56 protein-coding genes (1 of these 56 only partly in view) are annotated in these 51,151 nt (G+C 42.9%); 30 read left to right on the top strand and 26 right to left on the bottom strand.

The window, feature by feature from the left end:
• Nucleotides 1-338 precede the first annotated feature (338 nt).
• The 5 genes from OE749_RS14555 (at nucleotide 339) to OE749_RS14535 (ending at nucleotide 3,391) form a co-directional block, all read left to right on the top strand.
• The gene (locus OE749_RS14555; RefSeq protein WP_263713195.1) at nucleotides 339-806 is read left to right on the top strand and encodes a nuclear transport factor 2 family protein; all 468 of its coding nucleotides are present in this window, start codon (nucleotides 339-341) and stop codon (nucleotides 804-806) included.
• A 79-nt stretch (nucleotides 807-885) separates the two neighbouring features.
• Nucleotides 886-1,260, top strand: coding sequence for a VOC family protein (locus OE749_RS14550; RefSeq protein ID WP_263713194.1), 375 nt, complete (start codon nucleotides 886-888; stop codon nucleotides 1,258-1,260).
• A 97-nt stretch (nucleotides 1,261-1,357) separates the two neighbouring features.
• Nucleotides 1,358-2,209, top strand: coding sequence for an AraC family transcriptional regulator (locus tag OE749_RS14545; protein ID WP_263713193.1), 852 nt, complete (start codon nucleotides 1,358-1,360; stop codon nucleotides 2,207-2,209).
• Between the two features lie 37 nt (nucleotides 2,210-2,246).
• Complete coding sequence (locus OE749_RS14540) at nucleotides 2,247-2,684, top strand: GFA family protein (protein WP_263713192.1); 438 nt, start codon at nucleotides 2,247-2,249, stop codon at nucleotides 2,682-2,684.
• 131 nt (nucleotides 2,685-2,815) lie between these two features.
• On the top strand, nucleotides 2,816-3,391 hold the full coding sequence (locus OE749_RS14535) for a CC0125/CC1285 family lipoprotein (RefSeq protein WP_263713191.1): 576 nt from the start codon (nucleotides 2,816-2,818) through the stop codon (nucleotides 3,389-3,391).
• On the opposite strand, the gene OE749_RS14530 is transcribed toward OE749_RS14535, so the two are convergent.
• A complete protein-coding gene (locus OE749_RS14530) occupies nucleotides 3,381-4,097 on the bottom strand; it encodes a substrate-binding periplasmic protein (protein ID WP_263713190.1) in 717 nt (238 codons plus the stop codon). The genes OE749_RS14535 and OE749_RS14530 overlap by 11 nt on opposite strands.
• 167 nt (nucleotides 4,098-4,264) lie before the next feature.
• Between OE749_RS14530 and OE749_RS14525 the strand changes: the two genes are divergently transcribed.
• From OE749_RS14525 to OE749_RS14510, 4 genes are read left to right on the top strand one after another with little or no spacing between them, the layout of a single operon-like run.
• On the top strand, nucleotides 4,265-5,044 hold the full coding sequence (locus OE749_RS14525) for a penicillin-binding transpeptidase domain-containing protein (RefSeq protein WP_263713189.1): 780 nt from the start codon (nucleotides 4,265-4,267) through the stop codon (nucleotides 5,042-5,044).
• Nucleotides 5,044-5,436 (top strand): VOC family protein, encoded by a 393-nt coding sequence (locus OE749_RS14520; protein ID WP_263713188.1) that lies wholly within the window; start codon nucleotides 5,044-5,046, stop codon nucleotides 5,434-5,436. The genes OE749_RS14525 and OE749_RS14520 overlap by 1 nt, the downstream gene beginning before the upstream one ends.
• A complete protein-coding gene (locus OE749_RS14515) occupies nucleotides 5,433-5,927 on the top strand; it encodes a GNAT family N-acetyltransferase (protein ID WP_263713187.1) in 495 nt (164 codons plus the stop codon). The genes OE749_RS14520 and OE749_RS14515 overlap by 4 nt, the downstream gene beginning before the upstream one ends.
• 41 nt (nucleotides 5,928-5,968) lie before the next feature.
• Entirely contained in the window at nucleotides 5,969-6,223 is a 255-nt protein-coding gene (locus OE749_RS14510) for a hypothetical protein (protein WP_263713186.1), read from the top strand.
• 16 nt (nucleotides 6,224-6,239) lie between these two features.
• Here OE749_RS14510 and OE749_RS14505 read toward each other — a convergent pair whose 3' ends face one another.
• Entirely contained in the window at nucleotides 6,240-6,833 is a 594-nt protein-coding gene (locus OE749_RS14505; protein WP_263713185.1) for a tRNA-uridine aminocarboxypropyltransferase, read from the bottom strand.
• Between the two features lie 69 nt (nucleotides 6,834-6,902).
• On the opposite strand from OE749_RS14505, the gene OE749_RS14500 reads away from it, so the two are divergent.
• On the top strand, nucleotides 6,903-7,247 hold the full coding sequence (locus OE749_RS14500; protein ID WP_263713184.1) for an MGMT family protein: 345 nt from the start codon (nucleotides 6,903-6,905) through the stop codon (nucleotides 7,245-7,247).
• 121 nt (nucleotides 7,248-7,368) lie between these two features.
• Complete coding sequence (locus OE749_RS14495; RefSeq protein WP_263713183.1) at nucleotides 7,369-8,553, top strand: HD-GYP domain-containing protein; 1,185 nt, start codon at nucleotides 7,369-7,371, stop codon at nucleotides 8,551-8,553.
• Here the strand turns inward: OE749_RS14495 and OE749_RS14490 are convergent.
• Complete coding sequence (locus OE749_RS14490) at nucleotides 8,550-8,732, bottom strand: hypothetical protein (protein ID WP_263713182.1); 183 nt, start codon at nucleotides 8,730-8,732, stop codon at nucleotides 8,550-8,552. The genes OE749_RS14495 and OE749_RS14490 overlap by 4 nt on opposite strands.
• Nucleotides 8,733-9,099: 367 nt before the next feature.
• On the opposite strand from OE749_RS14490, the gene OE749_RS14485 reads away from it, so the two are divergent.
• Nucleotides 9,100-11,019, top strand: a complete 1,920-nt coding sequence (locus tag OE749_RS14485; RefSeq protein ID WP_263713181.1) for a methyl-accepting chemotaxis protein — start codon at nucleotides 9,100-9,102, stop codon at nucleotides 11,017-11,019.
• Between the two features lie 33 nt (nucleotides 11,020-11,052).
• On the opposite strand, the gene OE749_RS14480 is transcribed toward OE749_RS14485, so the two are convergent.
• The gene (locus OE749_RS14480; RefSeq protein WP_263713180.1) at nucleotides 11,053-11,685 is read right to left on the bottom strand and encodes an SPOR domain-containing protein; all 633 of its coding nucleotides are present in this window, start codon (nucleotides 11,683-11,685) and stop codon (nucleotides 11,053-11,055) included.
• A 327-nt stretch (nucleotides 11,686-12,012) separates the two neighbouring features.
• On the opposite strand from OE749_RS14480, the gene OE749_RS14475 reads away from it, so the two are divergent.
• Nucleotides 12,013-12,702 (top strand): FlgO family outer membrane protein, encoded by a 690-nt coding sequence (locus tag OE749_RS14475; RefSeq protein WP_263713179.1) that lies wholly within the window; start codon nucleotides 12,013-12,015, stop codon nucleotides 12,700-12,702.
• A 15-nt stretch (nucleotides 12,703-12,717) separates the two neighbouring features.
• Complete coding sequence (locus OE749_RS14470) at nucleotides 12,718-13,374, top strand: FlgO family outer membrane protein (RefSeq protein WP_263713178.1); 657 nt, start codon at nucleotides 12,718-12,720, stop codon at nucleotides 13,372-13,374.
• Between the two features lie 33 nt (nucleotides 13,375-13,407).
• Here OE749_RS14470 and OE749_RS14465 read toward each other — a convergent pair whose 3' ends face one another.
• The 11 genes from OE749_RS14465 to OE749_RS14415 form a co-directional block, all read right to left on the bottom strand.
• Nucleotides 13,408-14,094 (bottom strand): SPOR domain-containing protein, encoded by a 687-nt coding sequence (locus tag OE749_RS14465; RefSeq protein WP_263713177.1) that lies wholly within the window; start codon nucleotides 14,092-14,094, stop codon nucleotides 13,408-13,410.
• A gap of 14 nt (nucleotides 14,095-14,108) precedes the next feature.
• Nucleotides 14,109-17,180 carry a carboxypeptidase-like regulatory domain-containing protein gene (locus OE749_RS14460; protein WP_263713176.1) on the bottom strand — a complete coding sequence of 1,024 codons (3,072 nt, stop codon included), beginning with the start codon at nucleotides 17,178-17,180 and terminating at the stop codon, nucleotides 14,109-14,111.
• Nucleotides 17,181-17,282: 102 nt separating this feature from the next.
• Nucleotides 17,283-18,122 carry a fimbrial biogenesis chaperone gene (locus OE749_RS14455; protein WP_263713175.1) on the bottom strand — a complete coding sequence of 280 codons (840 nt, stop codon included), beginning with the start codon at nucleotides 18,120-18,122 and terminating at the stop codon, nucleotides 17,283-17,285.
• A gap of 13 nt (nucleotides 18,123-18,135) precedes the next feature.
• Nucleotides 18,136-18,600 carry a DUF4402 domain-containing protein gene (locus OE749_RS14450; RefSeq protein WP_263713174.1) on the bottom strand — a complete coding sequence of 155 codons (465 nt, stop codon included), beginning with the start codon at nucleotides 18,598-18,600 and terminating at the stop codon, nucleotides 18,136-18,138.
• 65 nt (nucleotides 18,601-18,665) lie between these two features.
• Complete coding sequence (locus OE749_RS14445; RefSeq protein WP_263713173.1) at nucleotides 18,666-19,286, bottom strand: DUF4402 domain-containing protein; 621 nt, start codon at nucleotides 19,284-19,286, stop codon at nucleotides 18,666-18,668.
• Nucleotides 19,287-19,662: 376 nt separating this feature from the next.
• The gene (locus OE749_RS14440) at nucleotides 19,663-19,935 is read right to left on the bottom strand and encodes a hypothetical protein (RefSeq protein ID WP_263713210.1); all 273 of its coding nucleotides are present in this window, start codon (nucleotides 19,933-19,935) and stop codon (nucleotides 19,663-19,665) included.
• Nucleotides 19,936-20,086: 151 nt separating this feature from the next.
• A complete protein-coding gene (locus OE749_RS14435) occupies nucleotides 20,087-20,650 on the bottom strand; it encodes an HNH endonuclease (protein WP_263713172.1) in 564 nt (187 codons plus the stop codon).
• A 3-nt stretch (nucleotides 20,651-20,653) separates the two neighbouring features.
• Nucleotides 20,654-22,537, bottom strand: a complete 1,884-nt coding sequence (locus tag OE749_RS14430; protein WP_263713171.1) for a response regulator receiver domain — start codon at nucleotides 22,535-22,537, stop codon at nucleotides 20,654-20,656.
• Entirely contained in the window at nucleotides 22,530-25,505 is a 2,976-nt protein-coding gene (locus tag OE749_RS14425) for an ATP-binding protein (protein ID WP_263713170.1), read from the bottom strand. Before OE749_RS14425 ends, OE749_RS14430 begins: the two co-directional genes overlap by 8 nt.
• Nucleotides 25,506-25,568: 63 nt before the next feature.
• Nucleotides 25,569-26,777: a DNA cytosine methyltransferase gene (locus OE749_RS14420; protein WP_263713168.1), complete on the bottom strand. Its 1,209-nt coding sequence runs from the start codon at nucleotides 26,775-26,777 to the stop codon at nucleotides 25,569-25,571.
• 211 nt (nucleotides 26,778-26,988) lie between these two features.
• Nucleotides 26,989-27,852, bottom strand: a complete 864-nt coding sequence (locus OE749_RS14415) for a YicC/YloC family endoribonuclease (RefSeq protein ID WP_263713167.1) — start codon at nucleotides 27,850-27,852, stop codon at nucleotides 26,989-26,991.
• A 229-nt stretch (nucleotides 27,853-28,081) separates the two neighbouring features.
• On the opposite strand from OE749_RS14415, the gene rph reads away from it, so the two are divergent.
• Genes rph through tusA form a run of 3 tightly spaced genes read left to right on the top strand, consistent with a single transcriptional unit; the run spans nucleotide 28,082 to nucleotide 29,702 of the window.
• Nucleotides 28,082-28,795, top strand: a complete 714-nt coding sequence (gene rph, locus OE749_RS14410; RefSeq protein ID WP_263713166.1) for a ribonuclease PH — start codon at nucleotides 28,082-28,084, stop codon at nucleotides 28,793-28,795.
• A gap of 9 nt (nucleotides 28,796-28,804) precedes the next feature.
• A complete protein-coding gene (gene pyrE, locus OE749_RS14405) occupies nucleotides 28,805-29,446 on the top strand; it encodes an orotate phosphoribosyltransferase (RefSeq protein ID WP_263713165.1) in 642 nt (213 codons plus the stop codon).
• The gene (gene tusA / locus OE749_RS14400; RefSeq protein ID WP_263713164.1) at nucleotides 29,436-29,702 is read left to right on the top strand and encodes a sulfurtransferase TusA; all 267 of its coding nucleotides are present in this window, start codon (nucleotides 29,436-29,438) and stop codon (nucleotides 29,700-29,702) included. The genes pyrE and tusA overlap by 11 nt, the downstream gene beginning before the upstream one ends.
• On the opposite strand, the gene OE749_RS14395 is transcribed toward tusA, so the two are convergent.
• The 5 genes from OE749_RS14395 to OE749_RS14375 form a co-directional block, all read right to left on the bottom strand.
• On the bottom strand, nucleotides 29,699-29,890 hold the full coding sequence (locus OE749_RS14395) for a hypothetical protein (RefSeq protein WP_263713163.1): 192 nt from the start codon (nucleotides 29,888-29,890) through the stop codon (nucleotides 29,699-29,701). The two genes, tusA and OE749_RS14395, sit on opposite strands and share 4 nt — an antisense overlap.
• 21 nt (nucleotides 29,891-29,911) lie before the next feature.
• Nucleotides 29,912-30,325, bottom strand: a complete 414-nt coding sequence (locus OE749_RS14390) for a hypothetical protein (RefSeq protein WP_263713162.1) — start codon at nucleotides 30,323-30,325, stop codon at nucleotides 29,912-29,914.
• A 257-nt stretch (nucleotides 30,326-30,582) separates the two neighbouring features.
• Nucleotides 30,583-31,836 (bottom strand): metal-dependent hydrolase family protein, encoded by a 1,254-nt coding sequence (locus OE749_RS14385; protein WP_263713209.1) that lies wholly within the window; start codon nucleotides 31,834-31,836, stop codon nucleotides 30,583-30,585.
• A 174-nt stretch (nucleotides 31,837-32,010) separates the two neighbouring features.
• Nucleotides 32,011-32,547, bottom strand: coding sequence for a DUF1285 domain-containing protein (locus tag OE749_RS14380; RefSeq protein WP_263713208.1), 537 nt, complete (start codon nucleotides 32,545-32,547; stop codon nucleotides 32,011-32,013).
• A 7-nt stretch (nucleotides 32,548-32,554) separates the two neighbouring features.
• The gene (locus OE749_RS14375; protein WP_263713161.1) at nucleotides 32,555-33,391 is read right to left on the bottom strand and encodes a DUF3014 domain-containing protein; all 837 of its coding nucleotides are present in this window, start codon (nucleotides 33,389-33,391) and stop codon (nucleotides 32,555-32,557) included.
• Between the two features lie 333 nt (nucleotides 33,392-33,724).
• On the opposite strand from OE749_RS14375, the gene OE749_RS14370 reads away from it, so the two are divergent.
• From OE749_RS14370 to OE749_RS14355, 4 genes are all read left to right on the top strand, one after another.
• The gene (locus OE749_RS14370; RefSeq protein WP_263713160.1) at nucleotides 33,725-34,960 is read left to right on the top strand and encodes a sterol desaturase family protein; all 1,236 of its coding nucleotides are present in this window, start codon (nucleotides 33,725-33,727) and stop codon (nucleotides 34,958-34,960) included.
• Between the two features lie 85 nt (nucleotides 34,961-35,045).
• Nucleotides 35,046-35,351: a DUF6482 family protein gene (locus tag OE749_RS14365; protein WP_263713159.1), complete on the top strand. Its 306-nt coding sequence runs from the start codon at nucleotides 35,046-35,048 to the stop codon at nucleotides 35,349-35,351.
• Nucleotides 35,352-35,436: 85 nt separating this feature from the next.
• Nucleotides 35,437-35,877, top strand: a complete 441-nt coding sequence (locus OE749_RS14360) for a VOC family protein (protein ID WP_263713158.1) — start codon at nucleotides 35,437-35,439, stop codon at nucleotides 35,875-35,877.
• A 42-nt stretch (nucleotides 35,878-35,919) separates the two neighbouring features.
• Entirely contained in the window at nucleotides 35,920-37,257 is a 1,338-nt protein-coding gene (locus OE749_RS14355; RefSeq protein ID WP_263713157.1) for a DASH family cryptochrome, read from the top strand.
• 6 nt (nucleotides 37,258-37,263) lie between these two features.
• Here the strand turns inward: OE749_RS14355 and OE749_RS14350 are convergent, their stop codons facing one another.
• Nucleotides 37,264-38,037 carry an MBL fold metallo-hydrolase gene (locus OE749_RS14350; protein ID WP_263713156.1) on the bottom strand — a complete coding sequence of 258 codons (774 nt, stop codon included), beginning with the start codon at nucleotides 38,035-38,037 and terminating at the stop codon, nucleotides 37,264-37,266.
• Between the two features lie 217 nt (nucleotides 38,038-38,254).
• Here OE749_RS14350 and OE749_RS14345 point away from each other — a divergent pair, with 217 nt between their 5' ends.
• Together OE749_RS14345 and OE749_RS14340 are read left to right on the top strand one after the other, a co-directional pair.
• Nucleotides 38,255-39,148 (top strand): transporter substrate-binding domain-containing protein, encoded by an 894-nt coding sequence (locus tag OE749_RS14345; RefSeq protein ID WP_263713155.1) that lies wholly within the window; start codon nucleotides 38,255-38,257, stop codon nucleotides 39,146-39,148.
• 95 nt (nucleotides 39,149-39,243) lie between these two features.
• Nucleotides 39,244-39,657, top strand: a complete 414-nt coding sequence (locus OE749_RS14340) for a hypothetical protein (protein WP_263713154.1) — start codon at nucleotides 39,244-39,246, stop codon at nucleotides 39,655-39,657.
• Between the two features lie 61 nt (nucleotides 39,658-39,718).
• Here the strand turns inward: OE749_RS14340 and OE749_RS14335 are convergent, their stop codons facing one another.
• Complete coding sequence (locus tag OE749_RS14335; RefSeq protein WP_263713153.1) at nucleotides 39,719-40,225, bottom strand: DUF6702 family protein; 507 nt, start codon at nucleotides 40,223-40,225, stop codon at nucleotides 39,719-39,721.
• Between the two features lie 3 nt (nucleotides 40,226-40,228).
• Complete coding sequence (locus OE749_RS14330; RefSeq protein ID WP_263713152.1) at nucleotides 40,229-42,688, bottom strand: M1 family metallopeptidase; 2,460 nt, start codon at nucleotides 42,686-42,688, stop codon at nucleotides 40,229-40,231.
• Nucleotides 42,689-42,870: 182 nt separating this feature from the next.
• On the opposite strand from OE749_RS14330, the gene proB reads away from it, so the two are divergent.
• From proB to OE749_RS14315, 3 genes are read left to right on the top strand one after another with little or no spacing between them, the layout of a single operon-like run.
• Nucleotides 42,871-44,001: a glutamate 5-kinase gene (gene proB, locus OE749_RS14325; protein WP_263713151.1), complete on the top strand. Its 1,131-nt coding sequence runs from the start codon at nucleotides 42,871-42,873 to the stop codon at nucleotides 43,999-44,001.
• Nucleotides 43,991-45,241 (top strand): glutamate-5-semialdehyde dehydrogenase, encoded by a 1,251-nt coding sequence (locus OE749_RS14320; RefSeq protein ID WP_263713150.1) that lies wholly within the window; start codon nucleotides 43,991-43,993, stop codon nucleotides 45,239-45,241. The genes proB and OE749_RS14320 overlap by 11 nt, the downstream gene beginning before the upstream one ends.
• Before the next feature lie 50 nt (nucleotides 45,242-45,291).
• Nucleotides 45,292-46,200, top strand: coding sequence for a PhzF family phenazine biosynthesis protein (locus OE749_RS14315; protein WP_263713149.1), 909 nt, complete (start codon nucleotides 45,292-45,294; stop codon nucleotides 46,198-46,200).
• A 40-nt stretch (nucleotides 46,201-46,240) separates the two neighbouring features.
• On the opposite strand, the gene OE749_RS14310 is transcribed toward OE749_RS14315, so the two are convergent.
• A complete protein-coding gene (locus OE749_RS14310; protein WP_263713148.1) occupies nucleotides 46,241-47,728 on the bottom strand; it encodes a M20 family peptidase in 1,488 nt (495 codons plus the stop codon).
• A 128-nt stretch (nucleotides 47,729-47,856) separates the two neighbouring features.
• On the opposite strand from OE749_RS14310, the gene OE749_RS14305 reads away from it, so the two are divergent.
• Nucleotides 47,857-48,765: a DMT family transporter gene (locus OE749_RS14305; protein WP_263713147.1), complete on the top strand. Its 909-nt coding sequence runs from the start codon at nucleotides 47,857-47,859 to the stop codon at nucleotides 48,763-48,765.
• A 35-nt stretch (nucleotides 48,766-48,800) separates the two neighbouring features.
• Here the strand turns inward: OE749_RS14305 and OE749_RS14300 are convergent, their stop codons facing one another.
• Nucleotides 48,801-49,073: a hypothetical protein gene (locus OE749_RS14300; RefSeq protein ID WP_263713146.1), complete on the bottom strand. Its 273-nt coding sequence runs from the start codon at nucleotides 49,071-49,073 to the stop codon at nucleotides 48,801-48,803.
• Between the two features lie 158 nt (nucleotides 49,074-49,231).
• Here OE749_RS14300 and OE749_RS14295 point away from each other — a divergent pair, with 158 nt between their 5' ends.
• Together OE749_RS14295 and OE749_RS14290 are read left to right on the top strand one after the other, a co-directional pair.
• Nucleotides 49,232-49,732, top strand: coding sequence for an RNA polymerase sigma factor (locus OE749_RS14295; RefSeq protein WP_263713145.1), 501 nt, complete (start codon nucleotides 49,232-49,234; stop codon nucleotides 49,730-49,732).
• A complete protein-coding gene (locus OE749_RS14290) occupies nucleotides 49,725-50,303 on the top strand; it encodes a hypothetical protein (RefSeq protein ID WP_263713144.1) in 579 nt (192 codons plus the stop codon). Before OE749_RS14295 ends, OE749_RS14290 begins: the two co-directional genes overlap by 8 nt.
• A 10-nt stretch (nucleotides 50,304-50,313) precedes the next feature.
• Here OE749_RS14290 and OE749_RS14285 read toward each other — a convergent pair whose 3' ends face one another.
• Complete coding sequence (locus tag OE749_RS14285) at nucleotides 50,314-50,766, bottom strand: GNAT family N-acetyltransferase (protein WP_263713143.1); 453 nt, start codon at nucleotides 50,764-50,766, stop codon at nucleotides 50,314-50,316.
• Between the two features lie 96 nt (nucleotides 50,767-50,862).
• On the opposite strand from OE749_RS14285, the gene can reads away from it, so the two are divergent.
• Nucleotides 50,863-51,151, top strand: partial view of a carbonate dehydratase gene (gene can / locus OE749_RS14280; protein WP_263713142.1) — the 5' end (the start) only. Its footprint extends 299 nt past the window's final position; 289 of the gene's 588 nt are visible here — the first part of the coding sequence; its start codon is at nucleotides 50,863-50,865; the stop codon falls past the right edge of the window.

Genomic DNA, 51,151 nt, shown 5'->3' with positions numbered 1-51,151 from the left:
TCTTAGACTATGTGTCTTACCAGACAAGCGGCCTGATAGAGTATATCCAAGAGCGGTGAGGGCAAAGCCAAGCAAATATCCTAAAAAGAAAAATGCCAGTCAGCTTAACTGACTGGCATTAGGCTCTACGCCGGGTTTTTTATTTGTGAAGTTATCTTTTATCACCTAGTCCACTGGTAAATATCGCCATATCTTCGCCAGTTACACAATACTAATTGTCGTTAATCCCTTCTAGACCTTTAAATAAAGCTCTTCCTTGATTGGCACAGCGTTTGCTCAAGTGATAGTTGAGGTGATATTTGAAGTAATATTGAAACGGTTAGTTAAGAGGAATAATAATGACTAATTCGCTTATTCGTAGCGCGTGGACAGCCGCTTGCGTATCTCTAGCAATAACAACTTACACAGTAAACGCTGAGGAAACGAACACCCTTTCGTCGACTATTTCGGTAGAAGATAGCGTTTTATTTGGCGCATTTAACCGCTGTGACATAGATACCGTGGGTGAAAAGTTTGCAGACGACTTAGAGTTTTATCACGATATTTCAGGTTTAACGGATAAGGCCTATTCTGTGAGGTCTTTGCAAGACATGTGTGACCGCAAAGTTGGACTTAAACGCCGTTTAATTGAAGGCAGTCAACGCGTATTTCCTGTTCCAGGGTTTGGCGCAATTCAAGAAGGGAAGCATGAATTTTGTCATCCCGAAAATGGCAAGATGGATTGCGGTATATTTTCATTCCTACATGTTTGGCAAAAAACACAAGCAGGTTGGAAAGTATCAAGAGTGGTCAGCTACGGGCATTAACTCATTTAATGGAAATACGCTAATGATCCATTATCTTTTATAGGGTGCACAGTAAACGTGACTCTACAAGGAGATAAATATGGAATTGGGATGTTTTTCGGTAAGCCTTTCGGTAAAAGATATTAAGCAATCTAAAGCCTTTTATGAGGCGTTAGGGTTCACAGCGTATGCAGGTAGTGAAGATGATCATTATCTTATTATGAAAAATGGCGACACGAACATCGGGTTGTTTCAAGGAATGTTCGAAGGTAACTTGCTAACTTTTAATCCAGGGTGGAATCAAGCCGCTCAAGCTTTAGATAGTTTTACAGATATTCGCATGCTTCAAGAGACATTGAGTAAACACGGAATTGAGCCAATTCAAGCAATTAATCACGATAACGATTCAGGCCCAGCGAACTTCTCTGTTCAAGATCCTGATGGAAATATCATTTTGTTTGATCAGCACATCTAATTCTTATCGATAATTAGGGGTTAACAGCAAGAATTGTCATGCTTGATTGCGACGGATTGCATACACTATCGCCAATCATGAATGGAGCTCAGCAAAAATGGCTAATATTTCTCAGCAGGTGTTTGCATATATTGAAGGGAATATCGACAGTTCTCTTACATTGGAACAAGTGAGTGCGCATATAGGCTTATCTGCATTTCACCTGCATCGGTGCATTAAAAGAGAAACAGGAATAACACTTAAGGCACTGGTTAGGCATATTAAAATGTATAAAGCCTGTTTTTTGCTGGCTTATCGTCAACACCTTAGTGTCACCGATGTAGCAATGATAGTAGGGTACAACGGCAGCGACAGTTTTAGTCGCGCTTTTCGCCAATACTACGCTATGTCTCCATCCTATTTTCGAGACAATCCGTCAAGCTACACGATACAGCCTCTGCATACATTTTTGCTACCACATTTACTCTCTCGCTTTGAACAGGGCATTGAGGTGACAGTGCGATCTGTTAATGAGCGACATCTTTTTTGCATGATGCACAAAGGTTCACCTGAGAATGTAGTTAATACTGTCAGAGCCTTTATACATTGGCGAAAAGCACATGGTTTTGGCAAATCGAAATATCGCACATTCAATTTACATTATTCTGCGCCCAATACACCACCTGAAGCGTTCACTATGGCTGTGGGTGTTGAGGTACCTAAAACGCTACTGAACCCTACCCCTGAAACTGTTAGGGAGGTTAACCTTAAGCCGTCTAAATATGCTTGTATGCAGGTTGAGGGAAGCGATTATCATTTTACGCGGGTATTCTCATACTTTTTTGAGCATTGGCTTCCTGCTTCCTCTTATACAGTGACAGATGGACCTGTTGTCATAGAACGTAAGGCTTTTTATCCCGATGTAGCATTGGATAAAGCAGTATCTGAGATTATGATACCAATACAATAGATTGTATTAGCTCGCACTGGTAATTGGAGTACGACCCATGATTACAGGTTCATGTTTATGCGGAACAGTCAATATTACAATTGATGGAGAGATTACTGATATCATTCACTGCCACTGCTCAAAATGTCGCAAAAATAGTGGCACCGCCTATGCGACGAATGGATTTATCAATCGGAGTGAGTTCACTGTTCAAGCCGGCGAAGAAGCACTGCACTTTTATCAAGCAAATGAGAGAACTCGCCGTTATTTTTGTAAACATTGTGCTTCGCCTGTCTATAGTGAAAATAGTCAGGATCAGCTCCGCTTAAGAATTCGATTAGGCATCATTGATTCTGAAATTCCTTTTCGGCCTACCTCCCATAACTTTCTGGGATCAAAGGCGAATTGGGATGATTTAGATGCAAATTTACCGCGTTACGAAGAATTTGAACCCAAACGGCAACAGAGATTCAGTAAAAATAACAATGCAGTGTGAAAAAAAGTCAGGATTAATGAAAGTTCGTTGTATTAATTAATATTTAATTGTTATAAAACAAGTGGTTATAGATTTGGCATAGTGCTTGATTACCTTCATAAAAAGACCCAGATGTTGGTTATGGAGGAAATATGGATCTTTATCTTAAGCGTATCATTTTGATTTTCTTTTTAGTTGCTCCTCTTGCTTTGCTAGGATGCGCAGCACCCACTTCTACAGACTATGAAAAAGCGAGCTCCGCCAATGATAACGGCTTTCAACATACCGCGCTGTCTGACGATCAATATCGCGTGATCTTTAGCGGTAATCGCTTCACTGATGAAGAGCGGGTGAAAAACTACGCACTGAGGCACGCAGCGGAATTAACGCTTGCTAAAGGTTATCGTTGGTTTTTGGTAACAGAAGCCGATCACGCAGTTGACATTGAAGAGGTAACACAAACGCTGCCTGCTGAGCCGCTTGTTAAACGGCCTGCCCACGTATCTACACCTGAAAATATCGACAAACACTGTGGCTTGGTGGCCTGTACGGCAACGATCTATCCGCAGTCAGAAGCCATTACTGTCACACAATTACAAACAGGTGGCATGACAACGTCATTAAACATACGTTTAGGAAATGAGGCCCGCCCTATTGATGCTTATGATGCGAAAGAGGTGCTGGTGGCGTTGTCAGAAAATAATACTAAAGCACAAATTAATGAGTGAAACTGGGTAACGAGTCTGCAGCTTGTTTGAGCTGATTGAGTAATGCTGAATCGAGTTGTTTTGATGTTGCAAGGTAAAAGTGTTGTTCTAACTCTTTTATTTCAAAGTGGTAAGTGAAATCGTCGGGACTACAAAGAGCATTAGTACATACTGCTTCGATGATCTCTGGAGACGCAATGATTATGTCATTGCGTCCCCGTAGTGTGGCATCTAACGTTGCTTGAGTGTCTCTGACTGTAATTAACTCCTTGCCATTTTTAAATCCACGGGCTCGCAGAAAAATATCTACTACGTCGTGGCGTTTCACTACGGTGGTATAGGCTTTGAGGTCGTTTAAAGATGATAGCGTAAGGTTACGTTTTTTTAATGACATAACGTACAAACGCATAAAGTAGACTTTTTTAATCCAATGAAACAACGGTTCTCGTTCCGGTGTTTTTACTAAACTAAATAATATTGCATTATTGTTGGTAAGTGCTGCCTGATAGGCACGAGCCCAAGGCATGACGATAAACTCTGTTTCGATGCCTGCAAGGGTAACAATATCTCTCACCTTCTCGTAAGCGGCTCCTCCAATCAACTCACCTTGGTGGACATTTTGCAATGGAGGAAGGGCCTCTGTGTAGGCATAAAGTCGAGTGTTTGCATCAACACGCGTAATCATCAAAATGACGGTAATAAAGATAAAACAACGGATGTTATTCAATGTGACATCCACTTATCTGAAACATATCGGAACAACTCTTTAGTGACTTGAGCGAGTAAAACGCCTACTTAATATTAATCAAAATACATAATGGTTCAATAGTCTATCGACTTTGTTTTAAAAACAGTTTAAAAACAAGATGTTAAATTTCTAACGTAGGTAAATAAATGTTACGAGTATCATTGATTGTATTAACAATGGTTGTAATTAGCTGTCAAGACGCGCTAGCGCAAGCTTGTCCTGGCCCGTGTACAATGGTTGTTATAGACGATGCGGGCAACGATGTTCTGCTTATTGATCCTGCTCGAGCAAACACACAATTCCCACCATTTTCTACGTTTAAAATTCCGAACACGTTAATCTCATTGGAACTGGGTATCGTTGAGTCTTTAACCTCTACGTACTCAGTTGATTTATCGAAGTTCCCACAGCAAAGCTGGTGGCCAGAGACATGGCTACAACCCAATTTAACCATTCGACAGGCATTTCAGGCCTCTGCTCTGCCTATTTACCAAAGTTTTGCGCTGCAAGTGGGTGAAAATAACATGCAGCGCTTTGTTAATCAGTTTGAGTATGGCAACCGAACTATTACCGATAGCCTCTCAGGTTTCTGGTTAAATGAAGGGCTTAAGATATCAGCAAAAGAACAGGTATCGTTTCTACGAACGCTTTGGCAGCAAGGTTTTGGTTTATCTCAAGACATTCTCAAAACATTCAAACAAATTATGGTGATAGAGAATACGCCTCATTTTACGTTGTATGCCAAAACGGGTGGAGGTTATTTACAAAAAGGAAAGGCTTTAGGCTGGTATGTAGGAGTTGTTGAAACTAAGAATCATGGCACGTTTTATTTCGCGTTTAATACTGACGGCCCTTCATTCAAGGCTGTTCAAGGTCCTAGAAAAACAATAGTTATGCATCATTTAACTCAACTAGGCATCATATAATGAGAGTGTCAGGCATTAATCACATTACCATTACCGTATCAGATTTAGCGCAATCAATGGCGTTTTACTGTGAACAGTTGGGTTTTACTGGGCGTGTAATCTGGGACTCGGGGGCGTATTTAGAGGCGGGAAACTGTTGGCTTTGCTTGAACGTGGGAGAACCAAAACCGAGCCAAGATTATAGCCATATTGCTTTTTCTGTATCATCTAACGACATTGCAGAGCTCGTAAAAATCCCCAGCCTTCAATTCTGGCAGGATAATACCAGTGAGGGTGCATCTTTTTATATTCTAGATCCTGACGGACATAAAATTGAATTACACGATGGTAGTTTGGAAACCCGTTTACAAGCATTAAAAAATGCTCCCTATAAAGGACTTCAATGGTTATGAAAATAGAGATATCGATTCGTCATAGTACAAAGCATGATGCTGAAACTTTAATGGCCCTTTACGCAGAGCCGCAAAATTATGCGAATACGCTACAACTTCCCTTCCCTAACCTTCAAAAATGGGAGAGTTTTGCGGAAAATGCATCGCCTAATTTTTATAGTTTGGTGGCTGAGGTTGATGGTCAGGTTGTGGGGCAAATTGGTCTGGATGTGTTCACATCACCGCGGCGCAAGCATGTTGGAAACATCGGAATGGGTGTGCTCGCTCAATGGCAAGGGAAAGGTATTGGCAGCGCCCTGCTTGAAGCAATGTGTGATCTGGCTTTTAATTGGTTGGCGTTAAAACGGGTTGAACTTGAGGTATATACTGATAACCCCACAGCTATTGCGCTATACGAAAAGTACGGATTTGACATTGAAGGTACAGCGAAACAATATGCCTTTAGAAATGGTGAATATGTAGATGTATATTTGATGGCTAAAGTCGTGTAATCACCATGTAGAAGGAATAGTCGAAGTCGTGGGAGGCTAATATGTTGCCAGTTATGGATTCGGTACGTTGGACTCGGTGGGGAAAGAATCTGTGTATGGGAATGCTTGCAATGGCGCTGTTTATTGCACTTATCAGTGTGGTGGTGAAATTGGTTGTTCCCTTTGTGGCTTGGATTTTTGTATTTCTAATCTCATTTTTTGCGATGCTGATTAAATGGGTCGTCATTCCTATTCTGAGCGCTTGTGGGCTCTATTTGCTGATTAAACATTGGCGAACCACTCAGCAAACGCGATAGCAACTACATTTAATAACTAGGGTTTATGCTGCTGAGAGGGATGCTTAGCAAACGTTCGCTGCTGAAATTCAGCAAAGGCATTGAGTAATGCCGTTGTATTCACGTTAAAACCAGCTTGCAAACTGTAAGCGACAGCCTCTAGCGTCGACAAATAGGTGTCTTTGGGGCGTTTTCTTATTCCATATAGGCTGTTTGGAATGTGTGAAAAGTGCAATTGCTGAATGTGCTGCAACCAAGGGTTGAGTTGCAACATTTTATAAGCTTTACGCCATGTCGCATCAATTACAATTAAGTGGGTAATAACACTGCGTGTTTCGGTGTTCAACTGTTCTATGGCCTGGCTACTTGCCGATGGGTAAACCAGTGCAAACTGATGTGGATTAGCCTGCACGTCTTCTTGCACAGACTGAAAGTCCTGCTCTGACTCTCCTTCTATAACGGCAATGTTGGTTAAACACGGTTTGAGTACGCTAACCGAATTCTTTGCGTGTTTACTCTCCTTCGGGTGTTGAAGTACGATTATTTTCGGATGATTATTTATGGTATGTATTACGTCGCACAGACACATTTGCAATAAAAAATCGCACGATGGGCAGCGTTCTCTAGACATTTCGTTTTCCTTCGTTGAAGTTAGGTAGTATACCGAAAACGGGTAGTAGATTATAAAGAGAAGGTTGGAATGGTTGACGCCAAGTTAGCAAAACATCGTATTCATGAAACCGTTAATTGCGTCCCCTTAGGGTATGTGGTTAGCTATGGACAATTGGCTGATTTAGCAGGTTTGCCAGGTCGAGCGAGAATGGTAGGTAAACTGCTATCGTCAGATGAATCCACGCCATTACCTTGGCACCGTGTATTACGAGCAGATGGCAAAATCGCCTTTCCACCCGCCTCACATTTTGCGCAACTCCAGCGAGATAAACTTCAGGAAGAAGGTGTCGCGGTGATTAATTTTGGCGTTAATATGCGGATGTTTCAATGGCAGCCAGATTTAGCGGAATTACTGCACCGCCTAAAGTTTTAACCCATTTTCTTGGTCTTTATAGTTATTTACAATTTCGAAAAGAAATCCTCTTGCTCTGAATAAATGATTCATATAGTTTGGTTGTGTCGCCTGTCTTTTAGGCTGTTCAGAGTTGTAGTGAGTGAAGAAAATTTCGATCGACGAACTTAAACCCGGAATGTACGTTCAGGGTATCGTCAAACAACAAGGCAATTTAAAAATAAAAAGTCAGGGTAAAGTGACTCATGCTGATGTTGTGCGTAGGTTGAAACAAAAAGGTATTCTCGAACTTTTAATTGATCCCTCCCGCGCTTTTGAACCTCAGCCTACTTCAGAGGAACCCATAACGGCGTCTTTTCCTAAGGCCAGTGCCAATCAATCTGCAAATGTGCAGTTCGATGATGAAATCACCAAAGCAAAAAAATTACATCACAAAGGCAAAGCGCTGCAAAAGCGCTTGTTAGATACCGTTGCACGTGGTTTACCGATAGATATTTCCATTCCACGTGAATTTACTGAGCAATTGGTAGGCTCTATTGATAGAAATCCAAATGCGTTGATGTGCATGACCAAAATGCGAGAAAAAGACAGTTACCTCTTCGAACATTCTTTAAACGTCGCTATTTTGCTCGCCAATTTTGCTAAACATATGGGTATGTCAGATAAGGATATTCGTGAGCTCGCCTTCGCTGGTTTTTTACATGACATCGGTAAAATCCAAATTCCTGACGAGATATTGCACAAGCCTGGCCGACTTACCGAGCAAGAAATGTCTGTGATGAAACTGCACGTAGAGCGCGGTATCTCGGTGTTGGAAGATATGAAGATCCCTGCTCATATTATTCGAACTATGGCTGAGCACCATGAGCGGCTGGATGGTTTAGGTTACCCAAAGGGGCTACGTGGAGAGCAAATTAGCTTTGCAGGAAGGATGATTGCTATCGTTGATACCTATGATGCCATTACTGCCGACCGATGTTACAAACCCGGTATGCCTTCACAAACGGCGTTAAAGATACTGCTTAAAGACGCACCTGCGAAGTACGACAAGCATTTGGTAGAGCAATTCGTCAAATGCGTTGGCATATTTCCCGTGGGCGGTTTAGTCGAGCTAAATAGCGGTTCAGTGGCCGTGGTGGTGAAACAACAAGACAAAGCCCCACTAAAACCAGTGGTGAAAGCCTTTTATTCAATCAAAGGCAACCATTTCCTTGCCCCCAAAGAAATTGATCTTTCTCAGAGCCAATACAAAATCGAAAAGTCAGTACTCGCTAGTCAATTTGGCCTCGACTTTAACCGCTTTTTTGACGAACAAATCGCGGTTTAATTCGCCCTGACATTTTGCATGATAAGACGTATTTGATCTTGCGTGACATCAGATGGACATAGTCCCTGATTGATCAATTTACCTCTTACGTTTTCTGGCGAATCCGTTCTGACTAATTCATCATGGCGTTGTAAATAACGCGTGATGCTCTGTTGAAGTTTTCGTGTTAAACAAGACATTTGATCACCTTATACTGCAAGGAAACTTGACCCCACATACCTGTGTTATCGGCATTATTACGCTTCCTGCTTAGTCTTTGTGTATCTAAATCCATGCGCTGTTATAACCTGAAAAATCAGCGCCTGCGCTCACATGTTAATAAGCATAAATCGTCCCAGTTATTAAAAAGTACATTAACTCATGGGCTTATATATTTTCGGTTTTAATTGTGGACCAAATGGTGTAAAAAAGCCTGACAGGTAAATGACATTAACGATTTTGCTTTTTTTGATACTCATTTTTTCACTAAACACACTCAAGAAAATTGGGTAAGCGGCCGTTTATATATTGTCTGCTTTTAAAATCAATAGGTTGTAGTAGTTCCACATGAAAGTCATCTCTATAAAAAATAAAGTCGCGTTAGCGGTTATATCCCTTGTATTTCTTTCAACTGTTTTTATAAGTGCACTAAATATCAAAACGGTTAGTGATGAAATTGAAACACGAGTGGCACATCAGGAGCTTCCTAATACGGTAAAACGTATTGCATTAGAGATAGATAAAGAGATTTATCAGATGCGAGTCATCGCCAATCGAATTGCGTCTGACCGCTTTACTCTCGATTGGAACCGAAGTGGAAACTCGCCAGAAGGTGAAGCAAATCTGGTAAAAAAACTAAACGACATTGTAAAAGAATTTGACTTGAGTGCTGCATCGTTTGCGAACCGTCAAACGGCAGATTATTGGAACCAAGATGGATTCCTAAGACGATTACAACCTAACACTGCAGACGATTGGTTTTTCGCTTATCGAGAAAGTAATAAAGACTATATGGTGAGCACCTACCGAGAACCAAACACTGGTAAAACGAACTTGTTTGTGAATTACCAGCAACTCAACGGCCAAGGGTTATCGGGTATTGCGAAGTCGTTCGACGACATGGTGGACTTTCTATCTAATTTTAAGATTGAAGAGACGGGATTCGTCTATCTTGTCGATGCAGAAGGTGTGGTGCAGGTGCACCGAAACGTGGCGTTATTGGGTAAAGCCTCTTTGAGCTCATTGTATGGTGGTAATGCAGCGAATACATTAACGTCAAAAGCGCAAACGCGCGTAGTAGACGTTGAAATTGACAATAAGGCATGGTTAGTCACAGCGACCTATGTTCCTTCGATGAACTGGTATGTGGTGGCACAAGTACCTCATGAGGAGGTCTTTGCGACGGTGGATGATCTGATTTTTTCCAGCTTATTATCCACGATATTGATTTTGTGTGTGGTGGCATTTATTGGTTGGTTCTTGGCCAATAATATCACTAAACCCTTAGAACAACTGGCTGCATTGTTTAAGCAGCTGGGACAAGGTGATGCTGACTTGTCTTATCGTTTACCTGTTAAAGGTGAGAAAGAAATTCGCGAAATGGCAAGCGGCTACAACGCGTTCGCGGAAAAGTTAAATGGTGTTTTCCAGCATATCTCTGACAGTAGCTTAGGTATGCGAAACTTAGCCACTTCATTAAGTAATAATGTTGATCTTACTGTTGAAAGCACCAAAGAGTCTGACAGAAATGTTGCTCATACATCTGACATGCTGAACCAAATCAGTATTACCGTGGCAGAAATTGCATCGAATGCCAATGAGGCCGCATCTACAGCTCACCTTATTGATAACAACGGTGCTGAGATATCTGAGGTCATCAGTCGCTCACGTGAAGATATTAAGCAGCTTGCAGATAAAATTAACGATATCGCTGACGTGATTTCGGCGTTAACCCAGAACACAGAAACTATCGCGAATGTGTTGTCGGTCATTCAATCAATCTCTGATCAAACAAACCTATTGGCTTTGAATGCCGCGATAGAAGCTGCCCGTGCCGGAGAGCAGGGCCGAGGCTTCTCTGTGGTGGCAGAAGAAGTGAGAAGTTTGGCGAAGAAAACGGCAGAGTCCACGACAGAAATTCAGAGCATCATGGAAGAATTGACGCAGCGTTCGGGGCAGGCCACCAGCGAAATGACACAAATCATTGACCGCTCTCACCGTACATCAGAAACCATTCTTAAAGCCGAGACGATTATGAAAGACAATGCCAAACGTTTCTCGGAGATCTTCGATGCTAATAATCAAATCGCTGCGGCAACCGAAGAGCAATCGGTGGGTATCAAAGATATTAATATCAGCATGCAAAAATTCACGCAAACGTCTCATGATAATATGCAGAATGTGACAGAAATTGCAGAACGCGCGCACCAGTTGAATGAGCTGATTGAAGTGGTTGATGATCAGGTGTCAGTGTTTGCCAAGCGATAAGCGCGCTGGTAAACATATCAGAAAAGCGTAACGTTACGTCTTAATGTTATCGACAATGTTACAGCGGTAACGATTTTGCATTAGGGCCGCGCAGACTGTTATTGCGTGTGCCTTGCGTTTGTAAGGGCCTACGCGCAAGCTGTACATCGTTCTACGTTTGCCTTGAACTTTGCTGACATACGGGGTGATACCGTTAAACAAGGCAGGATAACGCTTTTGAATAACCTGCCACCCGCGCTCAGCGCTTTTCGTATTCAAGAATAATGCAATGTGAACGGCAAAGCCTTGCCGTTCGCTTGCCGTTCGAACTGGTATGCTGGTGGTATTTTCCTCCAGAAAAGTCTCTTCTTCTTTGTCGGCTTCAACAAAATCCACCGGCTTCTCTGAGGCGATAGACGGTGGTAAATGACCAAGCTTAGCAAGTTTATTCATTTCTTCGACAATCAGCGCCATATCCTGCTCTAAGGCGCTGATGCGTTGAATATCTGATTTCGTTTCTTGCCACTCTTTTACTACGGTTTCAATATCCGCATCGGATATCTCGTTGGTGTTTTCGCTTTCTGTGTTGGTGAACTGAATGGTTTCAAATGCCGCGCACCCAGACAGGCTGAATACTGCGAAGAGTATCAGTACCTGACGCGTTATTTGAAAATTTGCTACATTCATACTTCATCCCGAACTGTAAAACCGCGTTAGCTGATAGACATCACCTTTTTAGGCTTAACCCTCTAGCGCCAAAAATTCACGTTTTACGTTTTTGTAATTATCACTCTAATCAAAGGTTTAGCAATTTGTTTGCCACAATGCGCAATGGAGTCATATTTGTACGGCATTTAAACGACTCAGTGGCACATAATCTGCATATTTTTCCCTATTGAGTAACATATAATAGCAAATAATGCGCAGTGCGCCTGAGTTGCAAACCAGCGATTGGCGTGTAGTTTACGCGTACAAATTCGGTCTGGTAAGAGTCATCAGCGGTGAGGAATGCTTATGAAGTTAACAATATCAACGATTTGCAGAGTTGCAAATCGTATTTCAAAAGGGGCTTCCCTTTGCATCACGCTAATTGGACTGAGTGTGCTTTCAGGTTGCGCACATGTCAAAAATATGACCTCGAATGTCAATGAAGAGCGCCGAGGATTTGGCAGTTATCAGGTAAATGACACGCCAGATATGTATCAAAAAGCGGATTTGTCTCTTTCGTCTACCGCTATGACAGGAGATGAAATTCAGGACTATGTGCGTGAAATGGTAAATACCATGGCCGACAATATGACTGACGTTAGCGATGAAGCTCGTATCGCTGTGACCAACTTCGTTCCTGTTGACTCTGATTACACCCATACGCCGTATTTGGGAGAAGTATTGAACCATGCATTCATCTCCGAATTATATCGCTTTGGATTGGTGGCGATGGATTTTAAAGTGGCCGACTACATTCGAGTAACACCAAAGGGTGATTTTATTCTTACCCGTGACTTTTTAGAGCTGAGAAACGAAACACAAGCAGAATTCGTGCTGGTGGGAACACTCTCACAATTGGCGAAGGGTGTACTGGTACACGCTCGTATGGTGGATGTTGCGTCAAAGACGGTGGTCGCCACGTCCGAATCAATGATTCCTGCTCGTGTTGCTAGTCAATTTGCCACTATGTCTTCACATGCATGGGCTGAGCGCTAACGAGGTAATGCTATTATGAGTACAAATAAATTAAGTAAAGTGGCGATTGTTATGTTGATGAGCGGGCTTATCAATGGCTGTATGATGACGAACTGGATGCTCGAATCGCCTGAAGAAGAGGTCACAGCAGTCGAATATACCGACGATGATGTGACCTATCTGCCACCCCCGCAAATGGGTATGCCCACGCAAGTTACGCCAAACCGTGTAGCAAGTAATGCTGTTCGCGATTACTCTACGTTTCAAGCACACCGACACAATAAGAGTTTGCAAGACTACGCCCGTCAATTAGTGATGAAGCTGGGAGATGCTAGGCGTGTAGATGGTCAAGTTGCCGTCACGTCTTTCGTTACCTTTGATAATACACTGCGTGACACCAATCGTTTAGGTAACCAGTTTGCGAACGTATTGATGACTGAAATGAGTGAACATGGTTATAGTGTGAACGAGTTGAATATTGCCGACCGAGTTTTACGTAATCCTGATGGGAATTTTGTTTTCACACGAAGCCGTGATCTGATTTCCGATCACTTTTGCTGCGTGTTGTCTGGTAACATGGTGTACGAGCCTAACGGCGTAAGAATGAGTGCTAGATTGGTTCATGCCGACGATAAGCGCATTATTGCCTCATCGTCGGTGATAGTGCCCTACTTCGTCGTCGATCATTTATAGCCTAATTACTCTGCTGCTGCGTCAGCTATCGAGCTAAAGTGGCAAACTCTGTGTAGCATAGTCGCCGACGACGCAAGCGGTCTTTTGCTGCTTTAATTGAGCACACAGTGCGTCGGCTTGCTGGCGCTGTTCAAATTGGCCTACGCTTAGTCGAAATAAACGTCCCTCTCCACGAGTTAATTCATGATAATGGGGCTGAAGCCCTTCTAATATACTCGCTCGCTGTCTGCGTATTTGCTGCCAAGTAGGCATGAGTTTACTTTGCTCTGACATTGCCGCTAATTGTACCGTGAAAGTACGTGTTGAAATAACGGGTGTATTAGCTACGGGTTCATCTTTCGGTGCGTGTGTTGGTGCTGACGAAGCGGATGCCGGTGTGGATTGCTTTGCAGAAGCTTCTTGATAAGATGCTTGCTGGTTATCGTAAGCCGTGAGTTGCTCTATCAGGGTTTTCAGCTCACTCTCTATGGCTAACAGCCTATCTATGCCTGCCTGTTTTGCCTTTAACGTGTTGACTTCTGCCTTTAGCATTTCGATTTCATCACGTAACGTATCAGCCTGTACAGGCGCGTGCGGTGACATCACAGCGTCGTCTGAGCCTTCATTTACTGTCATTGGTGATGATGCTGGCATCTCTGTAGGTGGCGTTTCAAACGCGCTACAGCCCTGAAGAACAAATAGAATTCCAGTGCTGAGAAAAAGGGCTGTTTTGATGTTCATAAACGTCACTTTGCTTAGTAGTTAACTTCTATATACTCTACCTGACAGTCAATGTCACTGGCTTGAAGAGTATCGCACACAGTTTGTGCTGATGATTGTGCTTCACTATCATCTTGGCCGTTGCTGGCATCGACGTAATAAAGGCCTAGCTTACTCTTTTGGGTATTGGGATCTGTGTAGTAAAACGCATTGCTCGCAAGCGATTTATCTACGCGCTCTTGTAGTAGCTCAAAATAAACCTGTAAAAACGTTAATGAGCTAAACTCCCCTACCAGTACTGCATACCCTTGCGCCGCGTGTAAATTACGTAAGGTAAAATCGACATCTGTGATCAAATCCCCTTGTTTAGAAAATGTCACTACTTTTTCGCGTTCAGGGGTTTTACCCCGTTGTCTACCTGTTGAGGTATCAACCTGCACCGTGTATTGGCCGGGAGGCACTCGCTCAAACAAATAATACCCATCAAATTCGGTACGGGTTGACGCAATGACAACACCCTTTTCATTGGTTAAGTGTAAGCGCACATAAGGCGCAACTTGCTCTTCGTCATCTGCATTCCGCCAATAGACGGTGCCTTCCAACTCGCCACCTTTAATAACCGGAATATCAAAGTGTTGAACTAAGCCTTTTCTGCCTGATACTGAGAAGCCCTCTGAGGCGATCATCATGGTATGTTCTGGCAAGCTGGTTTCATCAACAACAATATCGGTGCGAAGACCTTCAGGTATCGCTTTTAAGACAGCCGTGCCGGTTTTGTCTGTAACCTCTTCACGAAATGCTTGTGTCGCCTTCACGGTTACGCCATCAATGAGGGGTTCGCCTTCATCATACTGGTTGTCTAAGTCTTTATCCTCAAAAATCCTGACCGCAGTCGCGCCAGAGTTGGCTAATGACCGACCTGAGGTAAAGATTGACTGCGTATCATCGTTGTAGCCTAGCCCTAAACGTGCAACCAGATTGATGCTCCAATTGTCGTTATTGGTGTAATTAGCGATGGTGGTTAAGGTAAAATCTTCATGCAGCCAATTTAAACGCAGATCCAGTCGGTCGTCACTTTCGTCAAAATCGTAAACGTAACGCACCTCAGAGGTAAGTGTGTTAGAGAAAGGATAATTAACTGAGGCACCAATAGAGCTCAGTTCTGTGTCTGGCGTAATGTCATAGTCGGCATAAATACGCGTGAAGGTGTTGCCCCAGCGAGTGCGATATGCCAGTGAACCAAGGGTTTCCCAGCTTTTATCTACCGTTTGACCATTGGCAAATTGTGGCTCTAAGAAGTTACGCTGCCAGAGTAAAGAGTGAGAAAACGAACCGTATCTTGTGTTCATGCCAATCGAATTTTTAAAGAACTCGTTTATCAAGCCATTTTGCTGTTCTGAGCGCGTCCAGGCGTTTTCGTAACTAATAGGAAGGGTTGAGTACCGGAACAAGACACCTGACAGTCGCACACTCAAACTTTCAGCAGTATCTTTTACGGGTTTTGTCGTTAGTATTGTATCGTAATCTAATTGCTTACTGCTGTTGTATATCACGTCGAGTGCCACGTCTGATATTTGCGTGCGGTAGCTGTGGCGCATCGTGCGTCTTAGATCTTCGTTTTCCTGAACGGTGCTATTAAGCAGACCAAAACTTCCCAAATTAATACCAGTATTTACCGCATATTGTGTTTCCTTTTCACCCTCATCGGGGGAAAACTGCGAAGCACCGACACCCAGCGAGAACCAGTTGGTGATACCGTAATCGTAGGAGGCGGCTACATGTATACCGAGTTGCGATGGGGCAATCCCTTCATCACCCACGCCCAAAACGCTTTTGTTGGCATCCACAGCCGAGAATTGGAAAACACCCTCTCCGCCTGCCACATTATTGCTATCAATAAAGAAAGATTCTTCTCTACGTTCTATTTGCCCCTGAGGGCCATAGAACACCAATTCAAATTCGTTGCGTCCGAAGCTAAGTTCAATGTCGTTAAATTCGTAGCGGCCATCGTCAACAGAAATTAAGTTGTCAATTAACACGCCATTGCGATAAAGCTCTACGTCCCAGCCTACTTGAACTTCGCCTACCAAATTCGCACGGCGATTATCAATAAGGCGGTTTTTGGCATTGTTCATGGTGAATCCACGCCCTAAGGACTGGGTGTTTCCCGCACCAATATTTACGGGTACTACATCGCCAAACGCATATTCGGTCATACTAAATGGACCAAGCAGATCGGCATTCTCAGATTTTTTAGACAATGTTAGGCGCGCATCAACAAGTGCATCATCATCTTTACCGTATAAAAAAAGTTGAGAGGTATAGTAGGCCGCGTCTTGCGTCGACAGTACCGAATACGCGGCAGATGTGTCAGACTGATCGGTGCGAAGCGAAACTTGGGCGTCGAGCAGTGGAGGAGAAAAAAGTGCGTAGTCTGAGGCTTGTAACGGCAGCACGGATTGTGTTGTTCTAACCCCGCTATCAAAGCGTAAGCCTCTACGTCGCATTTGTTCCTCGATGGGAAGCGGTATAGGAGAAGACACGAGTAGCGTCAGGCGTTCCTCATCAATAGTGTGACCAAGCGCAAACCAGCGAGAGAGACTCGATAACTCTACGTAGATATCGTCGCTGATTTCATACTCTTGTGCAGAGAGCGTGAATACTTGCCCATTTGCGTTAACTTCCAACTCATCACGGGCGTTAATGTCTGCTTCGAATGTGCGTGATGGGTGCACAAACCAGCCGTTAGCTGTGGCCTGATCGGGGTCGACATCAATCGGAAAATCAATCACCTGAACAAATTCGCTAAGCCCTATTCTTAGGCCGTCAGAACTTTTAGTCGCAAGCACGTCGCCGAGCAATATACCTTTTACATCCACAGTGAATAAGAGTTCTTCACCAATTGCAAATCGGCTGACAGGCGCTAACGGTTCTTGCACCTGTTTTGGCACAGCGTTGTCTATAACGACTGACGTAGGTACACGTTGCGTGCGAGATTGACTGGCTTCGAGCGCCTGATATTTTTGCTTAATTTTTCTAAGGGTTTCTTCGATGTTGGGCACATCAGCCGCGTGTGTATGTAGGTTGTTCAATATCAACAAGGCCACACCACATACCTTTATGAGTAAAGGTATGGTTGGCGTTATATCTTGTTTTTTATTGCCTTTTTTCACACACATCGCGAATTATTATTGTTATATGCTATTTGCTTAAGGTAGCTTTTTTATATCGGATTTTCTAACTGTAATTGTTTCTTCGAAATAGGTATTGTCGCTAAAGTCGCGCACGCCCTCGTATACGACACGCAATGTTCCGTCAGCTGGCGTAAATGCGTTACCCGCCCAAATTAGCTTAGATTCAATTTCGCTCAGCTCCGTCCAGGCATTAAAATCTGCCACTTTTGCCAACAAGCGTTCCTTGCCGCCTTTCGGTGTCCAATAGGCCGATATGTTTCCACTTGCTGAATGGATGCCTTGTCGAACAAGATTGAGGGAAACATGTCCAGTTTGCTTGCTTGCGGAATAATGAATAGTGGCGTCTTCTAACGAGACAGACGCGTCATAGCGTCCTTGTTGAATAGTAATGGGCACAGCAAAACTCATGACCATGTTAATTTGCATTGCCGTCGCCCTTTGTTGCTCTTCTGTTTGTTTCGGCGGTAAGGCTTTAAAGAGAATATGCGACCGATATTCACCTTCATCAAGGTTTCTAGGTCGGCGAAGTGATAACTTTATTACTTGACGCTGGCCTGGTTTCAATGTGACCTGACGAGGAGAAAAACGCAACATAGGGCTGGCAATCGGCAAGCGTTTCGCTTCTTCTTCCGATAATTTTGTGTAACCCCCTTCACTGAGTGCTTTGTTCTCTTGCCATTCTAATCGATATGTATTGGTTTGCTGTGATGTATTGGTAAGGGTAAGCGTCGCGCTACGTTCTTGCTCATCAAACGAGACGCGAACCGGATAAATCAACAGGTTTGACCAAGCCAGACTGCTGGTCAGCATTAATAGCGTAAGTAACGTCGTCAACGATACGTATTTTTTCAACATTGTTATTGTACCTTTAATAAGTCACTTCAATGGGAAGCATGATCTGGTAGGTGGCTGGGCCGATATATTGCCCTCCAAGCCCTGATGTTTCTAGTACCCCACCTACACGAAACTGTGCAGAGCCTGCAGCGTCAGCTTTAATTGTAGCTGGCATATCAACACTGCTAATAGCAAATTGCTGCGTGCTCGGCAATGTAGAGGCTGAGTAAGCGGGTAAATTTGCAGACAGAGTAACAACGGTGAAAGGCGGTAAATCGGTGAGGGTATACACACCTGGTGTTCCCAACTCCAAAATATAAATATTGTTTGTTGAGCTTGCTCTACCTGAGCTAGAAAGTTGAACTGTACTGACAACTGAGTTGTCGATAATAGAGATTTTACCGAAGCTAAAGGCTTGTTCTGTCACGAGATCTGCGTGTGAAGAAGGGGGCGTAAGAATCGCCAGTACCAACAGAAATAAAAAAAGAACAGGCTTCATACTACTACCCAAACAAAACGAATGCGCATTTAAGCACAGTTCGTTTTGTCAGGCAAAATACAACATTAGTAAGTAACAGTAACGTCAAAATCACCAGTGTATGTTGTATTTTCATAAGTTAGTGTAGGCGTACCTGGATCAGTAGTCAGTGTTGCACCTACGTTGAATGCGATTGCACCACTTGCATCAGCGGTAACGGTTGTAGTTACTGCTGCTGGCGTACCACTAGTTTGGTATGCAGTGAAGTCAAACAACCGAAGCACTGGCGCGCCAGTTGGAGCTGGGTTAAGTACTAGATCTACTGGTGCAGCAGGAAGCGTTAGCGTAAGCGCTGTAAATGGTGCTAAACCCGCAACCTGAAGTGAAGGACGAGCAGGAGTACCGCCCACGTTTTGTAGTACCGCAGTACCAGCACCAGTACATGCAGCAGCAGCAGCTGTGCCTAGTGTGCTGTTAAGTGCAGACGCAGGGTTTGCAGGTAAAGTAATACCTACGCAGTTACCCGCTGTGTTATCAACTGTGGCACGAACGATACCAAAGTCTAGTGAACCCGTTAGCGTGAAGTTGATTGAGTTATCGACAGCAACAGTAGCTGGAACAGTGAGTGTTTCTGCATTAGCAGACGTTGCAAGTGCGCCAAGTACGATGGCTGACACGCCCGCTAATTTTAAATTGTTACGTAACATCTTTAATACATTCCTAAATCAATAATACTGCAAAACGCCCCTGAGTATTCTTGTTATATAAATACAAAGACGCGTTCATGTTATCGGCTTATCTGTAAAGATCTTTAGTAGCATGACATAAATTTTGTACACATTTAATTTCGTCGCACTAAATTACCCTTATTATACTCGCAATTTTGAACTGTACAAAATTTATTCAGTATGTGTTTTCATCTTTAAACACAAGGGATATATACGTATGCGCTAAGTCACTGATTTAAAATATCAATCAAAATGGTGGTTGCCCTAATTAACTCAGAGAAGGTGCAGGCGTGTTTTTTAAAGCAACGAAAAGAATGCATTCGCAGGCCAAACTTTATTTCGACTTTTTGGTCGACTATTTTTTCAAACCATCAAAAATCGCTGAAGCTACATATTCAGGAAAGTTTAGTGGAATTATCGCTTCTACCTTAGAACTGGCAGGGTCTACGTTATCGACGAGGTATTTGTAATGCTTCGCTTTAGATACGAAATGACGAGGCTGAATTGTACTCCATTTGTATTGCGTACTTTGCTCCTTTAACGACATAGCTACATTTTCTGTGGTTGCAATACTCTTTTCGCCCCGTTCTTTTCTGAAAATGGAGGGGACGCCGATAAAATGTCGCATAGCGGCGTCATTCGGTATCTAATGTCAGCCTCTAAAAACACACTAAAGTTTTTACTATGACCATCAATGGCAGCTAATAGCCAGAGTAGCCCATGAATTGTGTTTATCAACTAATAAGGTGAAATGTGCGTAGCTTGAGAACTGAGGTCACCTATTGACAATAGTTTGTAGCTTTCACAAAAGCTTTATCAAGCTCTTTGTATAAACTCAACGACTTATCAGATTCTGCCTTGATGTTATCGTACAAGCTATTTGCGATTACTTTAATAGCCTGTTTTTCACTATCATTCAGCTTAGGATAATTAAATGACTCTATGTGCTTTAATATCTTTTGCTTTCTAGTCTCAAACACTGATTCGTCACCACGTTTTTGACAAACAATTTTGAGATGCTCCAACCAATCTGTATAAGTTTTATCTTCTTTTTTTGCCCTAGTGTTACATTCGGTGCAACAAGGTACCGTATTGCCAGGGTGATGCAGACCATATTCACTTCGATTAAACATATAAAGGTGTTCAATTTGAAGCTTCTCTTTAGTCTGGCCACAATAGGCACACGAAGAGTTAAAAACTTCGTTTTTGATTCTTAGCCAGATTTCCTTCCCTTTACCATTTCCAGTATTGAAAGAATGGCCTAGATAGAATTCTCCGACTTTAGTAAGAAAAGCTCTTACCGCCGTGTTAGCAGAGTCCGAAGGGGTGTTATAAACAGCCACTTATTAAAGCCCCAAAAAGTCTAATCCAACACGTGCTTTTGCAAAACCTAAACGTCCTAGTAAATTTAATGCGTATTCGTAACGAAGCTCTGCTATGACCTTTGCTTCTGATTTTTCGATTATAGGCTCGTCATTGCCATTTACATATGTATGGTACAGCTCCAATGTCTTATTTTCTTTATCAAAAATACCGTTATTGCCAGCCAAATATTCAACGGATTTAGGATTTGCTTTTCCATCAATTCCAACGGTAAAACTTAGATAAGATATTTCATCACTCCCGGAATCCAACTTAACGAATACTAAGTTATTTCGTGTAGCATAAGTTAATATTTGTCCTAACTCATCTGTGTCAGATAATTTGGGTAAACTATCTTCCTTAACCCCTAAAGCATTGATCATGGACTTTCTCGTCTGCTTCCAAGCACTCTTTGCATCATATAACTGAACCAATGTTAAAGGCATATAGCCGTCAGTTTCATTAGGCTCTTCTCCCTCTTTGTAATCAGCACCTTTTTGCCCAGGTACCAGGTCACATATAGGTGTTAGACACAACCAGTAGTTGTTTTCCATTTCAATTATATGGCCTGTAGATACGTGATATGTATCTATACTTTTTGTACAACTGAAGCAATTTGCGTGAACTATCTGGCCTGCTCCATCTGCAATAACCTCAGGTGCAACAAACATAGGAAGAACACTCTCCTTAGCATTTTGTTTTCTGAGGTCCATTGCTAGTCGGTTTGCAAAATTGCTTACATCATCTTTTATCTCCACAGCAAGCTCTTCCCACAACTTGTAGATTATCCCCCAAGTTTTCGACTCTATTGAGTAAGAACTTTTCGAGTTAAGAAGATCGTTAAGCCAAGCTGCTTGTAAGTACTCTTTATGGAGTATATTCTGAGCGGCTGAAATACCATTTCTCTCAATTTCATACCTGAGTTTAGCTAAAATTAATTTATGAGGGTGTGGCATCCAAGTGCTTAATGCTTGTAGAATTTTTTCAGGAATATCTGAAACAGGGGTTTCTTTTTTCCCTAAAACTGTAAGAAATAAGTCATCAGTTTTTAACCAGTTATTATCTCCGTTCATACCCCAATCAAAATGGTTGTAGTCCTTATCTCCGAATTGGCTAGCGCATGAGTCAAACTTTTCACAACAAAGCCATTTAATTAATAACTGAACTGGTAAATTAACTTCGGCTGGTTTACCCTTATAAATTTGATAAAACTGATCAAGATATTTTGATTGAACTTTCCCTTTAATAAGCTCTTTCCCAACATTTTTACAAAGCTCTAATAATTGTAAATCAGTTATTGAGTCCAATATTTTTTGACAAACATCTTCTCCAGTTTCGATTTCCCAATCTTGAAGCCCATCTTTGATTTTCGTAAGAAGAGTTTCATTTAAAGCGGCAATATCGGGCTTTTTTTGCATCGATAGTACAACATCTCTAAACACATCGTTGACTGTTCCACCAGTGCCGGAATATCCTTTTGTGTGAATAGCGACTAAATTAAAATGTTTATTCTCCGCTAAATGTTTCAACAAAGCTAATGAGCGCTCACATATTCCTTCGTCCTCACCATCTAGATGATAATCCAAAATTAATAAGTCGCTATGGTGAAGTCTATTTGCAATTTGGCTATTTTCAGCCACATCTTCCTTGCCATCATAAACATCGAGCATCCAGTTAAATTTATCACTTTTGCAAGTAGTTATTACACTTTTCAGCCTATCAGTATCAACTTTGTCATATTCGGATAACTTATTGTCTAATAAGGTATCCAACGTTGGGTATTCATCATCGATAACAGTTACTGTTCTAATAGGTTCAATAAAGGCTTCTTCGAGATAAGGTGTATAGTTGAATTCCGTATTACTCACTGCGCTCTACTCCTTGAAATGACACTATAAAGTTTGCTCCCTCTAATACTTTGTTTGCTGGATCTTTTTCATAATAAATATCATGACCACCAGCTTGAAGATTCATGCGACAAAGATAAAGGCCGACGCCGCGACCACCGCGTTGTTTTCTTGTAAAGAAAAGAGTGAAAAGACTATCAACATCATCAATGTCAACACCCGGCCCATTATCACTGACAATCACTTTCCCATTTTTAAAATCAATATTGATTAGTCGCTTTTCACATTCAGTATGTTTAACCCAGTATCTAGCGTTATTAATTAAATTAATAAAAACAGGGTATATTCTGGACGGTTGTTCAAAGATACTTAGATTTAAAAAATCATCTGTGCAATTAAATTCAATATCATTATTTTCTAGCCTTTTTCCAAAAAAATTCTTCACATACTGGAAAATATCATGTCCTGATATATCTGATTTTATTTTCTCTCCCGACAACTTTAAGGTCGATAGAAAGCGCCAAGAATCACTTAACGATTGATGTGCAATCAATACCGAGTTAAGAACCTCTAACTGTTTAGCATCTAATGCAGACTCTTTAAGGTAACTAAGGCCATTTGCGATAGTCATATCAATGCCTTCAATCTCGTGGCCAATAATCTCTACTGATATACCCAATTGAGCCAAACTATTCATCCGTTCTACTTCTTTCTTTAACGATGAATTTTCATTTAAAGAATGCAGCGCTAGTCCTTCGAGATCAATTTGATTTCTAATACTCTCAATGGCCGTCAAATAAGGTTTAAACTGCTGATTTATTTTTACGTCTTGTTTTTGATACTCGTCTTCAATTCTATTCGTTACTGTTGCTAAATCCGTTCTACCAGCGGCAAGATCATCAAGGTAATTAGAAAGCTCTTTATGAAATCTTTTATTGGCAAGAGAGAGCTCTTCATCAAATCTAGATAACTCAGTCTTTAACAAACTTCTACCTTCGGTTGCATATTTATTTATTTTAGAGTGTAAAACAGCCGCTTTACTCCTGAAGTCCTTCTCTGCAATATCAATATCTTGTTTAACAGTAAGCTTTTCGAGAGACTCGTTCAGTGAGGTATTTATATTTTTAATTAACACATACGCATTTAATTCTGAATCTCGGTATTCACGGTAAGCATTCTCAACGCTACCTAAAGACTTGGGAATAGGGGATAATGACAGCTCTTTAAGTCTACCCTGTAAATCCGTTACAACATGTCTGATTTGAATTATTTCATCTTGACTGTTTAGACTAAGTCTAGACTCAAGCTGCTCTACAAGCTCATTAACTTCTAATAAAATATCTGTAAGTTGTGGTGTATTTTTATTGATAGCAGCTCTAATTCTATTTTGTTCTTTCTTTAATAATTTTTTTCTGTCCTCAGAAGCTTTTTCCTCTGCATGCTTTTTGTTCAGCTCTGCTAATGAGTCTACTCTGATCTGTGAATAACGACCTAAAAATCGATCAGCGATATCAACAAGGATATTTTCAACGATTTCTTTAAATAACTTAGATGCCTTGTTGTCTATTATCCCCTCTCTACCAGCTTTATCCTTGAGATTAGGATTACCATACTTACTTATACAAACACCGCCAAAAATATTACGGTTAGAAAAAATGTAACGACCCGCATTTTTAGTACGACGCTTCTCAATTTCGAAAAAGTCATTATTTTCTCGGCCATACGGCATAACACGCAAATGATCTCGGTGAACCATTAAGCCAGCAAACTCTACTGTTTGTTCTAATAACTTGGTGTGTAGCACATCAGAAAGCGAAGTGTTCTTTTTTAAAATTTCGAATGTACCTAATCTGATATCGAATGGACCAAATCTCGTATCTTTTCGTGTTTTATATCTTACTTTTGGTTTTACAGTTACATCTTCGTACCAAACACCAAACGCCTTAACTCGCCCATTAAAAATACCTTGTTCATCAACTTTACCTTCAATGGTATGCTCCAATTGATCAAACTCTTCAATTCCAAAGCTCCTGGCATCGCTGATAGCATCTCGTTGCATGCTACCGTTATGAGCAATAACTCTGTACTCAAAGTCGTCAATCCTATTTTCTCCTTCTCTTGTCAAAGGATTAATAAAGCTTGCCAATGTCTGTTGAAAGTTCTCTTTCGCTCTTTTGTCTGAACCTTCTAACTCAGAGCCAGAATCGCTGGAGAGTTGCGCTATCAGATCGTCATTAATGTTCCCTATAATCATGGCCGTGCCGTTTGACGACTTCCCATTCCATACAGGCCAAGATTCAAAATGTCGTTCAGAGAATGCTTCGTCAATTACAGTTTCTTCTATCAGCTCTTTAGTTGTTTGGTCTTTCCCTTCTTCTAATTCTTGCTCATGATAAGAAGACCAAGCGGCTTCAACACGTTTGTCTCTGCCAGAATCGAGACCATCCCCCCATAGATTTCCCATCAACTTATCAAACATGCTAGGCAAGAGCTCTGGCAATTCACTTCGAGTTTCAAACTCCATAATAGGCAGTTGAATATCGTGAAGCATCAAATAAGGATTTTCAAAAAGTCTCCAATCTAATAAGCACGCAACAAACTTTTCATTTTTTTTCTTTGACATTAAAAGTAAAAGAGAACCAAGGGCGGCGGATGATAACCGGCCAATTCCTTTTTGTCCTTGTTTAACTCGAACCTTCTCAATGCCGTTCTTATCACTTTCAGAGAGTTCGCTGGAGACAGCTTTTGATTCAGTACCTACAATGAGCCACTTCTGTTCAATGTCCGTGATGGTCATTCCATGCCCATCATCGACAAGAGTAGCCACTTGGAAATCACCGTCATATATATTTAAAGAGACACTACGGGCATATGCGTCGTAAGCATTTTTCCAGAGCTCAGAAATAGCTGTCGGACAATCTGCTATTTGTTCGCGGCCTAGGTGATCTATTGTCCTAGCGCGTGTTTGAAAAGATAAGGAAGCTACCATTTATTATCCATTAAGATTGGTAAGTAAAACACAAAATAATTCTCAATTGAGAATGTGCATATATTAAGCCACGTTCTGCCTGAAATAACTTATTTTCAACAAAGAATTTTTAATATTGTTTATTAGTGCAGTCCCCAAATTCAAAGGAACTGCATTTCCTATTTGCCTGGCCTGTTCAGTAGTAGATCCCAGGAAAATATAGTCATCAGGAAAGCTCTGTAAACGAGCTGCATGCCTAAGGGTAATACCGTGATTACGCCAAGGGTGAACAAACCTTCCTTTTGATGGATTGTTACAACCAGTGGTCATAGTATTACTCGGTAAATGAATTAAGATTCGACCGTAGACATCTTTATGCCCTTTGTAATCTCCGGAGTGGCATTTTAATTCATGTTTCTTGCCTGCATCTTCACGACTACCGTTTAAAGGCGTGTCATTGAACCTTCCAACCATTTTTGCAGTTGGTTGCATATGAACATTACACGGATCATCTTTGGCGATCACACCGCCAAACTCTAAGCCTCCCAATAGGTCAAAACATTCTCGCTTAGTCAGCTTCGTTTTGACTTTAAAATAATCTTGCCAGTATTTTTCGTATAAACTTCTGGGTATTGGTTCAAAAATCGATGAAGACGTTTTCCAGTGTGGTACTTTCTTTTGTGAAGGCGAAAAATGCGTTGCCTCAGGCGGGAAACAATAATCCTGTGAGGCCAAATCTTCTCTTACTGCAAATATGAAAACTCTCTTACGATTTTGAGGTACACCGTAGTCTTTTGCATTAAGTACGATGGGAGCGTTACCGATAACTTTGTAATTATGCTTTTTTGCCAGAGTCATGAATTTGTTCAAGTGTTTTTCATGCCTTTTCCATAATAACCCTGGGACATTTTCTACTAAAAATGCTTTTGGTCTAAGCTCACTAACGAAATCAAAATATCTCATCAACAACTTATTTCTTGGATCGCTTGCTCCAGTATCTTTAATTCGGTGAGTTGAAAAACCTTGGCACGGAGGTCCACCTAAAAGTAAATCTAATTCGCCTGGCTTAATATTTCGGTACTTCATAAAACCACGAATATCTACTTCATTAATATCTTGATTGAATACATCCGTTTCAGCCCCCAACCTTTCAACAAGATTGGTCCGATACGTCTCGGCAGCCATACTGTCAAACTCTACAGCAGCTAATATATCAAAGCCCAATTCATGAGCTGCAAGCGAAAATCCACCTGCTCCAGCAAATAAGTCTATTGCTGTAAGTTTTCGAACCAAGAAAAATCCCCAAATTAAATTACCCCTAACCTACTGGAGTTTACCTTAGGCCAAAAGCTAGTGTCCACTTCCCTGTATAAAACTCTAATTAAGGCTGTTTCATATTAGGGAAAGTGGGCAGAATGAATATCCACGGAACCACAAAAAACAAAACCCCGCCATAAAACGAGGTTTTTCAAAGTGCTATGAGTTTTTTGAGCGCTAATGAACTTTACTCAATATTCTGGATCTGCTCGCGCATTTGTTCGATCAGCACTTTGAGTTCTACGGCTGATTGGGTGATGTCGGTGTGAATAGACTTTGAGCCTAAGGTGTTAGACTCGCGGTTAAATTCTTGCATCATAAAGTCGAGTCTGCGTCCGACTGCGCCGCCTTTGTTTAAGATGTTACGCGTTTCGGTTAGGTGGGCGTCGAGGCGGTCTAGTTCTTCAGCTACATCAACTTTTTGCGCAAGCATGATCATTTCTTGCTCTAGTCGGCCTTCTTCTAACTCAATTTTGGCTTCTTCGAAGCGTGATAGTATCTTTTCTCGCTGCCATGTCACTATGTCAGGCATGCGGGCGCGTACTTTGTCTACTTCTATTTTGATGCCATCTAAACGTTGTTCGATGAGTGCTTTAAGGCTATTGCCTTCGCTTGCTCTTGCAGCGATAAAATCGTTCAGCGTTTCGTCTAAACAGGCTAAAACGTCAGATTGAATCGCATCCATATCGGCTTCTTCTGCCGCTATAACGCCTGGCCAGCGAAGAATATCAACCGGGTTGACGCCACTTGATTGACCATGGCTTTGTACCCAATCTGCTGCGTGCAGAAGTTGCTTGGCTAAATCTTCATTTAGGTTAAGCTTGCTGGTGGCACCATCGTTAGGCACAAAACGTAAACTGCATTCTACTTTTCCGCGTTGTAAACGTTTTCTGAAACGTTCACGTAGCACCGGCTCTAACGAGCGAAATTGCTCAGGTAGACGGAAGTACGTTTCTAAAAAGCGTTGGTTCACTGAGCGCACTTCCCACACAGCGCTTCCCCAGTCAGCTTTTAGTTCTTTGCGGGCAAAAGCAGTCATGCTGTAAATCATTGCGATTCCTTTATCCAATTCGTAGCTACATCGCTACTTTACTGTCTCTATTCCATTATATTACCTGTTGTGAATGAAAAAAGCTGAAACTTCTTTAAAGAGGAAAGTAAAGCTGCCAATACACAGGTAAATCACTTTTTGTGTTTACAATGTCTTTTACAATACAGAGATGCAAGTTCTCTGAGAGATACGCTATAATCCTGCGCTCAAACACAGAGGAACCCAAGCTATGCGTCCAAGCGGAAGAACAGCCAGTCAGATTCGCCCCGTCACTATTACTCGAAATTTCACTTGCCATGCCGAAGGCTCGGTACTTGTTGAATTCGGGAATACCAAAGTTATTTGTAATGCCACTGTTGAAGAAGGCGTTCCAAGGTTTATGAAGGGGCAAGGGAAAGGCTGGATCACTGCTGAATATAGTATGCTTCCACGTTCTACTCATACGCGCTCAGCACGTGAAGCGGCGCGCGGAAAACAAGGCGGTCGTACATTAGAAATTCAGCGTTTAATTGCACGCTCACTGAGAGCCGCTGTGGATTTATCAATGCTGGGTGAGAACACCATTACTATTGATTGTGATGTTATTCAAGCCGATGGTGGTACACGCACGGCGTCTATTACTGGTGCATGTGTTGCGTTAGTTGATGCGCTTAGTCATATGCGTACCAAAGGTTTAATTAAAACTAATCCACTTAAGCACATGATTGCTGCATTGTCTGTGGGAGTTTATCAAGGTAATGCAATTTCAGATTTGGAGTACATTGAAGATTCAGAAGCGGAAACCGATATGAATGTTGTCATGACAGACACCGGTAAGCTAATTGAAGTTCAGGGTACAGCTGAAGGTGAGCCGTTCACATTTGAAGAAATGCATGAAATGTTAGAGCTGGCGAAGCACGGTCTTCGTGAACTGTTCGACATCCAAAAGGCAGCACTTAACTAGGAGATGGCCATGCTTGATTTTCAGAAGGCATTCATAGAGTTTGCGCTGGGTAAAGGCGTGCTTAAATTTGGTGAGTTTACGCTTAAATCAGGCAGAAAAAGCCCGTATTTTTTTAATGCGGGTTTGTTTAACACGGGTAAAGACCTAGCAACGCTGGGTCAATGCTATGCGCAAGCGTTGGTCAATGCGGGGATCCCGTTTGATGTCTTGTTTGGCCCAGCATATAAAGGGATCCCTATTGCAACCACAACGGCAGTAGCGCTGGCCGATAAACACAATATTGATACACCCTATTGTTTTAATCGAAAAGAAGCGAAAACCCACGGTGAGGGCGGGAATCTTGTCGGCAGTCAACTTGCGGGACGAGTGATGCTAGTGGACGACGTAATCACGGCGGGTACAGCGATTCGTGAGTCGATGACGTTAATTGAGCAAAATAACGCTAGCTTGGCAGGGGTGTTAATTGCACTCGATCGTCAAGAAAAAGGACAAGGCGAGTTGTCAGCGATTCAAGAAGTTGAACGTGACTTTGATACGCAAGTTATCTCTATTATCAGCTTGGCAGACTTAATTCAGTATTTAGAAGATAAACCTGAGATGGCGGCGCATTTGGCGAACATAAGACAATACCGTGAAGACTATGGCATCTGATAATACGTTGCCTGAACCCTTTGCCAATGCAGATCATACGCTGGATGCGTTGGGTCTGCGTTGCCCTGAACCTGTGATGATGGTACGTCTGCAAATTCGAAAAATGAACGTGGGTGAATCGTTGGCGATTATTGCCGATGATCATTCTACCACGCGCGATATTCCGAGCTTTTGCCGCTTTATGGATCACACATTAGAAAATCAGCGTACTGATAGCAAACCTTACCTGTATCTCATTACAAAAGCACATGGCTAGTAAACTTGCTGATTATTATACTTTTGAGACACAGACCAAAGTAACATCGCGCTAAGCAGTTTTTTGGTCTGTTCTTCACAGCGAAGCTCTTCGACATAAAGGGCTTCTTCTCTTACTAAGCGTTCAAGCGCAGAGCGTTTCAGTCTGACATGTATAAATTCGTCTTCTTCCAAATGGCGGCTTTGCATATGCGTTCTCCAAAATGATGATTAGTGTACTGATGATGGCGAAAATATGCTGTCAGCACGGTGCAGCGCAGCAATGGCATTGAGCACCTGTGAGAGCGATTCTGGTTCGGCTGAGTGAATGGGTAATAGTGTTTCTAGCTGACCCACTGCTCTCAGTAGAATCGCACTGGCTTGCGTTTGTTGCCCATGTTCACACAGGTCTTGTACATACCGTAACGTTACGTCAGCATACAGAGCAAAGCGTGAATCGTGATGTCCGTTGAGCAAGATCACCGTCGCTGTATCCAGTGCATAACCAAGGTGTATGAGTGACGCTTGCGTTGCACCCTGCTCTTTTAATATTTGCACCGTATCCATGCTGGTATGAAAAAGGTTTATGGCTGCATCGAGGTGGGATCGTAGCCACGCTCTATGATTCGGGCACAGGTGTTTCATTTGTCTTCCTCATTGAGTTGTTACCTTCACATTAATGCAAATGAGAATTATTATCAAATGAAAAATAAGAAAAAGATTAACAAATTTGAAACAAATTACGCTGGGCTACGTGTGTGCTCCGTTAAAAACGTATGTAAATATATGATTTTATTGTGAAAGTGGTGAGTTATTTAGGCATGAAAATGTCAGTATAGGGGAGGAGTAAAATGGCGTATGCTATTGGGCAACGCCATTTTGGGGGAAGGTAGTTTCCACACTCAGTTCTGTTTGTATACCTTGCCGTCTTTCATCACAAATTGAATTTCCTGCATCAGACGGATGTTTTCAAGTGGGTCGCCTTTAACTGCAACAATGTCAGCCAATTTACCCGCTTCGATAGTACCGACTTTATCTAAAATGTTGAGTAATGTTGCGCCGTGATACGTTGCACTACGAATAGCATCAATGGGCTTCATGCCTGCTTCTACCATCAGTACGAATTCTAAACCGTTATCACCGTGCGCAGAGACACCAGAATCTGTTCCCATCGCAATCTTTACGCCTGCTTTGTAGGCTTTGGCAAAGGTTTGTTGAATTAAAGGACCAATGGTTGCCGCCTTCGGTCTGACAATATCAGGGAAGAATCCATCGATTTTTGATTTTTCAGCGACCCAATTTCCGGCCATAATAGTGGGAACGTAATACGTACCACGTTCCTTCATGAGCGCGATGATTTCATCGTTCATGTAGGTACCATGCTCTATTGAATCTACGCCAGCCAGAATTGCACGTTTCATTCCTTCTTTACCGTGAGCATGCACCGCCACAGTCATGCCGTAGTCTTTAGCAGTATCCACGATGGCCTTTAATTCATCCTGCATAAACTGAGGATTTTGACCGCTCTTCGCTACGCTTAATACACCGCCGGTTGCCGTGATTTTTATCAGATCGGCTCCGTCTTTGTAGCGTTGCCTAACGGCTTTTCGTGCGTCATCTTGGCCATTGATCACACCCTCTTTAGGGCCAATATCTCCGCTCAACGACGCGCTCATGCCGTTGGTTGGATCAGCATGTCCACCCGTTGTGGCAATCGACTTTGCTGCGGTATAAATTCTAGGCCCGTCTATTACGCCTTGATTGATCGCTTTTTTAAGTGCGACTGATGTGTTGTAACTGTCACCCAAATTACGGACGGTAGTAAACCCTGCATCTAGCGTACGTTTGGCGTATTGTACTCCCTTTAAGGCATAATCCGCTTCGTTGAGGGTAAACCGCTCCATGTAACCGCGCATGCCACTATTTTGAAAGTTTAGGTGCGTGTGCATGTCCATTAGACCAGGCATCACAGTATGATTTTGAAGATTGATGACCGTATCGCTTTGTCCTGCTTTTTTGAAGCCGTCTTCAATGGCTGTGATTGTATTGCCATCAATGATAATCGTCACCTCTGTCAGCACCTCATCATTATTCGCAGGAATGACCTTCCCAGCATGAATGAAGGTGGCGGCGTAAGCTGTAAAACTTGTGCTCATAGCAAGTGTGAGCGCGGCGGTGCGAATAGCACGTATTGGAATGCGCATAATGATTCCCTGAGTGTGTTAGTGTGAAGATACAGTAGGGAAAAAATGACTTGAAATCAAAATATTGCGACGAATGGGCGGACGCGGAGGCCATTTAATCATACATGGTTGCCTCAATACGTTTAGCTAGATGTAACCTAAAATAATTTGGTAGTCGCCACTTGATACGGTCACTGCCTGCTTGCCGTTAAAGGTGGTTTCATCGGCGGCTTCTACCATTTGGTAAAATACATTTTGGTGAAGTCTCGCCCATAGATTCCGCCTAACCAATACATAGGGTAGTAACGCGCCTGTTACTTTGTCTGTATGTAGTTCAACCGGATGCGAATCGTTGACAACAAATGTGTCTTGGGTGTGAGTAGAGAAAATAATTTGGTTGTCTTGTAGTTCCCATTGCGTAATCAAAAAAGGAACATCTTCCACCTCAATGCCCACTTTTTCTACTGGCGTCACCAAAAAATACTTCTCACCTTCTTTTTTCAAAACACTAGAAAACAGCTTAACTAATGGCTTACGACCGATAGGTGTACCCATGTAAAACCAGGTACCATCATGTTTAATGATAATGTCAATGTCACCGCAGAAATCTGGGTTCCACATTTCGACAGGAGGGGTGCTTCCCTCGCTGTCTTTTAACTGTGTTTGCAGTGATTGAATATCCATATCTAAGTTATAGCATTTCCAGAATTTCACGCAGCTTGGCTTTTACCCTACGCATGTTCTCAGGCCCCATACGAATTAAATGCTTTTGCGGCATACTCAAAGACTCAAGGCGTTCGTCTTTGTATTTATACATCACGCTATCAGTGTACACCTCTACTGGCACTGGTACCGACGGTGTTTCCAATAAATGCTCTATGGCTTGTTTTAACACGTCATTAAACGGCTCACTTGGGTCGCCAATTTCTGCATACAGTTGATTTAACGTTGGCTGATAGGTTTCATACAGACTCACCAGCGTATCAGCGCTCATGGTGTCAATCACATCGACATAAGGTGTGTAGCGCTTATAACTTGCTGGGTCGATCCACTCTTTGCCGCCTTGCTGATAAATTCTGAAGTTCTGACTGGGCGGCTGCAATAACTGGTGATTAGGCGCAACTTCGCCTTCAGCAAGGTTGGCAGCGGTTACCACAAAGCGTTGCAATAAAGATTCGTCTACCAGTAAGCTGGCAGCGGCTTCATAGTCGGCTGTTGCCAAAATAGAGGTTTTTACCGCAGCGTCACTGGTATCTACAGGCGGCGCAACAACAACAGGTGCTGGCTCTACCACCTCTTCCTCCTCAATAATCGGCTCCTGAGCGGGGGGCGGTGTTGGTTTTGCTTGCTCAACTTCAGTTTTCACAGGCGCTGGCACAACCGGTCGAGGGGTTGGCTTCTCCATTGTCGGAATATCTTTGTTGTCAGATGTCATCCAAAAATAAAGTGCCACCAGCAACGCAAATCCGCCCAGCCCAATGAGAAGTAAAGGCATTATTGGCTTTGGTTTGGCTGCGTCTTTACACATAACATCTCCTTAAGAATTGTAACCACATAATTATCAGACAATAAGTCGCTGAAAAGGTTGAGTAAACAATGCGACTGATTTTATCGGGAGTCAACTCAAAACCCTCACTAAATCCCATTTTTGTGCCTGGCCTGTATAGCTCCAAGCTTGTTTAATTTTAGCATCTCGATTGTCTATTCTTACCTAAAACAATATGAATGATGGCTGAATTTTAAAGGGGCTAGACAGAGTTTATCGTCCAGTTTACACTGGTCAGACAACAGTTAACAAATTCTTAACCTTAGTTGAGCGATTGATTAACCTAGACGCGGTAGATTTTCGGATGATAAGTAAATGACAATCATATTGTGGGCGATTCCTTTTTTCTTTTTATTGATCAGTATCGAGCTGATCGCAGAAAAGGTAAAAGGAACGGCGTATTACCGTGTTAATGATGCAATCAACAGTTTGACTGTAGGCGTTTTGAGTCGGGTTACGGGGATTTTGAAGGCCCTCGTGCCGCTTACTATTTATGCTGTCGCATATGAATACATTGCGCTATTTACCCTGCCTGATTCAATGTGGACATGGGTTGCAGCGTTCATTATTTACGATTTTTTCTATTACTGGAACCACCGCTATGGTCATGAAGTCAGCCTGTTTTGGGCTGCCCATGTGGTGCACCATTCCAGCGAAGAATACAATTTAACTACTGCGCTGCGTCAAACCAGTGGTAGTTTTTTCTCATGGATTTTTTATCTACCTATGGCGCTGGTGGGCTTCACGCCCGAGACACTTCTTGCTGTAGCGGCACTGAATTTGGTGTATCAATTCTGGGTGCATACACGTCATGTTCCTAAGCTCGGCTGGTTTGAATATGTGTTTGTATCTCCCTCTAACCATCGAGTTCATCATGCACAAAATGATATTTATTTAGATCGCAACTACGGCGGTGTATTTATTGTGTGGGATCGTCTCTTCGGTACATTTCAGGAAGAGTTAGACCACGAACCACCAATCTATGGCGTGCGCAAAGCTCTGAAAAGTTGGGATCCTGTATGGGCAAATCTGCAAGTCTATTCTCAATTGATGAAAGACAGTTGGCGTACAAAGCGTTGGTCGGATAAATGCAAAGTGTGGTTTGGCAGAACAGGATGGCGTCCTGCTGATGTGAGTGAGGCTTATCCGCTCGCGCGTGTGAATTTAGCCACATTCAAAAAGTTTGATGTCCAACTGAGCATGACGACCAAAGTCTATTGTTTACTTCAACACAGTGTAACGGTGTTGATTGCGCTAATGTTTATGCTCAATCTAGACACGCTAACAAACTCGTCCCTTTGGGGCCTATCTGCCTTTATTATTTTTAGCGCGGTATCTGTAGGTTTGGTGATGGAGAAGCGACCCGTATCGTTTTATTTTGAGCTGATTAAAAATATCGGCTTGATCGTTGGCTTGCTTGTTTTGTCGTTGCCCAGTTGGCTTACTATTGCACTCTTTTTCGGTACTTCCGTGAGTATGTGCTTATTACACCGCGTGTATCGAGATATTCATGGCACTGACTTAGTTGAAGGACCTATCGCATCCCAGTAAGTGGCTGCTATGTCTGGCTACGCTGAACTTTTTTTCACTCGCTACGTAAATAGGTTTGAAATGAAGCTGGGCGCGGAGGTGACTTATGAGGTACAAGCTAAGTGTCGTAGTGTCGAAACAAGTCTCTATCGACTTACTGGAAGTGCAGTCGTTTGAAAGTAATGTTTACTTGGTTAAACTCACCATTAATGGTGTTGAAGGGTTATTGTATGGAGACACCGATTCTCCTGTGAGGTTTATGAGTGCCAACCAAATCCGTGAAACCTTTGAGAACAACGCGATCCAAGATGCTTACCTGATTCATCAATCATATTATGATGAAATGATTGGCAATCCGCCTTCTGCGAACGAACCCATGCGAATTCCCTTTTCGATGTCGCTACCCTATTAAATTTGTTCATGAGCTAGAATTATCCTGTCGTCATCACCATGTTGTAGTGACAATCTGGATTTTAATTTTGCAGGCAGACGACATTATGCGATTTTTACATACGATGGTACGGGTGCGTGACTTGGAAGCATCAATGCACTTTTATTGCGACTTATTGGGCCTTAAAGAAGTTAATCGGTACGACAGTGAAAAGGGCCGATTTTCATTGATTTATCTCGCTGCACCAGATGATCTTCCTGAAGCAGAAACCTCCCAATCTCCCTTAATTGAATTAACCTATAACTGGGACCCTGAAACCTATACAGGTGGACGAAATTTCGGGCATTTGGCGTTTCGGGTAAACGACATCTATGCAGCTTGCGAAACCTTGGTGCAAGGCGGTGTTGACATTAATCGGCCACCTAGAGATGGACACATGGCATTTGTGCGATCACCTGATGGTATATCCATTGAGCTATTGCAAGAAGGGGATGCACTGCCGCCTACAGAACCTTGGGCGTCAATGGAAAACATCGGTGAATGGTGATGAATTGCCGATCTTTTTGAGCGGTTTTATCATATAAACGGCATGAGTAATCAATATAAACGCGGCCTCATGTGGTTCAGGCACGACTTGAGGCTGTCAGACAATCTGGCTTTGCAGCGGTTAGCATCTGATTGTGATGAACTGATAGTCGTGTTTGTGCTCCCTCCTTCATGGCGAGCCGTCAATCAATTTCAATCTCGTCACATAGGCGCACACCGCCTCGCGTTTTTGCAACAAAGCCTACAAGACTTACAATTACGCTTAACGGAGCGCGGTCAATCGCTGATTGTACTCAATGAAGAGCCGTTGCTGTGCTTGCCGACATTTATCGCTCAACACCAAGTGGATGTTGTTGCAAGTAACTATCATCCAGGCGTGTATGAGCGTAGAGATTGGGTGAGCTTAAAAAATCAGTGCCCAGATGTCGTTTTCTTACAGGAGGAAGGCGCAACGCTGTATGCGCTTTCACAACTGCCTTTTGATATTAACGATTTGCCAGAGAGCTTTACACCATTTAGAAAGCGTGTTGAGGCAATAAAACCCGATCGTCCTTGCCAGACTCCGACGCATTTTCCGCCACCGCCCCCAGCGCTGCGCCAAAATTCAGCGGCTCAGCTGTTCGAGGAGATTAGAGGTATAAATACATTTGAGCCTAGAGTTGTCGGTGGCGAAAGTGCCGCGCAAGCGCAACTGGCCTATTACACGTATGAGTCAAAGCTGCTATCGCAATACAAGCAAACCCGCAATCAACTGGATGGTTGGGACTACTCAAGCAAGTTATCTTTTTGGTTAGCGAATGGGTGTATCTCTCCTCGACAAATTTACTATCAGATCCAAGCCTACGAAGCAGATGTAGAGAAAAATGAATCTACCTATTGGTTAAAGTTTGAGCTCTGGTGGCGAGAGTATTTTTATTGGTACCTACACGTACATCAGCATCGCTTGTTTATCTTTTCAGGCGTTAAGGGCAAAAAGCCGTTAACCACTTTTTGGCCGCAACGTTTCAAAGCGTGGATGGAAGGTTCAACGCCCTATCCGATTGTCAATGCGTGTATGAAGCAGCTAAAGCAAACGGGTTATATGTCGAATCGTGGGCGTCAGTTGGTCGCCAGTTGTTTGGTTCATGAGTTAAACATGGATTGGCGTTATGGCGCCGCCTATTTTGAAGAGATGTTGATTGATTATGACGTTGCGTCAAATTGGGGGAATTGGCAGTATCTAGCTGGCGTAGGGGCTGATCCGAGAGGTCACAGGCAATTCGACTTGGCTAAACAAGCCCAGCAATATGATCCAAATGGCGAGTTTGTTGCAACATGGCAGGGTGAATCATCGGTGATGCCAATGAATGTAGTAGATGAAAGCGATTGGCCGATTACGTAATGGGCACTATAAGTCTCTTCGCTTGCGTAAACGGTAACGCTTAATCAACGAGTATGCCTTGCGCTTTGTGGCGCGCCAATGGGTTTTGGGCAACTCGGGCAAATTATCAAATAAATGGGCGTAATCTTCATCTTTGAGTTTTACGCTACCGCTGTGGGCAAGTAACACATCGCTAGGATACAAGTCGTGTAGCTTATTAACCGAAATGCGATATTGATTTGGGTGAAATACCGGGAACGGCGGGATAAACTTGTCCTTCACTTTGACAATCAAGTCAGCCACGTAAATCGTGTGAGTAGGCGCATGGTAAACCGCAAGATCTCTGTCTGTATGCCCGGGCATGTTGAGAATTTGCCAGTCTTCAAATTCTGGAATACGCATGCCTTCTTCTGCAACGATGTCTGGCTCTAAGAATGGCGAGTAAAATAGATTACGTTTAGGCTTTTTCAAACGACTTGCGACCCAGAAAGTCAGTAACAGATCGGTTGTATACATTAACATTCCATGCAAGCCACTGTACCAATGATGTGGTTTTTCAGATGTTAAAATTCGGCAGCCAGCGAGCTTTCTAAGTGCTTCTGCGGCACCCGCATGATCAGGGTGCATGTGGGTCACAACGACGATTTTTAAATCTGTGATCGGTCGATGCAGAGATTCGCTGACAAAGGTATGAATAAGTTCAACATCGGCACGGCTACAGCCGTCAAGTAACAGCAATCCGTGCTCGTATTCAACGAGATATATCGATTGTATGTAGCCTGACAAATGGTGGATATGCATATCCGATCCTTACTCTATTCTTTTCATCGTAATTTTTATCTGGAAAATCATTTACTAACGTTATTTCGTCCCCACGTTAACAGAATAATGAATCTAAAGCAGATTGCAATTTAACGCCCTCGAAGCAAGTCAACTATACTGCGAGAAAAGCGCGATTCGAAAAGGCATTAGAGACTGCCTGTTTGCATCGCAATGACAGAGATAGGGAGAATAAGGTTTGAGTCGAAAGTGCAGCAGGTATGTTGGCTTTAAAATATTTGTTAGCTTGTTGGCAGTGTTTACCTTAGCTATAGCGAATGCGCAGAGCGAACCTGAAGAGGTAGTTTGGTATGCCGATCTACCTGAAGATGGCTACAATCATGAACTCGATATCATGGATATTGAAGCTGAGCAAATTCAACTTTTAAAAACCTTGGTTAAATCTGATCTTACTTTCAATGTAATAAATACGCCGATTATTGCTGGTCTAGAAAAAATTGCGCAAGGGGAAGATGCGTGTGTGAGTAACGTAATCCATACACCTAAGCGTGCTGCGTTTGCGTATTTTTCAGCAGCTTATTCTGTATTTTTATCTCATCAAATTGTTTACATAGAAGGCAACGAAAACGCGGTAGAATTTGCCGATAGGGTGACAACCGATGGTCATTTTGATTTGGAATATGCTGCGCAATTGGTGTCTATGCCAAATATCGGTGTGGCTGAGTCTCGCGCTTACGCAAGCCCTTTGAACGATATGCTGGAATCAATACAGTCTCGGCTGATTTTTGTACATGGTGACAACAACGTCGCCTCTTTGCTTCAAGCTTTGCTCAATGGAGATATTTCTTATGCCATTGAATATCCCGATGTGGCAGTGAAATATGCGGCTAAACATGCTCCCAACAAGCGCATTGCATTAATTCCGATAGATGGCGTTAAGTCGTTTGTAGTGGGTAGAATCGCATGTTCTCGAACGAAAAAAGGTCGACGCGTGATTAAGCACTTGAACCAAGCCTTGCGCAGTTTGGGAACAAACCCTAATTACCTGAACATTCTAAGAAAGCCGTATCATGGCCAGCTAAAACGCCATTATACAAGAGCATATAACGAGGTGTTTGGTACAGAATTCTAAATAAATCAGTCTGTTAAGTGGTAAAAATGCTCGATTTTTAGCTAGAACACCAGTAGCATGCTTTGGCATAGTGTTTGTAATTTGAGAGTGACGCTATGTCTTCATTTGTAGCCCATGGTTCAATTTCCGTAAAAGTAGATGGGCGTGTATTAATTGTTGAGGGGACGGGTCCTTGGAACGCCGAGAGTTTGGATGAATCGGGCGAAAATGCCAAAGGTGTGCTTGAGTCCCTCAAAGGAGCGCCGTGGGGCGTCATTGTTGTGGTTCGTGGTGAGCCCATCCATGTGCCAGATGCTGCCAAGCAGCTAACGCAGATTATTCGCGATGAAAAACGCGTGGGGCGTTCTGCTACGGCTTTATTAGTGGAAGACTCTGACTCTCCGCGATTTGCAAAAAACCATATTGGTGAAATTTATCGGGAGGCAGGAGAGAATTTCGCATTTTTCAGTGATTTTAATCATGCCAAAGCGTGGGTGCTGGATAAAGTCAAACAAGCTGAATTAGTCTAGATCTGACAAGCACAAAAGGCGACATGCGTCGCCCAGATCTGATCATTTTGATTCAATCGTATTAGTGCTGAAAGTTTATTTCTAATAATTCGGTGTCTTTATCGAAAGTGAGGGTTTTAAGCTTTCCTTTTCCTTCAACGTTCACCATATTCGATTGTTTAGGCCAAATATCTCGAAGGGCGTGATGAATGACTTTCAGCGATGTCATTGCCTCTGTTATTGCCGTTTCCTGATATACCCAGAAGAACTTACCATCGACTTCATAGCCAATACTCGTGAGAGGCAGCTCATCGTCGTTCTTGTCTAATAAGGCAAAACGCTCAGTGACGTACTGCTGAAATTGCTTTTGCGTTTTTTCAGACTGAATAATATCAGCGCCTTGCCCAAACATTTCCTCTGTTGCATGTTCTGCATCATGCAAATTAAATCGGTGCATGATTTCAATATTGCCAGTGCGTGCGTTAAACAGCACTTTAGTCAAGGCTGCTTTTTGTTGATGTGCAAACGAAGCGTTGGCAGCCATTAAGGCTGCCAAAAACACCAATATGCGAGTCAATACCGAGTTCATGATCTACCAATCATCACTATCTGAAAGTGACTTTAACTCGTCATCAGACTTAAGTTTAGTTTTCATGTCATGCATGATGTCTCGATGCACTTTGCCCGATTTCTTTTTCTGTTTGAAAACTTCAATGCGTGATGGAATGATCTGACGCGGATAGTGATTGTTTTCAACATCGACATCCGCAGTTTCCCAGTGAGGATCAACCGTGACGCTTACCAGTTCCTTGTCTTTCTCTGTCACAATTAATTTGCTCACGGCTTTAGGTGTGCGGCGCCAGATTTCTGCTGGTATGTACATGTTATCTGTGCTGCCATCTTTGAAGGTAAGCTCAAGAATAATTGGCATGACCAAGCCACCCTTATTAGAGAAGTCTAAAACGTAGTAGTTTTTATCTTCCTTTACTGCTCGCTCATAGGCTGCGCGCTCCCAGTCTTTAAGCTTGTGCATCCATTTGTTGTATTTGTTACGCTCTTTATTCGTGACAGTGAAACGATCGTGCTCGTCATAAAAATCAGACACATCATCGTTCTCTTCTACCCACAGCGTTTTGCCTTCTTCACGGTTACGAATGTCGGTGAGTGACGTCGGTTTGTCTAATTCGTCTTGACGTAAACGGTCAAATTCGATGTCTGGATTACGGGTGTCAATGCGTAGTTTGCTGACTTTATCAATCGAAATATCGACATGATCGGTTGAATAAAACCAACCGCGCCAGAACCAATCCAAATCGACACCTGATGCTTCTTCCATGGTACGGAAAAAATCAGCTGGTGTAGGGCGTTTGTACATCCAACGCTGAGAGTATTCTTTAAACGCAAAATCGAACAGCTCGCGCCCAAGAATCGTTTCGCGTAATATATTGAGTGCAGCGGCAGGTTTTGTATAAGCATTCGGGCCTAAACGCAGTACGCTATCTGATTGTGTCATGATAGGAACCTGAGTTTCTGACTTCATGTAATCGATGATATCGCGAGGCTCTACACCCCATGGAATGGTTGGATCCCACTCACGGCCAGCAACGCCATCAAGAAAGCTATTTAGTCCTTCGTCCATCCATGTCCATTGGCGCTCGTCAGAATTAACAATCATCGGAAAATAAATGTGACCAATTTCGTGGATAACCACCCCAATCAAATATCGCTTTTCGCCTTGCGAATACGTGCGTGTGCCATCATCACGCAGGGTGGTGCGAGGACCATTGAAGGTTATCATCGGATATTCCATTCCGCCCACTGGACCGTTTACTGATTGTGCAACAGGGTACGGGTAATCGAATGAGAATCGAGAATACACTTCCATGGTGTGAACCACAGACTCAGTAGAATATTTCTTCCACAAATCCCCCCCTTCTTTCGGATAAAATGACATGGCCATGACAAGTGGTTGAATATCGCCGCCTTGCTGATAACCTTTTGCATCCCAAATGAACTTACGAGACGATGCCCAGGCGAAGTCGCGCACGTTTTCTGCCTTGAATCGCCATGTTTTGGTATCGTTCGTGCCCGCTTTCTCGTTTTCAAGTGCTTCTTCTTCAGTCACGATAAAGACTGGACGCTTTGCATTCTCTGCCTGTTTTAATCGCTCAATCTGAGTATCAGTAAGTACATCATTGGCGTTTTGTAATGCACCTGTCGATGACACAATGTGATCAGCTGGTACGGTAATTTCTACATCATAATTGCCGAATTCAAGCGTAAACTCGCCTCGACCAATGAACTCTTTGTTTGTCCAAGCTTCATAGTCGGTATACGCTGCGAGCCGCGGAAACCACTGAGCCAGCATGAAAATATCATTTCCGCCTTCGCGCGCATCGTCAGGGAAATGCTCATAGCCAGCGCGGGCCGAGACGGCATTTTCTTCTACCATGTTAAATGAGAAGTCAATATTGAAGTCGAAAGTGCCTTTGGGTTTAAGGGGGGACGGTAAATCGACACGCATCAATGTGCCCACGATGGTGAACTTTAGAGGGTTGCCTGCACTGTCTTCAACTTTGCGAATGTCATATCCTAGCTCGACGTCATTTTCAAAATGCATTTTACGCAGTGCTGCCAAACTGATTCTTGCGGGTTTATCGTCTTTCGCTGCCTGAGTCGCTGGGCCGCGGGTACCAATACCGCCAAATGATGTTGTCATGGCAGACAGTGAGTCACTACGATATTTATTTTGGTCTAGCTGAATCCACAAGTATTTCAGCGTGTCTGGCGAGTTATTGTGGTATTGGATTGCCTCAGTCGCATCGATTCTGCGTTTGTCTTCATTCAATGTCACATGAATTTTGTAGTCTACTTGCTGCTGCCAATATTGATGACCTGGCTCTCCTGCTGCATTTCGATACACATTCGGTGTGGGCAATACTTCATCAAGTTGTCGAAACTTATCTTCAAAATCGCCTTTTGTTTGGTTGATAGCAGCAAATGATGCTGCGCTAACCAAGCATCCCAACAACAGCAGTGAGCGTTTTATCATGGTAGTTGTACCTTATTATTTTATAGACAACAAAGGGGGGCCCTCGAATATATCAAATAAGAGATGAATGATCTTGTCACTCATCGGAAAGATTGACAACTTGATAGCGCATTGCATTCTGGACTTGTTTAAAATTTCGAATATCGTACTCTGTCAGCTAGTCGAAATCATCAAGGGGAAATATGCAGGATATTCAGTGGCAACGTGCAGTAATTAAAGTCGGAAGCGCGTTGATTTCTCCCGATGGTCAAGGATGCAGTGGTCAATATTTATTAGCTATTGCGCGCTTTATTCTCGCTAGCCGAGAAGCCGGCAAAGAAGTCATTGTTGTGTCGTCAGGCAGTGTGGCCGCAGGGCGAAAAGATATTCCTGTTACGCATACGCCGTCAATTGCTGAAAAACAAGCCATGGCAGCCATTGGTCAGTCGCAGATGGTGGCAAATTGGGCGCGCTTTTTTGATTTTCCATGCGCACAATTGTTACTTACTTACGATGATCTTCACAATCGCACGCGGTATGTGAATATAAAAAACACCCTGCGTGAGTTGCTTAAGCATGGCGCGTTACCCATTGTAAATGAAAACGATACTGTCGCGGTTAACGAATTAAAGGTCGGTGATAACGACAATCTCGCCGCGTATACCGCTATGGTTTCACAGGCTGATTTACTAATCATTTGCTCTGATATTGATGGATTGTTTGATGCCGACCCTCGCAAAAATGCGCATGCGAAGAAGATTGATATCGTTGACGGCATCGACGATAACATATACGCCCTCGCGGGTGGCGCAGGCACATCTGTCGGCACTGGCGGTATGAAAACCAAGATTCAAGCGGCTGAAAAATGCACGAAAAGTGGGATTACGACATTGATCGTAAATGGTAAAAAACCAGAGGTGTTTGAGCGATTATCAGAAGGGGTAGTATCTGGAACCATGTTCAAACCTCAGTTTGCCAAAGACCGAGCTAAGCGCCAGTGGTTAGAACATACTTTAAAAAGTCGTGGCCATGTTGATATCGACAACGGCGCTAAACGAGCATTACTGTCTCAAGGTGCATCTTTGTTACCATCAGGAGTCGTACAAGTAACGGGAGAGTTTAGTGCGGGTGATGCACTTGATATCCTTTGTAACGGCGAATTTATTGGAAAAGGATTGTCTTTGTACAAATCTGACGATCTGAAGAAAGTGGCGGGATGTCAAAGTAAAGACATAGCTCGCATTTTAGGGTTTACTCAAGGTGAAGAAGTGATTCACCGAGATGACATGATAGTAATCAAACAAAACAAACAGGGGCTGTCTGATGACATTTGATATTGCAAAGGCTGCACGTCAGGCGCGACAAGCGTCCCGTCAAATCGCGACATTAAGTGGAACAGAAAAAAACGCGTTACTGCACACCATTGCAGATAATATTTTGGCGCATTCTGAAAATATTCTTAATGAAAATCAAAAAGATACGCAACAGGCGAAGCAAAGCGGCTTAGAGCAATCGATGATTGATCGCTTGCAGTTGGATGATCAACGTTTAGAAGCCATTGCTGCTGCGGTAAGAGAAATTGCTGGTCAAGAGGATCCTGTCGGTGGCATGCAAGACGTTAAACGTATGCCAAGTGGCATACAAGTTGGCAAAATGCGTATTCCTTTGGGCGTCATTGCCATGATCTACGAATCTCGCCCAAATGTGACTATCGACGCGGCAGCACTTTGCTTAAAGGCAGGAAATGCTGTGGTTTTGCGTGGAGGCAAAGAAGCCTTGCATTCCAACCTAGCGCTCGCGCAGTGTATTACTGATGCGTTGCTAACTCACAATTTGCCCGAAGCTATCGTGACTGTGATCCCAGATACCGATCGCGAGATAATGAACCAACTCATGACGTTGTCTGACGATATTGACCTGATTATTCCTCGGGGCGGAGAAGGGTTAATTCGATTTGTAACGCAAAATAGCAGAATTCCAGTAATTCAACACTTTAAAGGTGTATGCCACTTGTTTGTCCATGAGCAAGCCGATATTGATAAGGCGCTGAATCTTCTTGAAAACGGTAAAACTCAGCGTACTAGCGTTTGTAACTCACTTGAAACCTTATTGGTAGATAGCGCGATTGCTGATTCCTTCTTGCCATTAGCCGCAAAAATGTTGGAACGTCATAATGTGAAAATACACGCCTGTGAGCGTAGCATGGGTGCATTTGCTGATGCCGAGCTTGCCAATGAAGATGACTGGCATGCTGAGTATCTTGCGCTAGAAATCGCGGTGAAAGTGGTAGATGGGATCGATGCCGCTATTTCCCATATTGATGTTTATGGAAGTGGTCATACTGACGTTATCGTCAGCCAAGATTATTCGGCTGTGCAACGTTTTATCAACGAAATTGATTCGGCTGTGGTCATGGCAAACGCCTCATCACGTTTTTCTGATGGTGGGGAGCTCGGCTTAGGCGCTGAAATTGGTATATCTACGAGTAAACTTCATGCATATGGCCCGATGGGAGCGACATCACTAACAACCGAAAAGTTTGTTGTGATGGGCGAAGGGCACGTTAGAACATAGCTTGAAGACCAATATTGGATGACGTCATTCTATTAAACAAGGATAACAGTATGCAATCAGAGCGCGCCTTTCCCTATTTTGTTTATAACGTATTTACCCGTGATACGTTTGGTGGCAATCCGTTAGCCGTGATCCCTCATGCCGAAGGGCTTTCTGATGCCGAAATGCAGCAAATCGCTAAACAGTTTAACTATTCAGAAACCGTTTTTGGTTTTGACACTGACAAGCTAAATCATCACAAGCAGTTACGCATATTTACACCGTCTAGAGAAGTGCCCTTTGCTGGGCATCCGAATATTGGCGCTGCAGTGGCTTTGTACGAAAATAATCTTGTGTCATTACCTCAAGATACACAAACCTTATTATTTGATGAACAAGCTGGCTCAGTACCCTTGCAATTAACGCGCGACGAACATGGAAGTGGTTTTGCATTGTTGGCGCCAGAACCGCTATCGACGGGGCAAACATTTGAGCCTCATTATATTGCTGAAGCGCTATCACTTGATGAGTCAGACATACGTACTGAAGTGCATGCACCCATGCAAGCGTCAGTTGGGCTTGGTTTTATTTTTGTCGAAGTAACAAGTGTTGATGCATTGCAGCGTGCCAAACCGAATTTGTCGGTATTTGAGGAAATTTTCGCAGAGGGCATACAACCTGATATTCATGTGTATACACGGAGTGAGGATGAGTTCGATATTCGCACCCGTATGTTTGCCCCCCTAGACGGGGTGTATGAAGATCCGGCTACAGGTAGTGCAAACTCTGCGTTAGCTGCGATCATTGCTCAGCATGACTTACCATTTGATGGCGTAAAATCGATCTCTATCGCGCAAGGATATGAAATGGGGCGACCAAGCCAATTATTGGCGATGGCAGAGAAAAAAGACGGTGAAATTGTCGCTGCGGGTGTAGCTGGAAAAGCGGTGAAATTTGCAGAGGGCATACTTCGCTTATAAGATCTTAGCGAAGCATGCATGAGTAGGTAACCAAATGCCTTCACTCTGGCATTTCATTGTTCGCCGTTTGCTTTAACATTGCGTAATAAAACTGAATCGCACGCGCATAATCATCGAGTGAAATATGCTCATTAACACCATGAAATTGCTTCATAGTAACAGGATTTAACGTCACCATCATAAAGCGATAAATACTGTCGCTGAGTTGGGTGAAATGTTTGGCGTCTGTGCCGCCTTGAACAAGATATGGCGCAACCAAAATGTTGTTATCTAACCGTCTGATAGTTTGCTCAATTAGGCGGTATCCCATTGAGTCTGTGGTCGACACAGCAGACGGTTCATTTCCTGCAAAAGCTTCGATGTTGACTCGATCGTCATCAATCACCCGTTTCGCGTGAGCAATGACTGAATCAATGGAATCGCCTGGCAAGATCCGAAAATTGACTACCGCTGTGGCTTGTGTCGGCAATATATTAGACTTCGCACTACCTTGAAGCATCGTCGCCGCGGTAGTGGTTCGCATACCTGCAGACAAAGCTGGGTTATCATTTGCGCTCCATATAATTAGAGGCTCAAAAAGCCATGTATTGGCCATAGGTAAACGCATTGAAAGAGGAGCATAGTAGCCAACATGGCTGATGGTGTTATGGATAAAGCGAATATTGGCAGGAAATGGGTTGTGCTCTAAATTAACAATGGCCTGACTTAAAATGCCTGCGGCAGTATGTTTAGGAGGCTGCGAGGAATGACCGCCTTCGCTATTTACGCTCAGACGTAAATTCACATAGCCTTTTTCCGCAATGCCGATAATGGCAAGTGGCGTAGAGGCATCCAGTAACATGTCCTGTGTGACTGCCCCGCCCTCGTCCAACACAAACTCGAATTCTATTCCTTTGGCTTTGAATTGTTCGGCAATCAATTTTGCGCCTTGTTCGCCACCGATTTCCTCATCATGCCCGAAGGCAAAATATATCGTTCGTTTGGGCCGCAACCCTTCGGCCAACAATTGCTCCATGGCTTCCAATAATGCGAGCACGGTGACCTTGTCATCCATCGCGCCACGTCCCCAAATCGCATCATGTGTTACTTCGCCTGAAAAAGGTGCATGCGTCCAATTATTCAATGTGGCTTCATCAACCGGAACAACATCGGTATGTCCCATAAATAGTGCAGGCTTTAATTGCGCGTTTGTTCCTTCTATCTCGTAGAGCAGACTGTACTGATTAATTACCTCTTTTTGCATGGCGCGATGCACATGTGGAAACGCTGTCTCTAAGTAAGCAGCAAGTTGAATAAACGGCTCCCCTTCAAATAGAGTTTGCTCACTGTTGGCAGCTTCGTAAGAGATCGTTTTAAATTGAATCGCTTTTGAGAGGCGCTGAGCTGCTGCAGCGATATCAATCTGGACAGGCTGTAATGACGCCGCGGGCTGATATTGGGTGTCTTTAAAAAAATATGTAGTACGGTAACTGATGATAAGCATCAGCAACAGAATTGTTACCACTAGTCCTAGCAATCCCTTTTTCATTCGTATCATCCAAGTTTTTGTTTACAAGTCACCCCATAGTAATCAACAATTCGACATTCGCCAATGAGTCTCATCTCATTGCTAAGTAAGGCATTTTCTCATCCACAAACGGGTAAGCAGGAGGCAGTATGCCAAATTGGGGATTGTTCACGCTGTGTGTGTTGGTATGGGGCTCTACATGGCTTGCTATTACGTATCAACTCACCGAGATACACCCTGTGCTGTCTGTAGCCTATCGCTTTAGTCTCGCTGCATTCGCCTTGTTACTTTTTTGTTTGTTTAAAAAGCGTTCGCTACGACTCCCGTTTAAACTTCATGTTTTATGCATGGGAGTAGGGCTCAGTTTATATACACTTGATTACAGCCTTTTATACGAAAGCCAGCGATATCTTGTGAGTGCGATAGTCGCACTTATGAGTTCGTGCATTATTTACTTTAATGTTGCTTTGCGCAGGTTAGTACTGAAAAAGCCTTTTGAGAAAGAAGTGATATTTGGTGCAACCTTTGGTGTTTTGGGATTAGGGTGTATTTTTTACGAGCAATTCGCCTATGTTGAGGTGAGTAGTTTATTGTGGCTAGGAATGGGTCTGGCGATGGTCTCTTTTGTATTTGCCTCAATTGGCAATGTTATTTCAGAAAAAATTCTGTCTCATGGGATCCCCGTTTTGCAAATGAATTTTTGGTCGATGTTTTATAGCCTCTTTTTTCTCTACGGATATGCGATTGTTAGCGGGGCTGAGTTTACTTTTCCAAGCGAAACCAGCTACGTGTTGTCACTCTTGTATTTGTCGTTAATCGGTTCAGTACTCGCGTTTGGCGCATATATGAAGTTGGTACAAGGTATTGGATCAGATCGCGCCGCCTTTGTTGTGCTGATTTATCCCATTGTGGCATTGATTTTATCAACGCTATTTGAGGGGTATCAATGGACAGCGCTGTCATTATTTGGGGTAGCCATTGTCATAGTTGGCAATGCAATAGCAATGGGGAAGTTTCCCTATCGGCGCTTTGCGGTATCGCGTGCACCGGTGCGTTAAGAAGACTGTTAGACAGGTGCATATGCCGTTTAGGATCACAGTTGATTCAACTTTTTGTTTAACTCATATGCGGGCTCCGTCACGATTTTTTCTAGAACCTGAATACGCTCTTTAAGGGCATGAATGTCTTCCTTTGACCTTGAATTAGTCGACATTTTCTGGTCTACGTTTGAAGGTTTAAAAGGAGAATGGCTCTCTCCGTTCATCCAATTGATTACCTGCATACTAAATTTGGTATCGATGTAGTGCGCGGTTGCATAAGTTGCTGCAATTAGTAGTAAAATCAAAGTGATGGTAAATGTCGTCATAGTACGTTTCCTTAGTAATTTAATCATTAACCGACTTTTAAAAGAGTTAGTCTTTGGTTTGCCATTTTTATTACAACAACGGTGTAAGTTTTTTTTAGATGTAAAGACTACGTCATCAAACACCTTGAATTTGTTTTATAACGTGAAAAGGGAATTGTTTGTTAGATCAACAACAAAAACAGCAGATATTGCAGGAATATGCACCGATTCTTTCGCGTGTGGCTACAAGCTATGAAGCAAACGCTGCAATGGCGCAAGAGCTGTCTCAGGAGATGTGTTTAGCTGTGTGGCAGTCTTTGAGCAAGTTTAAAGGCAATAGCAGTGTAAAAACCTATATATATCGGGTTGCCCACAATAAAGGGGTATCTCATGTTGCCTATCACGCAAATCGTCCTAAACATGCAGACATGTCAGAGCATTCTATGGATATTGCGTGTTCTACCAATGTAGAGACAACGGTGTCGAGCAATCAGCAAATACAAGAATTACTGACCGCGGTGAGAAACTTATCTATGTCTTCGCGCCAAGTTCTGACGATGTCTATGGAAGGATTGAGCTATCAGGAAATTGGGGAAGTAATGGGGATGAATACTAACCAAGTGGGTGTGATACTAAATCGCGCTAAAAAACAGGTGAAAAAAGTACTTAACTATGAATGATTTTACTGATCCGCTTAATGCACTTTGGTTGCAACAGACTACAGATGACCCAAATGTCTATCATATTCAACAACGGGCAAAATGGGAGCGTCGAAAACAGCTGTTATACACCACGATTGATATCCTTGTGCTTTTGCCTTTAGCATTGATTGCGTTATGGTTTTATCCAGATATGAGTCTTTTTGAAACGTTGTTTTTGATAGGCATAGTCTCAATTTGCGCAGTGTATACAGGGTACATTTTATGGCTTCGCGTGAGAGTAATCGCTATACAGCGACAGAGTGTGAGAGACTTTGTGACTTTGTCTATTTCAGTATTAGCGCTTAAATTACGCATCCTTTCTGCCACGAAATGGTCAATCTTAACCGCTCCAGTTATCGTTATCTTCTTTTACGTCGGAATCGGCGTTGACAGAGAGCTCCCCATTTTTGAGACGGTAAAATTGTTAGGGGTAGCGTTAGTTGCTACGACAGCGTTTTGTTTGCCCTTTTGGATTTGGTGTAAAAGGCGTTACGCGCGTTTTCTTCAGGAGAAGCGCAACTTTGAATCATTGGCTACGCAAAATAGGTAGCATGGGTTCGCTAATCAGACGTGCTCAAATAATAATAGCGGCAGTCTAAGTCGAGCTTAAAGCCGAGCTTTTCGTAAAGAGATTGTGCGTCGGTATTAGTATGTTGAGTTTGTAGCATGACCCAGCTGGCATGTTTCTTTTTAGCAAATGTGGTCACGGCGTCGATGAGTGCGGAGGCTATGCCCTCTTTTCTGCTTTGAGGTGCCACATATAGGTCGTTAAGCAGTAATGCGCGCGAAAGATTAACCGAACTAAAAATCGGGTACAATTGTACGAATCCAAGTATATGCTCATTGTCGGTGGCAATGAATATTGTCGATTCGTTGTTACGTTGACGAGCTCGCAAAAACTCAAGGCACCCTACTACATCTTCTTCTTGACCATAAAACTCCCGATAGTCGTTAAATAACTGACTTAACTGGATTAAATCATCGTTATTTACTTGCCGTATAGTAAAGTCCATTGTGTTTCTCCTGACTTCGATGAACAATAGCGTTTGAAACGAGTTCTGGTTTTTGGTCAGACCTAAATTATGTATAAGATAGCGTAAAGTGGGCGTATGAGCGATATTAAACAACTGTTAGACAACAATAAAGCGTGGTCAGCCCGCACTAAAGAAGGGGATCCTGACTTTTTTAACAAATTGGCTAAACAGCAAAAGCCTGAATACTTGTGGATTGGTTGCTCCGACAGCCGGGTCCCTGCAAATCAAATCGTTGATTTACTACCTGGCGATATTTTTGTTCACCGTAACGTTGCCAATTTAGTCGTTCATACTGATTTTAACTGCTTGTCTGTATTGCAGTATGCGGTAGATGTGTTGCAGGTTAAGCATGTTATTGTCTGTG

This window comes from Fluctibacter corallii (assembly GCF_025751585.1).
Lineage (GTDB): Bacteria > Pseudomonadota > Gammaproteobacteria > Enterobacterales > Alteromonadaceae > Fluctibacter_A > Fluctibacter_A corallii.
This window is presented reverse-complemented; position numbering and strand designations above follow the sequence as displayed.

What these genes read in the sequence shown, in the direction of transcription:
- OE749_RS14475 (WP_263713179.1), top strand. Translation starts at nt 12,013, where the DNA reads ATGAAGTTAACAATATCAACGATTTGCAGAGTTGCAAATCGTATTTCA.
- OE749_RS14445 (WP_263713173.1), bottom strand. Translation starts at nt 19,286, where the DNA reads ATGTTACGTAACAATTTAAAATTAGCGGGCGTGTCAGCCATCGTACTT.
- OE749_RS14535 (WP_263713191.1), top strand. Translation starts at nt 2,816, where the DNA reads ATGGATCTTTATCTTAAGCGTATCATTTTGATTTTCTTTTTAGTTGCT.
- OE749_RS14540 (WP_263713192.1), top strand. Translation starts at nt 2,247, where the DNA reads ATGATTACAGGTTCATGTTTATGCGGAACAGTCAATATTACAATTGAT.
- proB (WP_263713151.1), top strand. Translation starts at nt 42,871, where the DNA reads ATGCAGGATATTCAGTGGCAACGTGCAGTAATTAAAGTCGGAAGCGCG.
- OE749_RS14490 (WP_263713182.1), bottom strand. Translation starts at nt 8,732, where the DNA reads ATGTCTTGTTTAACACGAAAACTTCAACAGAGCATCACGCGTTATTTA.
- OE749_RS14315 (WP_263713149.1), top strand. Translation starts at nt 45,292, where the DNA reads ATGCAATCAGAGCGCGCCTTTCCCTATTTTGTTTATAACGTATTTACC.
- OE749_RS14375 (WP_263713161.1), bottom strand. Translation starts at nt 33,391, where the DNA reads ATGTGTAAAGACGCAGCCAAACCAAAGCCAATAATGCCTTTACTTCTC.
- OE749_RS14310 (WP_263713148.1), bottom strand. Translation starts at nt 47,728, where the DNA reads ATGAAAAAGGGATTGCTAGGACTAGTGGTAACAATTCTGTTGCTGATG.
- OE749_RS14360 (WP_263713158.1), top strand. Translation starts at nt 35,437, where the DNA reads ATGCGATTTTTACATACGATGGTACGGGTGCGTGACTTGGAAGCATCA.
- OE749_RS14355 (WP_263713157.1), top strand. Translation starts at nt 35,920, where the DNA reads ATGAGTAATCAATATAAACGCGGCCTCATGTGGTTCAGGCACGACTTG.
- OE749_RS14555 (WP_263713195.1), top strand. Translation starts at nt 339, where the DNA reads ATGACTAATTCGCTTATTCGTAGCGCGTGGACAGCCGCTTGCGTATCT.
- OE749_RS14440 (WP_263713210.1), bottom strand. Translation starts at nt 19,935, where the DNA reads ATGCGACATTTTATCGGCGTCCCCTCCATTTTCAGAAAAGAACGGGGC.
- OE749_RS14335 (WP_263713153.1), bottom strand. Translation starts at nt 40,225, where the DNA reads ATGAACTCGGTATTGACTCGCATATTGGTGTTTTTGGCAGCCTTAATG.
- OE749_RS14300 (WP_263713146.1), bottom strand. Translation starts at nt 49,073, where the DNA reads ATGACGACATTTACCATCACTTTGATTTTACTACTAATTGCAGCAACT.
- OE749_RS14320 (WP_263713150.1), top strand. Translation starts at nt 43,991, where the DNA reads ATGACATTTGATATTGCAAAGGCTGCACGTCAGGCGCGACAAGCGTCC.
- OE749_RS14525 (WP_263713189.1), top strand. Translation starts at nt 4,265, where the DNA reads ATGTTACGAGTATCATTGATTGTATTAACAATGGTTGTAATTAGCTGT.
- OE749_RS14505 (WP_263713185.1), bottom strand. Translation starts at nt 6,833, where the DNA reads ATGTCTAGAGAACGCTGCCCATCGTGCGATTTTTTATTGCAAATGTGT.
- OE749_RS14465 (WP_263713177.1), bottom strand. Translation starts at nt 14,094, where the DNA reads ATGAACATCAAAACAGCCCTTTTTCTCAGCACTGGAATTCTATTTGTT.
- OE749_RS14285 (WP_263713143.1), bottom strand. Translation starts at nt 50,766, where the DNA reads ATGGACTTTACTATACGGCAAGTAAATAACGATGATTTAATCCAGTTA.
- OE749_RS14290 (WP_263713144.1), top strand. Translation starts at nt 49,725, where the DNA reads ATGAATGATTTTACTGATCCGCTTAATGCACTTTGGTTGCAACAGACT.
- OE749_RS14450 (WP_263713174.1), bottom strand. Translation starts at nt 18,600, where the DNA reads ATGAAGCCTGTTCTTTTTTTATTTCTGTTGGTACTGGCGATTCTTACG.
- OE749_RS14365 (WP_263713159.1), top strand. Translation starts at nt 35,046, where the DNA reads ATGAGGTACAAGCTAAGTGTCGTAGTGTCGAAACAAGTCTCTATCGAC.
- OE749_RS14380 (WP_263713208.1), bottom strand. Translation starts at nt 32,547, where the DNA reads ATGGATATTCAATCACTGCAAACACAGTTAAAAGACAGCGAGGGAAGC.
- pyrE (WP_263713165.1), top strand. Translation starts at nt 28,805, where the DNA reads ATGCTTGATTTTCAGAAGGCATTCATAGAGTTTGCGCTGGGTAAAGGC.
- OE749_RS14500 (WP_263713184.1), top strand. Translation starts at nt 6,903, where the DNA reads ATGGTTGACGCCAAGTTAGCAAAACATCGTATTCATGAAACCGTTAAT.
- OE749_RS14385 (WP_263713209.1), bottom strand. Translation starts at nt 31,836, where the DNA reads ATGAGCACAAGTTTTACAGCTTACGCCGCCACCTTCATTCATGCTGGG.
- OE749_RS14370 (WP_263713160.1), top strand. Translation starts at nt 33,725, where the DNA reads ATGACAATCATATTGTGGGCGATTCCTTTTTTCTTTTTATTGATCAGT.
- OE749_RS14515 (WP_263713187.1), top strand. Translation starts at nt 5,433, where the DNA reads ATGAAAATAGAGATATCGATTCGTCATAGTACAAAGCATGATGCTGAA.
- OE749_RS14455 (WP_263713175.1), bottom strand. Translation starts at nt 18,122, where the DNA reads ATGTTGAAAAAATACGTATCGTTGACGACGTTACTTACGCTATTAATG.
- OE749_RS14415 (WP_263713167.1), bottom strand. Translation starts at nt 27,852, where the DNA reads ATGATTTACAGCATGACTGCTTTTGCCCGCAAAGAACTAAAAGCTGAC.
- OE749_RS14350 (WP_263713156.1), bottom strand. Translation starts at nt 38,037, where the DNA reads ATGCATATCCACCATTTGTCAGGCTACATACAATCGATATATCTCGTT.
- OE749_RS14330 (WP_263713152.1), bottom strand. Translation starts at nt 42,688, where the DNA reads ATGATAAAACGCTCACTGCTGTTGTTGGGATGCTTGGTTAGCGCAGCA.
- OE749_RS14470 (WP_263713178.1), top strand. Translation starts at nt 12,718, where the DNA reads ATGAGTACAAATAAATTAAGTAAAGTGGCGATTGTTATGTTGATGAGC.
- tusA (WP_263713164.1), top strand. Translation starts at nt 29,436, where the DNA reads ATGGCATCTGATAATACGTTGCCTGAACCCTTTGCCAATGCAGATCAT.
- OE749_RS14520 (WP_263713188.1), top strand. Translation starts at nt 5,044, where the DNA reads ATGAGAGTGTCAGGCATTAATCACATTACCATTACCGTATCAGATTTA.
- OE749_RS14390 (WP_263713162.1), bottom strand. Translation starts at nt 30,325, where the DNA reads ATGAAACACCTGTGCCCGAATCATAGAGCGTGGCTACGATCCCACCTC.
- OE749_RS14550 (WP_263713194.1), top strand. Translation starts at nt 886, where the DNA reads ATGGAATTGGGATGTTTTTCGGTAAGCCTTTCGGTAAAAGATATTAAG.
- OE749_RS14510 (WP_263713186.1), top strand. Translation starts at nt 5,969, where the DNA reads ATGTTGCCAGTTATGGATTCGGTACGTTGGACTCGGTGGGGAAAGAAT.
- rph (WP_263713166.1), top strand. Translation starts at nt 28,082, where the DNA reads ATGCGTCCAAGCGGAAGAACAGCCAGTCAGATTCGCCCCGTCACTATT.
- OE749_RS14305 (WP_263713147.1), top strand. Translation starts at nt 47,857, where the DNA reads ATGCCAAATTGGGGATTGTTCACGCTGTGTGTGTTGGTATGGGGCTCT.
- OE749_RS14480 (WP_263713180.1), bottom strand. Translation starts at nt 11,685, where the DNA reads ATGAATGTAGCAAATTTTCAAATAACGCGTCAGGTACTGATACTCTTC.
- OE749_RS14395 (WP_263713163.1), bottom strand. Translation starts at nt 29,890, where the DNA reads ATGCAAAGCCGCCATTTGGAAGAAGACGAATTTATACATGTCAGACTG.
- OE749_RS14425 (WP_263713170.1), bottom strand. Translation starts at nt 25,505, where the DNA reads ATGGTAGCTTCCTTATCTTTTCAAACACGCGCTAGGACAATAGATCAC.
- OE749_RS14545 (WP_263713193.1), top strand. Translation starts at nt 1,358, where the DNA reads ATGGCTAATATTTCTCAGCAGGTGTTTGCATATATTGAAGGGAATATC.
- OE749_RS14485 (WP_263713181.1), top strand. Translation starts at nt 9,100, where the DNA reads ATGAAAGTCATCTCTATAAAAAATAAAGTCGCGTTAGCGGTTATATCC.
- OE749_RS14340 (WP_263713154.1), top strand. Translation starts at nt 39,244, where the DNA reads ATGTCTTCATTTGTAGCCCATGGTTCAATTTCCGTAAAAGTAGATGGG.